At 44.6% G+C, this 57,671-nt stretch carries 54 protein-coding genes (1 of these 54 running past the window's edge); 32 read left to right on the top strand and 22 right to left on the bottom strand.

The window, feature by feature from the left end; translation table 11 throughout:
- A protein-coding gene (locus R8N28_RS06265) for an ATP-binding protein (RefSeq protein WP_065274389.1) crosses the window boundary here: on the top strand, positions 1–1,138 show its 3' portion. The gene continues 212 nt to the left of window position 1, outside the view; only the last 1,138 of its 1,350 coding nucleotides appear in the window; its start codon lies off the left edge, out of view; it ends in the stop codon at positions 1,136–1,138.
- Positions 1,139–1,421: 283 nt separating this feature from the next.
- Complete coding sequence (rplY, locus tag R8N28_RS06260) at positions 1,422–1,700, top strand: 50S ribosomal protein L25 (RefSeq protein ID WP_005378066.1); 279 nt, start codon at positions 1,422–1,424, stop codon at positions 1,698–1,700.
- Positions 1,701–1,847: 147 nt separating this feature from the next.
- Here rplY and R8N28_RS06255 read toward each other — a convergent pair whose 3' ends face one another.
- A complete protein-coding gene (locus tag R8N28_RS06255) occupies positions 1,848–2,363 on the bottom strand; it encodes a GNAT family N-acetyltransferase (RefSeq protein WP_065274388.1) in 516 nt (171 codons plus the stop codon).
- Between the two features lie 752 nt (positions 2,364–3,115).
- Here R8N28_RS06255 and ushA point away from each other — a divergent pair.
- On the top strand, positions 3,116–4,804 hold the full coding sequence (gene ushA / locus R8N28_RS06250) for a bifunctional UDP-sugar hydrolase/5'-nucleotidase UshA (protein ID WP_017634888.1): 1,689 nt from the start codon (positions 3,116–3,118) through the stop codon (positions 4,802–4,804).
- Between the two features lie 415 nt (positions 4,805–5,219).
- A complete protein-coding gene (locus tag R8N28_RS06245; protein ID WP_005386686.1) occupies positions 5,220–5,441 on the top strand; it encodes a hypothetical protein in 222 nt (73 codons plus the stop codon).
- 135 nt (positions 5,442–5,576) lie between these two features.
- On the opposite strand, the gene R8N28_RS06240 is transcribed toward R8N28_RS06245, so the two are convergent.
- Positions 5,577–5,825 carry a DUF1289 domain-containing protein gene (locus R8N28_RS06240; RefSeq protein ID WP_005378062.1) on the bottom strand — a complete coding sequence of 83 codons (249 nt, stop codon included), beginning with the start codon at positions 5,823–5,825 and terminating at the stop codon, positions 5,577–5,579.
- Positions 5,826–6,009: 184 nt separating this feature from the next.
- On the opposite strand from R8N28_RS06240, the gene R8N28_RS06235 reads away from it, so the two are divergent.
- The 9 genes from R8N28_RS06235 to R8N28_RS06195 all read left to right on the top strand — a co-directional run bounded on the left by R8N28_RS06235 (position 6,010) and on the right by R8N28_RS06195 (position 16,296).
- A complete protein-coding gene (locus R8N28_RS06235) occupies positions 6,010–6,456 on the top strand; it encodes an META domain-containing protein (RefSeq protein WP_065274387.1) in 447 nt (148 codons plus the stop codon).
- A gap of 435 nt (positions 6,457–6,891) precedes the next feature.
- Complete coding sequence (locus R8N28_RS06230; protein ID WP_064353819.1) at positions 6,892–8,052, top strand: ABC transporter substrate-binding protein; 1,161 nt, start codon at positions 6,892–6,894, stop codon at positions 8,050–8,052.
- Between the two features lie 9 nt (positions 8,053–8,061).
- Positions 8,062–9,771 carry an ABC transporter permease gene (locus tag R8N28_RS06225; protein WP_065274386.1) on the top strand — a complete coding sequence of 570 codons (1,710 nt, stop codon included), beginning with the start codon at positions 8,062–8,064 and terminating at the stop codon, positions 9,769–9,771.
- Positions 9,737–10,384: an ATP-binding cassette domain-containing protein gene (locus R8N28_RS06220; RefSeq protein ID WP_065274385.1), complete on the top strand. Its 648-nt coding sequence runs from the start codon at positions 9,737–9,739 to the stop codon at positions 10,382–10,384. The genes R8N28_RS06225 and R8N28_RS06220 overlap by 35 nt, the downstream gene beginning before the upstream one ends.
- Positions 10,377–10,988 (top strand): CDP-alcohol phosphatidyltransferase family protein, encoded by a 612-nt coding sequence (locus R8N28_RS06215; RefSeq protein ID WP_042522015.1) that lies wholly within the window; start codon positions 10,377–10,379, stop codon positions 10,986–10,988. Before R8N28_RS06220 ends, R8N28_RS06215 begins: the two co-directional genes overlap by 8 nt.
- A gap of 123 nt (positions 10,989–11,111) precedes the next feature.
- Complete coding sequence (locus R8N28_RS06210; RefSeq protein WP_065274384.1) at positions 11,112–11,591, top strand: glycine zipper 2TM domain-containing protein; 480 nt, start codon at positions 11,112–11,114, stop codon at positions 11,589–11,591.
- Positions 11,592–11,793: 202 nt separating this feature from the next.
- Positions 11,794–13,323, top strand: a complete 1,530-nt coding sequence (gene norR, locus R8N28_RS06205) for a nitric oxide reductase transcriptional regulator NorR (RefSeq protein WP_065274383.1) — start codon at positions 11,794–11,796, stop codon at positions 13,321–13,323.
- Positions 13,324–13,497: 174 nt separating this feature from the next.
- Entirely contained in the window at positions 13,498–15,159 is a 1,662-nt protein-coding gene (gene hcp / locus R8N28_RS06200) for a hydroxylamine reductase (protein ID WP_065274382.1), read from the top strand.
- An 81-nt stretch (positions 15,160–15,240) separates the two neighbouring features.
- Positions 15,241–16,296, top strand: coding sequence for a hybrid-cluster NAD(P)-dependent oxidoreductase (locus R8N28_RS06195; RefSeq protein WP_065274381.1), 1,056 nt, complete (start codon positions 15,241–15,243; stop codon positions 16,294–16,296).
- A gap of 213 nt (positions 16,297–16,509) precedes the next feature.
- Here R8N28_RS06195 and R8N28_RS06190 read toward each other — a convergent pair whose 3' ends face one another.
- From R8N28_RS06190 to R8N28_RS06180, 3 genes are all read right to left on the bottom strand, one after another.
- On the bottom strand, positions 16,510–17,451 hold the full coding sequence (locus R8N28_RS06190; protein WP_065274380.1) for a class I SAM-dependent methyltransferase: 942 nt from the start codon (positions 17,449–17,451) through the stop codon (positions 16,510–16,512).
- Positions 17,452–17,482: 31 nt separating this feature from the next.
- The gene (locus R8N28_RS06185) at positions 17,483–18,175 is read right to left on the bottom strand and encodes a TIGR01621 family pseudouridine synthase (RefSeq protein WP_065274379.1); all 693 of its coding nucleotides are present in this window, start codon (positions 18,173–18,175) and stop codon (positions 17,483–17,485) included.
- An 82-nt stretch (positions 18,176–18,257) separates the two neighbouring features.
- Entirely contained in the window at positions 18,258–19,628 is a 1,371-nt protein-coding gene (locus R8N28_RS06180) for a sodium-dependent transporter (RefSeq protein WP_318183339.1), read from the bottom strand.
- Positions 19,629–20,058: 430 nt separating this feature from the next.
- On the opposite strand from R8N28_RS06180, the gene cls reads away from it, so the two are divergent.
- The 4 genes from cls to R8N28_RS06160 all read left to right on the top strand — a co-directional run bounded on the left by cls (position 20,059) and on the right by R8N28_RS06160 (position 24,957).
- Complete coding sequence (gene cls, locus R8N28_RS06175) at positions 20,059–21,513, top strand: cardiolipin synthase (protein WP_053303198.1); 1,455 nt, start codon at positions 20,059–20,061, stop codon at positions 21,511–21,513.
- Positions 21,514–21,724: 211 nt separating this feature from the next.
- The gene (locus R8N28_RS06170; protein ID WP_042522027.1) at positions 21,725–22,930 is read left to right on the top strand and encodes a cystathionine beta-lyase; all 1,206 of its coding nucleotides are present in this window, start codon (positions 21,725–21,727) and stop codon (positions 22,928–22,930) included.
- 248 nt (positions 22,931–23,178) lie between these two features.
- Complete coding sequence (locus R8N28_RS06165; RefSeq protein ID WP_005378107.1) at positions 23,179–24,084, top strand: esterase/lipase family protein; 906 nt, start codon at positions 23,179–23,181, stop codon at positions 24,082–24,084.
- Positions 24,085–24,096: 12 nt separating this feature from the next.
- The gene (locus tag R8N28_RS06160) at positions 24,097–24,957 is read left to right on the top strand and encodes a lipase secretion chaperone (RefSeq protein ID WP_065274378.1); all 861 of its coding nucleotides are present in this window, start codon (positions 24,097–24,099) and stop codon (positions 24,955–24,957) included.
- 24 nt (positions 24,958–24,981) lie between these two features.
- Here the strand turns inward: R8N28_RS06160 and R8N28_RS06155 are convergent, their stop codons facing one another.
- The 7 genes from R8N28_RS06155 to pspA all read right to left on the bottom strand — a co-directional run bounded on the left by R8N28_RS06155 (position 24,982) and on the right by pspA (position 32,321).
- Positions 24,982–25,548, bottom strand: coding sequence for a DNA-3-methyladenine glycosylase I (locus tag R8N28_RS06155; RefSeq protein ID WP_017634671.1), 567 nt, complete (start codon positions 25,546–25,548; stop codon positions 24,982–24,984).
- A gap of 72 nt (positions 25,549–25,620) precedes the next feature.
- Positions 25,621–28,731, bottom strand: coding sequence for an efflux RND transporter permease subunit VmeI (vmeI, locus tag R8N28_RS06150; RefSeq protein ID WP_017634672.1), 3,111 nt, complete (start codon positions 28,729–28,731; stop codon positions 25,621–25,623).
- On the bottom strand, positions 28,728–29,825 hold the full coding sequence (locus R8N28_RS06145) for an efflux RND transporter periplasmic adaptor subunit (RefSeq protein ID WP_005378112.1): 1,098 nt from the start codon (positions 29,823–29,825) through the stop codon (positions 28,728–28,730). The genes vmeI and R8N28_RS06145 overlap by 4 nt, the downstream gene beginning before the upstream one ends.
- Before the next feature lies 1 nt (position 29,826).
- On the bottom strand, positions 29,827–30,858 hold the full coding sequence (locus R8N28_RS06140) for an efflux RND transporter periplasmic adaptor subunit (protein WP_054577943.1): 1,032 nt from the start codon (positions 30,856–30,858) through the stop codon (positions 29,827–29,829).
- A 161-nt stretch (positions 30,859–31,019) separates the two neighbouring features.
- Positions 31,020–31,409, bottom strand: coding sequence for an envelope stress response membrane protein PspC (gene pspC, locus R8N28_RS06135; RefSeq protein WP_025766867.1), 390 nt, complete (start codon positions 31,407–31,409; stop codon positions 31,020–31,022).
- Positions 31,402–31,635, bottom strand: a complete 234-nt coding sequence (gene pspB, locus R8N28_RS06130; RefSeq protein ID WP_005378117.1) for an envelope stress response membrane protein PspB — start codon at positions 31,633–31,635, stop codon at positions 31,402–31,404. The genes pspC and pspB overlap by 8 nt, the downstream gene beginning before the upstream one ends.
- Positions 31,636–31,649: 14 nt before the next feature.
- Positions 31,650–32,321 (bottom strand): phage shock protein PspA, encoded by a 672-nt coding sequence (pspA, locus tag R8N28_RS06125; RefSeq protein WP_005378119.1) that lies wholly within the window; start codon positions 32,319–32,321, stop codon positions 31,650–31,652.
- 232 nt (positions 32,322–32,553) lie between these two features.
- Between pspA and pspF the strand changes: the two genes are divergently transcribed.
- From pspF to R8N28_RS06095, 6 genes are all read left to right on the top strand, one after another.
- Complete coding sequence (gene pspF, locus R8N28_RS06120; RefSeq protein WP_017820869.1) at positions 32,554–33,561, top strand: phage shock protein operon transcriptional activator; 1,008 nt, start codon at positions 32,554–32,556, stop codon at positions 33,559–33,561.
- Positions 33,562–33,766: 205 nt separating this feature from the next.
- Positions 33,767–35,386 carry an ABC transporter substrate-binding protein SapA gene (gene sapA / locus R8N28_RS06115; RefSeq protein WP_065274377.1) on the top strand — a complete coding sequence of 540 codons (1,620 nt, stop codon included), beginning with the start codon at positions 33,767–33,769 and terminating at the stop codon, positions 35,384–35,386.
- Positions 35,386–36,348: an ABC transporter permease gene (locus R8N28_RS06110; RefSeq protein WP_005378122.1), complete on the top strand. Its 963-nt coding sequence runs from the start codon at positions 35,386–35,388 to the stop codon at positions 36,346–36,348. The genes sapA and R8N28_RS06110 overlap by 1 nt, the downstream gene beginning before the upstream one ends.
- The gene (locus tag R8N28_RS06105; protein ID WP_005378123.1) at positions 36,335–37,222 is read left to right on the top strand and encodes an ABC transporter permease subunit; all 888 of its coding nucleotides are present in this window, start codon (positions 36,335–36,337) and stop codon (positions 37,220–37,222) included. Before R8N28_RS06110 ends, R8N28_RS06105 begins: the two co-directional genes overlap by 14 nt.
- Complete coding sequence (locus tag R8N28_RS06100) at positions 37,222–38,217, top strand: oligopeptide/dipeptide ABC transporter ATP-binding protein (RefSeq protein WP_005378126.1); 996 nt, start codon at positions 37,222–37,224, stop codon at positions 38,215–38,217. Before R8N28_RS06105 ends, R8N28_RS06100 begins: the two co-directional genes overlap by 1 nt.
- Positions 38,214–39,005, top strand: a complete 792-nt coding sequence (locus tag R8N28_RS06095; RefSeq protein ID WP_005393308.1) for an ATP-binding cassette domain-containing protein — start codon at positions 38,214–38,216, stop codon at positions 39,003–39,005. Before R8N28_RS06100 ends, R8N28_RS06095 begins: the two co-directional genes overlap by 4 nt.
- Positions 39,006–39,086: 81 nt before the next feature.
- Here R8N28_RS06095 and R8N28_RS06090 read toward each other — a convergent pair whose 3' ends face one another.
- Both R8N28_RS06090 and R8N28_RS06085 read right to left on the bottom strand, forming a co-directional pair.
- On the bottom strand, positions 39,087–39,476 hold the full coding sequence (locus tag R8N28_RS06090) for a DUF2750 domain-containing protein (RefSeq protein ID WP_005378129.1): 390 nt from the start codon (positions 39,474–39,476) through the stop codon (positions 39,087–39,089).
- Between the two features lie 68 nt (positions 39,477–39,544).
- Positions 39,545–40,450 carry a manganese-dependent inorganic pyrophosphatase gene (locus R8N28_RS06085; protein ID WP_054576410.1) on the bottom strand — a complete coding sequence of 302 codons (906 nt, stop codon included), beginning with the start codon at positions 40,448–40,450 and terminating at the stop codon, positions 39,545–39,547.
- Between the two features lie 186 nt (positions 40,451–40,636).
- On the opposite strand from R8N28_RS06085, the gene R8N28_RS06080 reads away from it, so the two are divergent.
- Positions 40,637–41,851 carry a putative manganese transporter gene (locus tag R8N28_RS06080; RefSeq protein ID WP_017820871.1) on the top strand — a complete coding sequence of 405 codons (1,215 nt, stop codon included), beginning with the start codon at positions 40,637–40,639 and terminating at the stop codon, positions 41,849–41,851.
- A gap of 78 nt (positions 41,852–41,929) precedes the next feature.
- On the opposite strand, the gene R8N28_RS06075 is transcribed toward R8N28_RS06080, so the two are convergent.
- The 4 genes from R8N28_RS06075 to torE form a co-directional block, all read right to left on the bottom strand.
- Positions 41,930–43,669, bottom strand: coding sequence for a glycoside hydrolase family 36 protein (locus R8N28_RS06075; protein WP_065274376.1), 1,740 nt, complete (start codon positions 43,667–43,669; stop codon positions 41,930–41,932).
- Positions 43,670–43,867: 198 nt separating this feature from the next.
- The gene (gene torA / locus R8N28_RS06070) at positions 43,868–46,330 is read right to left on the bottom strand and encodes a trimethylamine-N-oxide reductase TorA (RefSeq protein WP_005378138.1); all 2,463 of its coding nucleotides are present in this window, start codon (positions 46,328–46,330) and stop codon (positions 43,868–43,870) included.
- Between the two features lie 26 nt (positions 46,331–46,356).
- A complete protein-coding gene (gene torC, locus R8N28_RS06065; RefSeq protein WP_005378139.1) occupies positions 46,357–47,541 on the bottom strand; it encodes a pentaheme c-type cytochrome TorC in 1,185 nt (394 codons plus the stop codon).
- Between the two features lie 50 nt (positions 47,542–47,591).
- Positions 47,592–47,771 carry a trimethylamine N-oxide reductase system protein TorE gene (gene torE, locus R8N28_RS06060; RefSeq protein WP_005378141.1) on the bottom strand — a complete coding sequence of 60 codons (180 nt, stop codon included), beginning with the start codon at positions 47,769–47,771 and terminating at the stop codon, positions 47,592–47,594.
- Between the two features lie 462 nt (positions 47,772–48,233).
- On the opposite strand from torE, the gene R8N28_RS06055 reads away from it, so the two are divergent.
- Together R8N28_RS06055 and R8N28_RS06050 are read left to right on the top strand one after the other, a co-directional pair.
- Complete coding sequence (locus R8N28_RS06055) at positions 48,234–49,046, top strand: ABC transporter permease (RefSeq protein ID WP_017634681.1); 813 nt, start codon at positions 48,234–48,236, stop codon at positions 49,044–49,046.
- Positions 49,047–49,400: 354 nt separating this feature from the next.
- Positions 49,401–49,538 (top strand): hypothetical protein, encoded by a 138-nt coding sequence (locus tag R8N28_RS06050; RefSeq protein ID WP_005378145.1) that lies wholly within the window; start codon positions 49,401–49,403, stop codon positions 49,536–49,538.
- An 85-nt stretch (positions 49,539–49,623) separates the two neighbouring features.
- On the opposite strand, the gene focA is transcribed toward R8N28_RS06050, so the two are convergent.
- Positions 49,624–50,484 carry a formate transporter FocA gene (focA, locus tag R8N28_RS06045; RefSeq protein ID WP_005378146.1) on the bottom strand — a complete coding sequence of 287 codons (861 nt, stop codon included), beginning with the start codon at positions 50,482–50,484 and terminating at the stop codon, positions 49,624–49,626.
- Positions 50,485–50,783: 299 nt separating this feature from the next.
- Between focA and R8N28_RS06040 the strand changes: the two genes are divergently transcribed.
- Complete coding sequence (locus R8N28_RS06040) at positions 50,784–51,017, top strand: TIGR02647 family protein (RefSeq protein ID WP_318183336.1); 234 nt, start codon at positions 50,784–50,786, stop codon at positions 51,015–51,017.
- Between the two features lie 43 nt (positions 51,018–51,060).
- Here R8N28_RS06040 and R8N28_RS06035 read toward each other — a convergent pair whose 3' ends face one another.
- Positions 51,061–51,507, bottom strand: a complete 447-nt coding sequence (locus R8N28_RS06035; RefSeq protein ID WP_065274375.1) for a PACE efflux transporter — start codon at positions 51,505–51,507, stop codon at positions 51,061–51,063.
- An 89-nt stretch (positions 51,508–51,596) separates the two neighbouring features.
- On the opposite strand from R8N28_RS06035, the gene R8N28_RS06030 reads away from it, so the two are divergent.
- Genes R8N28_RS06030 through R8N28_RS06020 form a run of 3 tightly spaced genes read left to right on the top strand, consistent with a single transcriptional unit; the run spans position 51,597 to position 53,956 of the window.
- Positions 51,597–52,475, top strand: coding sequence for a LysR family transcriptional regulator (locus R8N28_RS06030; protein ID WP_005378151.1), 879 nt, complete (start codon positions 51,597–51,599; stop codon positions 52,473–52,475).
- 18 nt (positions 52,476–52,493) lie between these two features.
- Entirely contained in the window at positions 52,494–53,321 is an 828-nt protein-coding gene (locus R8N28_RS06025; RefSeq protein WP_054575137.1) for an NAD-dependent epimerase/dehydratase family protein, read from the top strand.
- Positions 53,318–53,956 carry a YdcF family protein gene (locus R8N28_RS06020; RefSeq protein WP_017821723.1) on the top strand — a complete coding sequence of 213 codons (639 nt, stop codon included), beginning with the start codon at positions 53,318–53,320 and terminating at the stop codon, positions 53,954–53,956. Before R8N28_RS06025 ends, R8N28_RS06020 begins: the two co-directional genes overlap by 4 nt.
- A gap of 60 nt (positions 53,957–54,016) precedes the next feature.
- Here R8N28_RS06020 and R8N28_RS06015 read toward each other — a convergent pair whose 3' ends face one another.
- Together R8N28_RS06015 and cysS are read right to left on the bottom strand one after the other, a co-directional pair.
- Positions 54,017–54,595 (bottom strand): thymidine kinase, encoded by a 579-nt coding sequence (locus R8N28_RS06015; RefSeq protein WP_005378154.1) that lies wholly within the window; start codon positions 54,593–54,595, stop codon positions 54,017–54,019.
- A gap of 87 nt (positions 54,596–54,682) precedes the next feature.
- Positions 54,683–56,065: a cysteine--tRNA ligase gene (cysS, locus tag R8N28_RS06010; RefSeq protein ID WP_005378155.1), complete on the bottom strand. Its 1,383-nt coding sequence runs from the start codon at positions 56,063–56,065 to the stop codon at positions 54,683–54,685.
- A 202-nt stretch (positions 56,066–56,267) separates the two neighbouring features.
- Here cysS and R8N28_RS06005 point away from each other — a divergent pair, with 202 nt between their 5' ends.
- Together R8N28_RS06005 and lpxH are read left to right on the top strand one after the other, a co-directional pair.
- Positions 56,268–56,762, top strand: coding sequence for a peptidylprolyl isomerase (locus tag R8N28_RS06005; RefSeq protein ID WP_005378156.1), 495 nt, complete (start codon positions 56,268–56,270; stop codon positions 56,760–56,762).
- 60 nt (positions 56,763–56,822) lie between these two features.
- Entirely contained in the window at positions 56,823–57,560 is a 738-nt protein-coding gene (gene lpxH, locus R8N28_RS06000; protein ID WP_065274374.1) for a UDP-2,3-diacylglucosamine diphosphatase, read from the top strand.
- The last annotated feature ends 111 nt before the right edge of the window (positions 57,561–57,671 follow it).

The following is a 57,671-nucleotide window of genomic DNA, read 5'->3' as shown; positions in this document are numbered from 1 at the left end:
CACCGGGCATCTTTCACTCGCAGCTCAGCTATCAGACCCTCGATTTAACCGACCTTACAGTGGTTTGTATTGGAGTGCCTCTACAGAGGCAAGCCTCGAACGTTCTCGTTCGTTGTGGGACAAAAAAATCGAATACAAAGGTTTGGATAAAGATGCGTTTGGAGCAAGAGGCGAAAAACTAATTACGCTAGAAAAAGCACTGTATCTTCCTGATTACGATGGTCCTATTCACATTATTATTGGTATTGACGAAGAGCCCATTAAAAATACCCTTCAAACGTTAATCGGCCAACTTTGGCTTATTTTGGGTTTATTATTCGCGGGCGTACTTACCGTCATTTTACTGCAAATTGCTTGGTCATTGAGTCCGCTTACAAAGCTACAAAAAGAATTAGCCGAGCTGAAGTCTGGTAATAAAAAGAGTCTAGAAGAAACCTACCCAAAAGAGATTTCTCCTCTAATCTTCGACCTCAACGCTCTGCTGTTCCATTACCAAGAATTACTAGAGAGAGCTCGCAATCATGCAGGTAACCTATCTCATGCACTTAAAACGCCACTTTCTGTTCTAAAAAATGAAGTTCAGACGTTAGAACCTGAGGCACAATCCCGTCTCCGAGCTCCAATCAATCAAATACAAGACCATATCGATTACCATTTGGGTCGTGCCCGTATGGCCGGATCGATGAACATATTATCAGTGAAGTCGAACCCAGCAGATCGTGTGGATGCTATCTCAATGGCGTTTGATAAAGTGTATGCGAGCCGAAGCATTACCTTAATTAATGAACTTGATTCAGAGCTGAATGTAGCAGTAGAGCAGACCGATCTCGATGAAATGCTAGGTAACTTGCTAGAAAATGGCTATAAGTGGGCCAACAGCATGATTCGTGTGCACTCCTCTCAGGATAAGGAAAATATACACATCATTATTGAAGATGATGGGCCAGGCATCCCTAAAGAGAAACTGAGTCAAGTAATCAAGAGAGGAGTTAGATTGGATGAAACAACCCCTGGCTCAGGTCTTGGTCTAAACATAGTCAGTGAAATGGCACACAGTTACCGAGGTCAATTAACATTGGATACAAGCGCTTTGGGTGGATTAAAAGCATCTTTAGTCTTACATCTCAGCCGAACATAAAGCATATAACAGTAAACTTTGTTCTTCGGACCTTGATCAGTAAACCGATGAAAATGAAGTCGATGTGAACAAAATCCAAGCAAAGCGTTAAAAGGGATAGCCTTCCACCCCGCTAAATCATACCTTTTTGTTGATTTGGATACGATTTGGGTTGCCCATTTATAAGTGGAATGATAGTATCCGCGCTCGCTTGAACAGTTCCTGTTTCAAGCTTTACCACGAACAACAAGGTCGCATTGTTGATTGTGAACATTTGATTTTTACTAATTTGAGAGTAAATACTATGAAATTCGAAGCAGTAGTACGTACTGAACTAGGTAAAGGTGCGAGCCGCCGCCTACGTCACGCTGGCAAATTCCCTGCAGTTGTATACGGCGGTGAAGAAGCAGCAGTAGCTATCGTTCTTAACCACGACGACATCGTAAACCAAATGGACAAGCCTGAATTCTACGAAGGCATCGTTCTAGTTATCGATGGCAAAGAAGTTAAAGTTAAGCCACAAGACGTTCAACGTCACGCGTTCAAGCCAAAAGTTGAACACATGGACTTCATCCGTATCTAATTCCCTACCAAGGAATTAATCGGATTAAATCCAAACCTTTTGCATAAAAGATAATCGGACTTACCAACCGAGACATCTACAAAATTTCAAAACCCCGGAGTCTTACCACCTCCGGGGTTTTACTATATTTGGCATATAGCATTTGATTTATGAACGGGCAATATACTTCACTAAAGTGAGATCGGTCAGCGTCATACTCTCAATCACTTCCGACTCTTCCTCTCCAGTACGCACAAAACCACACTTCTTGTAAAAGTTAAGCCCCTGTTGATTAGTATCCAGTGCTTTCAAACTGATCTGCATAACTGACGTAGAGAACAAACGTGTCTCTAACTCATCTAACAGTGCACTTCCTGCTCCTTGCCCATAATGTAGCGGCGTAACGTAGCAACATGTCACTAATGCCGTTTTATCTTCGCTGGTGTGGTTAGGTAACTCGTAACTTAAAAAGCCAACAATTTCTCCTTGCCTCTCAACTACGATCAATTGGGCCAGTTGCTCCGTCATCACTCGCGCCCACATCCTTTCTCGACGCTCAATCGTAAACTGCTCTATGTAGCTCTTTGGCATTAATCCTTTATACGCCACCTGCCAAGAATCAACGTGTATCTTGGCGATTTGGGCTGCTTCCTTTTTGAGTGCGTCCCTTACTGTGTATCTCATAAGCATCCTTTCTTAGCGTTCACCACTTACAAATTCTTTTAACCCTACCCTTTAAACCAAAGCTCAAAGATAACAGCTACAGTCGCAACGCTTTACATTAATCCATTTCATTTTCATTAATTAAATGATAGTTCACATCATAATATTCGAAGAAGAACGATCCATTATTTACTTTTCATTTTGACTCATTAGGTTGAATCTATTTGTTTAAACATTCGAGTGTCAAATGCGGAATAAGCACGATAAGGTATCGGATGAGGATAAATAAACGATGCTTAAAGCATAAGGTTTCTAAACGATCGCAATTATAGTAAAGAGATAAATACAATTTTTGATAGAGTTTGGCAGAATAAAGCCATGATCAAATGAGTTTAAGCTCTGTGCTGTTCATTATGCATACAAACCGCCACCCCTCATCATCAGAGCGAAAATTTATAACGATTTGTGTCATACCTATTAGGAAAAACATAAACTTGGCAAAATAATCACCAAAATCAGCGTAATACTTCGCAAAAATGCGCATTGATTCACACAAACAACACACATTCAGTTAACTACCTCACAAAAAACAGAGCTAGCTATATAAAATAAATACTAAATACCAATTCTGTTTATTTATAGACGTAGTTTGCAGGCTTATTAATTCATTTCTCCGATAGAAGTATAAATAAGAGATAGATCACTAAAGTTTCACATTAATTCCGTATATTTCACGCCGTAACAATAACAAAATCACAAAGAAAGGATCCCTTATGAAGTTTTCCAAATCTCTTTTGGTAGTGGCAGTAGGCGCTGCGCTAGCAGGATGCGGCTCAGACAGCGACAATTCTCCAGTAACCTGCGAGACTGCAGATTCTTGTACTAAGTTCACCGTTCTCCACACTAACGATAACCATGGTCGCTTTTGGCATAACAGCGACGGCGAATACGGCATGGCTGCGCGTCACACTTTAATCGAATCTATCCGCGCAGAAGTCGAAGCAAAAGGCGGTGAAACCATTCTGCTATCTGGCGGTGATATTAATACCGGTGTACCAGAATCAGACATGCAAGATGCGGTTCCAGACTTCGTAGGGATGAACCTACTTGGTTACGATGCAATGGCTGTCGGTAACCACGAATTTGATAACTCACTAGATATTCTCGATATGCAAGCCGAGCTAGCTGACTTCCCTATGCTGGCTGCGAATATCTATAAAAAAGATACAAACGAGCGTTACTTCGACCCTTACAAAGTATTTACTATCAACGGCCTTAAGATCGCTGTTATTGGTCTAACAACGCAAGACACTGCGAAGCTAGTCAATCCAGACAACGTATCAAACATCCACTTCGAAGACCCTCAAGTAGAAATCAAAAAGGTACTGAAAGAAATCGAAGAGAACGAAAAGGTAGACCTAGTATTTGCAACGACGCACATGGGTCACTACGAAGATGGCAAAAACGGTAGTGAAGCACCAGGTGACGTTAAACTCGCTCGCTCTCTTGAAGAAGGACAGCTAAACGCTATCATCGGTGGTCACTCACAAAACCCTGTATGTATGGAACCAGGTACCAATGAGTATGCTGATTTCAAACCTGGGGATGATTGTGCCCCAGACCAACAAAAAGGCACTTGGATTATGCAAGCGCATGAGTGGGGTAAATATGTGGGTCGTGCAGACTTCGAATACTACGACGGCAAGCTTCACTTAGCGAATTACGCACTGATTCCTGTAAACCTTCTAGACGAAAACGATGAAGTTATCGGTGAACGAATTCAACAAGATGCAACGGTAAAAGCGTTACTACTGCCATACCAACAACAAGGTCAAGAGTTATTAGATGAGAAGATTTCTAATACGACGGGTAAGTTAGAAGGTGATCGTAACGTAGTTCGCTCTCAACAAACTAACCTAGGTCACCTACTCGGCGAGGCATACCGTACTTACAAAACGGTAAATGCTGACTTTGGTGTGATGAACTCTGGCGGCGTGCGTGATTCAATCCAAGATGGTGATATCACTTACCGTGACGTACTAACGGTTCAGCCATTTGGTAACTTCGTGACTAAAGCAACTATGACAGGTAAAGAAGTTAAAGAATACTTAGATGTGGTTGCGACGAAATCTGCAGGCTCTGGTGCTTACGCTCAACTAGATAACATCACTTTAGATGTAAATTGTGATGCTGGCTCAGTAACCATTACCGATATTAACAATAAAGGCTTCGATCTAGACGCAACGTACACATTCTCTGTAATCAGCTTCAGTGCTGCTGGTGGCGATAACTATCCAATCATCGATGTTCAATCTACACAGCTAACCGATGCATACGTTTTGCGCGAGTTCTTCGTAAACAACCCACAAATCTCTGCGGATAACTACAACAAGAACTTAGAGAACATCAAGTACTTCAGTAATGGCCAACCAGTAAAAGGCTGTCCTGCATCTGGTAGCTAATACTCAACACCTTACCCCTGGCACTAAGAGCTTTTACAAGCAATTTCGTCAGGGCTTTCCTCAAAACCGAAGCTTTGTGCTTCGGTTTTTTATTTTCGATAAATTACTGAAAACTCTCCACCTTCACAATATGTTCAAAAATTGTTCATTTGTGTTATTGACGCCCCTGTGTTGGGCTTCTATGTTTGATAAGGTCTTTTAAATATGCAGGTTCATTGGCTAAATTTCGCGAAACATTTTTAATCGCATAGTCAATGATTCTGAGAAAGATGTGAATGGCGTTACAAACACTGCTCTCAAACAATTTGTCTTTGGACTTCAAACGATGGTGATGTGCCTCCACGCGCACACTAATGAGCAGCGATCTGGACGTCAATGTGTTCAAACTGCTGCCATCGAGTTCTGGAGGTCAAAAATGAAACGAGCCAGCAATAGCTACAGACTCCAAATGATCAAAGAAGTAGTTACCCGTAGAGAGCGTGAAGCTTGTACGGATCCTATGGCGAGATACATTCATCAACTCATGGATGAACGCCCAACAAGTAAATTAGATGTTGAATTCAATCATCGATTTTCAGGAAATCACTTCGACGAACAAGCGGGAGGCTGGGTTAGCGACCGTTGGTCGATGAAATAACGCCAATTACCGCTTTATAGGGAAAATGGATAGGAGATTCCCGGTTCTTAAAGGACACCTTGCCGGACCGGGAATATGTAAAAGCCTAATCAGAACCGAAAGCGAAGGCGTAACCCCACAGACTGAACAAGAGTTCTAGAATAAGTCTTGTTGAGGCGATGACTCATCTTGAAGCTGTTCTGGCTTCGTCTTCCCTGCCAACATCTTTCTTCTGTACCTTTGACGACACAACTTAATAACGTGCAACTGCTGAGCGGGGGTTAAGTTAAGCCAATTAAACCTTTCCTCTCTCTTTCTCATACACCCCTTGCAATACCCTTTTTCATCGGAGGTACATACTCCAACACAAGGGCTTGGGACAGTAAAAAACTCCAGTTGCTCCATACTAAAACCGCTCTTTCCATATTAGGGCGTATTGGCCTAGTTTAAATAATGAGAAGATTAGTCAGCAACAAAACCTGCGATATACTTCGTTATGTCAAAAACATACGAAACCATAACCTTATGCTGACAAAAACAGTGTTTTATTACTTATACTTACCGCGTTTATAAAAACGGAGTCTATAAAATGAAGCTTAGCCTAAAAACGTTAGTTACAGCAATCTCTCTCCCTGTTCTTATGACTGCTTGTGCTAGCAACGGTGATAATGTGAAAGAAATAACGGCTCAAGATTTGCAGCACCACAACTGGGAACTTGTTCAAGTTGATGGCAAAAATATCGTTCTAGACGAACACCAAAAAGCGGCTCGCCTAGAAATTGGTGAAAATCTAACCGCAAACGGCAACGCAGGTTGCAACAACTTCTTCGGTCAAGCCGAGCTGAAAAACAACCAACTACGCATCGAAAAAATGGGCATGACCATGAAGATGTGTATGGAAGATCAAATGAAGATCGAAAACGCAATGACACAAACACTATCTAACTGGAGCGATATCACGCTAACTAAAGATGGTCTTGTTCTGAAAAGTGCCGATCACGAATTGACGTTTACACTACGTGACTGGGTAAACTAATCCCAACTAAGTAAACCAAATAGTATTTTGAAAGCAGCCAGACGGCTGCTTTTTTTATGTCCACGAGTCATTGGTCGTGCATGCCAAAGTCATTTAAGTGACAAACTTTCTTTCTCTTTTGCCCTCAATTCCATGCTTTAAACATCAATTTTGCTCTGTAAAACAACCTATTCATATCTCTGGGGACAATAATTTTCAATTACTTGAAAGAATATCCTCAAACAAACGGTCCGCTCCTAAAATGACACCAAATTTGTCCTTTCTTCGTTTTGCTTCACATTGAGAGTAATTCTTTGAATCAATGAGTGATTCCGTTTGGGATTGGCATTGATAATAGAGAGAGATGAATTACTATCCTTGTAACAGAGCGGAACGACTTGCGAAAACGTCAATAGAAACGAAAGCAAGAACCAAAAGACATAACACGGAATAGATATGAAAAAGCTACTCAGCAGCATTGGCATTTTAGCCACGACTTTTGCGACACCTTCTTTTGCCGATTCATCAGTGAATAGCGAATGGCAAAAAATCGAACATCAAGCCGACGGGCAATCCGTCTACTTTCATGCTTGGGGCGGAAGCCAAGAAATTAATCGCTACATACAGTGGGCGAGTAGAGAGCTAAAATCACGTTATAACGTGACGCTAAACCACGTTAAAGTAACTGATATTTCTGAGACCACTACTCGACTTATCGCAGAAAAAGCGGCAGGCAAAAACAGCGGTGGCAGTGTTGATATGGTTTGGATCAATGGCGAAAACTTCAAATCAATGAAGGATAACCAATTGCTATTTGGTCCTTTTGTCGAAGGTTTGCCAAGCTGGCAATATGTGGATAAATCTCTACCAATTGATGTGGACTTCTCCGAGCCAACAGAAGGTCTAGAAGCACCTTGGGGAGTAGGACAATTAGTGTTTATCCATGACGAGCAAACCCTCCATAACCCTCCAAAATCATTCGCAGAAATGCTGAGCTATGCAAAAGCGTTCCCGAATCGCCTGACTTACCCTCGACCACCAGAGTTTCATGGCACAAGCTTTATCAAAGCATTACTCATTGAACTGTCTAACAACGCCCCTGAGCTGCAACAACCAGTTACCGATAACACGTTTGAGCAAGTCACTCAACCGCTGTGGTCTTATCTAGATGAGTTCCATAAAGTCGCTTGGCGCGGTGGTAAGCAGTTTCCAGGTGGTACAGCAGAAACCCTTCAGCTACTAGATGATGGTCAGACTGACCTGGCGATTACCTTTAACCCGAACGCGGTTTTCTCTGCGCAGTCGAGCGGTAATCTTGCAGAGAGCACCAAAGCGTACGCAATGGACGCAGGAGCACTCTCAAATATCCACTTTTTAGCGATTCCTTGGAACGCAAATGCCAGTGCTGGTGCACAAGTTGCGATAAACTTTTTATTGAGCCCTGAAGCACAGTCTCGCAAAGGTAACCTAAACATCTGGGGCGACCCTTCGGTACTAAGCAACCAATACCTAACTGGTTCGGCCAAAAACACTCAACAATTCAAATCTATCGCTGAGCCACATCCAAGTTGGCAAGCGGCGTTAGAAAAAGAATGGTTGAAACGCTACGGGAATTAGTAAGAATCCATGTTAAGAGCGCTGTATTTAGTCATTATCGCAGTTTGTATTTTGCCTACCATTCCGGGACTACTTGGAGTGGTGGTCTCTGCGCTCGGTTATGTGCCTCCTATCGGCTTGCACCACTTTTCTTTAGATGGCTTTAACGCTGTTTTTGATTGGGAGGGTGTTTGGACATCCATCGGGCTTACTTTCTACTCTGCCATTTTCAGTAGCTACTTGGCTTGCTTCATCACGTTTGCCATTCTACAGGCGTCTTGGGGCAGCAAGTTTTGGCGAAAAATTGAAGTAAGCCTCTCGCCACTTCTTGCCATGCCGCACGTCGCGTTTGCGATTGGCTTTGCGTTCTTGTTTGCCCCAACTGGTATGGGCGTTAGGGTTCTCAACCAACTGTTTGGTTACGACCCGAATGCACAAACGGTGAATGACTTAGCATTGCTGATTAAAGATCCGCACGCACTCGGTTTGATCATCATGCTTGCGATTAAAGAAGTGCCGTTTTTATTGTTGATGAGTATTCCAATTCTTCAGCAATTGAAAGTCGATAAGATTGAAAAAGTCAGTCATTCGATGGGCTACAGTTCGGCGCAAGCGTGGTGGAAATGCGTGTTCCCACAGTGGATAGCAAAACTGCGCTTTCCAATGCTGGCGGTATTGGCTTACAGTTTGTCCGTTGTCGATGTCGCCCTGATTATTGGCCCCACCAACCCGCCGACGTTTGCGGTTTTGGTATGGCAATGGTTTAACGATCCAGATTTATCGCTCCTACCAAGAGCGGCCGCTGGCGCAGTAATACTGTTTGCGATCGCAAGCCTTTTGATTGGATTTGCACGCTTAATGGAATGGTGTATTACCAAAGGCTTCAAACGCTGGCAGTACTCTGGTCGAAACGGGTTTCGTTTACCCGGTAAAACCCTATTTTCACTGGTCGCGCTACTTGCACTTCTAATGATTCCACTCATGGTGCTGTGGAGCTTTGCCCAACGTTGGCGCTTTCCAGATTTGCTCCCAAGCCGTTACAGCCTGCGTTTTTGGGAATACGAATGGCACAGTATTCTAGGGACTCTAGAACAAAGTATGTCAATCGCCCTAATCAGCGCGACTGTCGCGCTAGTTCTTGCTTTAATAGCACATGAGTATCGTCTCCGTTATCGCTGGCAGGTGCCCGGTTACATCATCGCCATCCCAATGCTGATTCCTCAGCTATCCGTGCTATTCGGTATGCAAGTAGTGACGCTGTACTTAAACAGTAATGCGTATTTCTTTTGGGTATGTTGGGCGCATATATTCTTTGCGTTCCCATTTATTTACCTCTCGCTAGACGGTCCGTGGCGCAGCTTCGATAACGGCTTAACTCGCGTCGCACTCAGCTTGGGTAAATCACCGATGCAAGCTTGGTTAAAAGTGAAACTGCCAATCCTCCTGCCTGCAATTGCATTCGCGTGGGCTGTCGGTATTAGTGTCAGCCTGGCGCAATACCTACCAACATTGGTGCTAGGGGCTGGGCGCATTAGCACCATCACAACCGAAGCCGTTGCACTATCCAGTGGTTTTGACCGACGTGTCACCGCTATTTACGCCATTTGGCAAGCTCTGCTGCCATTCTTGTTCTTTTCTTTTGCGATACTGCTTAGCCACTTGCACAGGAAGTATCGCCGCTTGTCTATAAAAGGTTTACTACTGAATGAGTCTTTGTCTCGAAAACCTCGCCATCCGTAAAACCAATGGCGACGCGCTTTTTTCAGCGTTCAACATGACCGTAGAAAAAGGTGAAATCGTTACCCTGATGGGGCCTAGCGGTTGTGGTAAATCCACTTTGTTGGATGCCATTGCCGGGCACCTATCCGCCGAGTTCAACTACTCTGGATCCATTACGCTTGATAACGAAAAGTTGGATGCCCTCCCTGCCCATAAGCGTCAGGTCGGTATTCTATTCCAAGAAGATTTGCTCTTCCCTCATTTAACGGTGTGGGAGAACCTTGCCTTCGCGCTACCAAACTCAATCAAAGGTGAAGAGCGTAAAGCTCACGCTATGCAAGCACTGAAGAACATTTCATTGACCAAACTAGCAGAGTCCTTTCCTGACCAAATTTCGGGAGGGCAACGTGCCCGTATCTCATTGACTCGTATGCTGCTAGCAAAGCCAAAAGTTGCGCTACTTGATGAGCCCTATAGCAAGCTGGATAAAGACCTGCGCGTGCAATTTCGCAATTGGGTGGTCGAACAATTGCAGCAAGCGAACATCCCTACTTTGATGGTAACGCACGATGAAGACGATATTCCTGATGGCAGCAGCTGCCTAAACTGGCCGTGGGAGACAAATCATGCTTGATAGCCTGAGTATAAAGCTCATCCGCAAACCGCTGGCACTCAGTGCGAAATATCTCGATAAATGTGGTATCACTGCAAATCAGACGACAGTGTTTGGTTTTGTACTTGGCTGTTTTGCCCTGCCGGCTTTGATCACCGAACAGTACTTGTTGGCGTTGCTGTTTATTTTGCTGAACAGAATCTGTGATGGGTTAGACGGTGCACTGGCGAGGATTCAAGGCATTACCGATGCGGGTGGTTTTCTTGATATCAGCTTAGATTTTTTGTTCTATTCGTTGATTCCTTTTGGCTTTGTGCTTGCCAACCCAGAGCACAATGCCGTTGCAGGCGCATTTTTGATTTTTTCCTTCATCGGCACTGGTAGTAGCTTTTTGGCTTTTGCCATCATGGCAGGAAAACAAGGCATCGATAATCCGGTATATAAAAACAAATCGCTTTACTACATGAGCGGCTTAACCGAAGGTACAGAAACCATTGGCTGCTTGGTTTTATTTTGTTTGCTACCGCAACACTTTGCCGTCATCGCGTATATCTTTGGCGCGGCATGCTGGTTTACTACTTTTACACGTATTTATTCAGGGTTTCATACGCTTAACGATCATTAATACTGCTTAGACAATCGCGTTTCCTTAAGGGACAGGCCGCTAAGCCACTGTTTTATAAAGCACCAAAACGCAGGTTAAATTGGGGTATATACTCTTTGAATGAAGAAACCATTCGGAGGCTATATGAAAAAACAGATCAATTTAGGCATGTTGCTCACCATTACTTGTGCGCTCGTGCTTGGCGGCTGTAGCTCACCTAACCCGTACGGAGATGCATACGGCTCATCCGACACTCGCAAAGTTCAGCAGGTTTACTACGGCACAGTAGAAAAAGTAGAACCCGTAACCATTGATGCCTCTACCCAATCCAATGCCATTGGCACCATCGCTGGTGCTGCCGTGGGCGGGATCTTAGGCTCAAAAGTTGGGGGCGGTTCTGGCTCGGATATCGCTGCCATTGGTGGTGGTCTATTGGGTGGCTATGCAGGCAGCAAAGCGGCTGAAGCAACCGCGAAACGAAATGGCGTGAATCTGACCATTCGTTTAGAGGACGGAAAGATTATCTCTATTGTTCAAGAAGCAAATCCAAACATGATTTTCCAACCAGGCCAAGCGGTCCAAATCAATGTTTCTGGTAATAACGCCAGAGTCGTTCCTCGTTAATTCGGACGAACCAAACCTTTGGCCTGCTTTGATTCAAACACCTAACCCGCGCAAGCTCACATCACTGGCTTGTTAACTTGCGCGTTTCTTTTCGTATCAAACTTGATCGTCGTCAATGGAACATCAATCTCCCACACCTTTCGATGTTCAAATGACATCAAGTTGCTAGCATGAGCCCATTCCAGATAACTTTGGGCTTGTTATGACTCCGACTATTGACCACGTACTCCTTAATATCGCGCTAAACCTCAGCTCAAATCGCTCTCACGAGCAGCAATATCAAAACCTCATTGATGGGGTCGCGCAAGTATTCCCATGTGATGCGAGCTGCCTGTTTATCTTCGATGAGGATGGGTTTCTAACTCCTGTCGCGGTAAAAGGCTTATCCAGCTCAGTCTTAGGTCGTCGCTATTTCCCCAAGGCGCACCCTCGCTTAGATGCCATTATTCATAGCCGTGAACCGGTGCGTTTCGATGCCGATTGTTCACTGCCGGATCCTTTCGACGGCACACTATTAACTGAAGACCAATGCATTGATGTTCACGATTGCATGGGCTTTAGCTTGTATGTCGAAGGCCAACTTGTTGGCGCACTAACGATGGATGCACTAACGGTGGGCGCGTTTGATGACATTGACCCTGTCGCTATCGAAACCTTTGCGGCTTTGACCGCTGCGACATTGCGTAACATAGCTCAATTAAAAGCGCTCAAAGCGCAAAACCAGAAGCAAAAAAGCGTCACTCAAACCCTTATCCAACAAGCCCGTTCTCAACATGGCGAAATGGTGGGTTTGAGTCCGCAGATCAACCAGTTACGAAACAACATTGCGACTGTTGCTCAATCAGATTACGCGGTACTTATCTTAGGAGAAACCGGAACTGGTAAAGAACTGGTCGCGCACTCGGTACACGCGCAATCTCATCGTAGCGATAAGCCGATGATTTACGTCAACTGTGCGGCCCTGCCTGAAGGTCTGGCTGAGAGTGAACTGTTTGGCCATGTCAAAGGCGCATTTACAGGTGCTAATAGCCACCGTGCCGGTAAGTTTGAACTGGCAGACGGTGGAACGATTTTCCTTGATGAAGTGGGCGAACTGCCTTTGATTTTGCAAGCAAAATTGCTGCGCGTAATTCAGCAAGGCGAGCTGCAACGTGTAGGTAGCGATCAGCATTTGATGGTCAATGTGCGCATCATCGCCGCGACCAATCGACAATTAGAAAAAGAGGTCGAATCTGGCACGTTTCGAGCAGACCTTTTCCACCGTTTGAACGTGTTCCCAATCCAAGTCCCCCCACTGCGTGCCCGTGACGGGGATATTCCCGTTTTAGCAGGATATTTGTTGGAAAAAGTACGCCAACAATTCAATGCACCCAATCTGCACGTTCACCCTAAAGTGTTGACTCAACTGGAGTCTTTACCTTGGTACGGAAACGTGCGCGAGCTCGAACACACTTTAACTCGCGCGGCTTTACACGCCATTCAACAAGGCGCAAGCACGATCATGCTTAACCATTTCGACACCTCATTGGCTCTCGATGATGTAAAAAACACATCGCATTATCTGCCTAAAGAAAGCCAACCAATGCGAGAGCTAATAGAAAGCTATCAACGTGATTTAATTGAACATGCTTTGAGCCAAACTGGTGGCGTTTGGGCAAAAGCAGCGGAGTTTTTACAAATGGATCGAGGGAACTTATATCGGATGGGTAAAAAGCTCGGGATCAATAAATAACCAACCACAAGAAGCCGATGTAATTAAGACATCAGCCCCGTTGTCTTAATTACATCAATCATTCGCCTAAAAACAATAAAATCCTATATAAATCAACAAAATAAAAATTGGCACACATTCTGCTCTCTAGTGGTCAACATCACGACTATTAAAACAATCACTGGAGAACCCAATATGTTCTGTATTCAATGTGAACAGACAATTCAAACCCCTGCTGTTAAAGGTTGTTCTTTTGCACAAGGTATGTGTGGTAAAACTTCTGAAGTATCTGACCTGCAAGACGTGTTGGTTTACACACTGCAAGGGGTTTCTTTTTGGGCATCAAAAGCACTTGAATTCAACATCATTAACGATGAAATCAACCAATGGGCACCCAAGGCATTTTTCTCTACATTGACGAACGTTAACTTCGACCCTGAACGCATCCTAGAGTTAACTTCTCAAGCCGCAACGTACAAAGCATTGTTAAAAGAGCAAGTAATGTCTGCTGCGACTTTGTCAAACACCAACCTTACTGACATTCCTGCCGTTGCCAACTTCGAGCTACCAAACAGCGCAGAAGCGATCTTAGCTTTTGCTCCTCAAGTCGCGGTTAACCGTGGTAAAGACCAAGTACATGAAGATGTTATTGGCCTACGCCTACTTTGCCTATACGGACTTAAAGGTGCAGCCGCGTACATGGAGCACGCACGTGTTCTTGAGCAAACCAACAACGATATCTATGCCGAATACCATGAAATCATGGCGTGGTTGGGCACAGACCCTGAAGATCTTGGCGAACTACTTGATTGCTCAATGCGCATTGGCCTGATGAACTACAAAGTGATGGAAATGCTCGACCAAGGTGAAACAACGACCTTCGGCCATCCAGAACCAACCACGGTGAACGTCAAGCCAGTAAAAGGTAAATGTATTCTTGTTTCTGGCCATGATTTGCATGACCTAGAAAAAATCCTGCAACAGACCGAAGGCAAAGGCATTAACGTTTACACCAATGGTGAAATGCTGCCTGCACACGGCTACCCTGAGCTGAAGAAATACTCTCATCTTGTCGGTAACTACGGCAGCGCATGGCAAAACCAGCAGAAAGAATTCGCCAACTTCCCTGGTGCAATCGTAATGACGTCAAACTGCTTGTTGAATCCAAATGTGGGTCAATACGCAGACCGTTTATTCACTCGTAGTATTGTTGGCTGGCCTGGTGTGGCTCACATCGAAGGCGATGATTTTAGCCAAGTGATTGAATGTGCTCTAGCGCAAGACGGTTTCCAACACGATGAAATCGAACACCACATCACGGTTGGTTTTGGTCGCAATGCACTGATGAACGCCGCCCCTGCGGTTATCGACCAAGTGAAGCAAGGCAACATCAAACACTTCTTCCTAGTCGGCGGTTGTGATGGTGATAAAGCGGAACGTAGCTACTACACCGATTTTACGGCTGAAGCGCCAGAAGACACGCTAATCCTGACCTTGGCGTGTGGTAAGTTCCGCTTCAACAAGAATACGTTCGGAGATATCAACGGCATCCCTCGCCTATTGGATGTGGGCCAATGTAACGATGCTTACTCTGCAATCCAGCTTGCACTTGCACTGTCGAAAGAGTTTGACTGTGACATCAATGAACTACCACTCACGCTTGTGCTTTCTTGGTTCGAGCAAAAAGCGATCGTTATCTTGCTAACGCTATTTGCATTGGGCGTGAAAGGCATTTACACAGGCCCTACTGCACCAGCATTCCTAACGCCAAACCTAATCGCCATCATCCAAGAGAAGTTCGATATGCGCAGTATTGGCAATGTTCAGGATGATCTAAAAGCCATCCTAGCAGCTTAATAAACTTGCTTGTTACGCGCCTCCTTACGCGGAGGCGCTATCTATTTCGAACCAAAAATAGCCAAAACCAAAGAGATTGTTATGTTTTTTGAATGGCAAGGTAACCAACCCGTCACACTCCGTTGCATCGACAAATACTTCGAAACACACGACACCGTCAGCATCAAATTGGCTGAACTAACCGAGTCACTTCTGTTTCAGTTTAAGCCTGGCCAGTTTATTAACTTGGGCGTCGAAATTGATGGAAAAATGGAGTTTCGAGCCTATTCAATCAGCTCTATCAATGAGGACGATCACCTTCAACTCACCATCAAACGAGTATCTGGCGGTAAAGTATCGAACTACATCGTTGACTCGCTGCTGCTCGGTGATACCGTTCAAGCATTACCACCAGCAGGCGAATTTAACTGCATCGACCATCCACCCGTGTTACGTGATGGCGAAACAAAAGCCTTGCTTATCAGTGCAGGTTGCGGCGTCACGCCCGTATTTTCGATGGCAAAACACTGGCTGAGTAATCAAGATGAAAACGACAACGATGTGGACATCGCATTTCTTCATATCGCACGCAGCCCAGAAGAGACGATTTACTACGATCAGCTAGAAACGTTAGACGCCGTATATCCCAACTTCCATTTAAAGCTGTTGCTGAAAAACCGCGAAGGAACGTCACACCCACAAGGTCGTTTGAATGCCGACTGGATTAAAGAGCTTGTTCCTGATTTCAAGCAACGCACCGTTTACCTGTGTGGTCCAAGCCAGTTTATGCTAGATGTACACGGCTATTTGAATGACCTTGGTTTTGACATGACGAACTTCTACCAAGAGAGTTTTACGCCAGCGACTGGCGCAGAAACATCGGTCTCCGATGAGACGGTTAACGTTTTTGTTCCTGATTTTGCTCAAAGCATCGATGCGCAAAAAGGTCAGGTACTGGCCGATGTGCTCGAAGGCGCAGGTTTACCATTAATCGTCGCTTGTCGAAGCGGAATTTGTGGCTCGTGCAAATGCAAGGTTCGTAAAGGCAACGTCTCTTCCACTAGCCAAGAAACATTGACGCCAGAAGAAATTGAACAAGGCTATGTGCTCGCCTGCTCATCAATCATCGAAGCGGATCTTGAAGTGCAGATCGGTTAATGCTGCTGGTATCGATCTTTTATTGTTTCCCGTCATTCCGACGAGCCTAGGCGAGGTCAGGAATCTAATATCAGCGTGTTAGGAATAACTCACTCTGATAATAGACTCTGAATCACACTTGCGTCTCGCTATTCAGATTAACGGGGTATCGTGGAAATGCCAGCCGTACTCAAACGGCTGGTATTATAGATAGGTACAACTTTCGTTTCGTCGTCATTGCTTCTCGCTAAACAGCAACACTTTCAATGCTGCTTCGCTGTCTACGTCCATAAACTCTGGTGGGTTATCCAGACGCTCACGGAATGTCAACTCTGGCGCTTCTTCTTTCATGCTTTCAATCAAGAAGTCGCTTGTCACAGATGGTGAGTTCACACATGCCATCACTTGACCGCCTTCTGCCAACAAATCCGGCAATCGACGTAGAATCTTTTTGTAGTCTTTCGTAAGCGCAAAGCTGCCTTTCTGGAATGAAGGCGGATCGATAATGATCAAATCATACTGACCAGATTTTTTAATCTTACCCCACGATTTAAAGATATCGTGCCCCATAAAGCTTACCTGGTTGATGTTATGACCATTTAGCTTGTGGTTCTCACGACCTTTAGACAGCGATGCTTTCGCCATATCGACGTTAACCACTTTATCTGCGCCCCCCGCAATGGCAGCGACAGAAAAGCCACACGTGTAAGCAAACAAGTTAAGCACGTTTTTATGCTTCGCATTTTCGCGTATCCAATCACGACCGTAGCGCATGTCCAAAAACAGACCGAAGTTTTGGTTGCGGCCAATATCCAATTGGTATTTCAAGCCGCTTTCTTCAACGACAGGGCGAGCGTCTAATTCACCGACAAGCACTTCTGAAGGCGCACCATCGGCATAACGGTGCTGAAGAACCATAGTACGACCTTGCTTGTCTGCCCACAGTGGTGATAGTGCCAACGCATTGAGGCCGCTTTTCAGCTCAGCGAGAAACACGTCATCGACTTCTTTAAACAAGTTGATGATCAACTGACCTTGTAACCAATCACAGGTGATTTGCTCTAAGCCCTCAAAACGACGGCCACGACCATGAAACAGTCGACGAATTTCGTTCGGAGCTTGCGCGAGCTCGGTTTCTAGATGCTGAAAAAACAGCGGAAGTTGTGATGCTTGCATCGAGTTCTCTTATTAGTTTTCTTTGTGACGGTTATTTGATCGTAGGCCAGTTCAGTTCCCAAGGGGAAAGCCAAGTATCCAAACCCTGAGAGACGATTTCACTGTGCCATTTGTTACCCAGCACTTGGTATTCTCGTGGGTCGCAAACAAAGCGATATTGCTCATCTCGGTATTGGAAGCAAAGTGAAAGTGCATGCAGGTAACCGCGATCAGCCTCATTGCCTGCATTGTAAATCGGGTCGCCAACAATACCTGAGCCAACCGATTTTAATGCCACGCGGATTTGATGCGTTTTACCAGTGTGTGGCTTACATAAAAATAGGCGCTCTCCGGGCTCTGCCGCAAGAGAGAAAAACTGGGTGACGGCTGGGTTATTTTTGCTGTTGACCAGCTTCCATGATGAACGGCGCGAACGCTCCATATCACCAACGACCAAACCTTGTTTCTTTTTCGGCTTTTTAGAGCCAATCGCCAGATAGAACTTTTCCACTTGGCGGTCAGCAAAAGCTTGCGATAACGTACTGGCCGCTTTGGCGTTGCGTCCGAGGAGCAGAATACCCGATGTCATTTTATCCAAGCGATGGATAAGATAGAGCTGCTGATCACCACTCTGCTTAGCCACTTCTTGCAGCAGCATTGTGTCGCCATCGTCTTTATGAACAGAGACGTTGGGATGCTTATTGATGATCAGAAAATCGGGATGGGTATGTAGAATATCGAACATAAAAAACTGGCTCCACGTTTGGAGCCAGCAGTATACATAAGTTATCGGACAAAGCTATCGAGGCTTGCCCCCAAGGTATTTGCTAAAGCTTCTTCGAGAAAATGCCAGCAAGACCAATGATTGCGATACCCAGCAGCATGATTTCACCTTTGCCACTATCAAAGCCAGACTTAATCCCCATGAAGGCAACAATAGCAATCGCAACAGGAATCAGGTATTTAACTAGGTTGTACCACAATCCAAATAGCGGGAAGGATACTTCGCCGTCATTAGTGATCTCTTTTTCTAGCTCAGCACGGCTTAGGCGCCATCCAGCAAAGATACAAACCAACATACCACCAACCGCTAGGAAGATTTTGTCCGTTAGCAAGTCGAAGATATCAAAGGCACCTGTACCAAACAGCGTTGGCCCCATTCCACCTAACGATAGTGACGCAAAAATACATAATGCCGCCATAACTGCACTTGCAGACAGAACCGCGTTAGAGCGCTTCATGCCTTTCTCATCGATTAGGTAAGACACGACAACTTCCAATAGTGATACTGAAGAAGTTAATGCCGCCACCGTCAAGCCGATGAAAAATAGCAACGCGAATAGCAACCCAATCACACCGCCCATTTCAGCAAATAGTTGAGGAACGACAACGAATACAAGACCAGGGCCTGCCGCAGGCTCCATGCCAAAGGCAAACATAGCTGGGAACATAGCAACACCAGCAAGAATCGCTACACCTGTATCCATCGCAGTAACCATACCGGTTGTTTGAACTAGGTTCTCTTTCTTCTTCAGGTAAGAACCGTACGTCATCATACAACCCATACCTAAGCTAAGTGAGAAGAACGCCTGTCCTAGTGCAGCAAGAACCACGTTGCTGTCGACTTTAGAAAAGTCCGGCATGAATAAGAACTCAAGGCCAGCCATTGCACCTGGCAGCATTAAGCCCTTAACAGAAACAACGATTAGGATTAAGAACAGAAGCGGCATCAGAACCTTACCGGCTTTCTCAATACCACCCGAAATCCCTTTCATCACGATCATGACGTTAAGAAACAGGTAAACACCCATCCACATCAAAGGTTGAAGCGGATCTGAGATGAAACCGCCAAAACTGTCGCCAATTGCTTCTGGCGCGCTGAGTAGACCACCACCCACTTTAAAGATGTAGGCCAATGCCCAACCACCAACCACAGGGTAGAAGCCCATGATCAAAAGACCACTGAAGACTCCCATAACGCCAGTGAACGTCCAGCGTCGGTCAGTTGTTTTGAATGCACCCACGGCAGAAAGACCTGTCTTACGACCAATAGCGAACTCTGTCAGCATCACGCTAAAGCCGATAAAAATTACAAAGATAAGATAGATAGCAACGAATGCACCGCCGCCACTCTCACCTGCTGTGTAAGGGAATTTCCATATATTGCCTAAACCGACAGCGGAACCCGCTGCTGCCATTACGAAGCCTAGTTTAGACCCCCACGTATCACGTGGTGCTGCTGTATTAGTTGTAGCCACGCTTTTTCTCCAAAATTAGTTTGTTGTGTATGCATAGAGATAGGCGTCTAAAAAGTTTATGTAAAAATTATTGTACACTTATAAAATAAGCGTTCGACGCACTATGTCTAGAAAGTAAAGCAGCTCCCCTTTAAAATTGGAACCCCAAAAAAGTACATTTATCGCACAAGTGTCGAGTTACGCAGGTTAAATGCTGCTTTTTTGTTCAAAAGTTAAAGAATGACCTTATTTTTCACATTAAAATAACAGAATCAGCTGTTATGAAATTCGTTCCTCATATAAGGTCAATCCCACGTCTAAATGGGAAATCTATTCCCCCAACCCACTTTTATGCTTAATATCCTAGAAGGGCATATTACTCTGAGCGTATATGGACAAGTTTTATCACTTTCTTACTTTAGCTGGCATCGGGCTATATTGGTTACTGGTCGCAGGTGTGACCATTCGTGTCGTTTTAAAGCGCCGTGCAGTGAGCGTGTCTTTAGCTTGGCTAATGATCATTTATATCCTTCCCGTTCTGGGTGTCGCATGTTATTTCCTCTTCGGTGAACTGAACTTAGGCAGAAAGCGAGCCGAACGTGCGAAAGAGATGTTTACACCATTCGAGAAGTGGTTCAGTCAGCTTAACGACTGTAACGCGCACAACCCAGAAACGATGGGAAGGCACATCTACCGAATTGATGAACTATGTAACAACCGCCTTGGTCTTCCCGCATTGAGCGGTAATACATTGTCGCTGCAACAGTCACCTAATGAGATTTTGCATTCCATTATTGAAGACATCGAAAACGCGCAGAGCAGTATTCGAATGGTATTCTACATTTGGCATCCAGGTGGTTTGGCTGACTCTGTCGCTTCTGCACTTATCCGAGCGGCTAAACGCGGCGTAGATGTCAAGCTATTGCTCGATTCAGCAGGTAGCCCGCGTTTTTTCAGAAGTCCTTGGTATCGAATGATGCAGGATGCTGGAATTGAAGTTATTCAAGCGTTAGAAGTGAAGATGTGGCGTATTTTCTTACGTCGTCTTGATCTTCGCCAGCATCGCAAGATCATCGTAATTGATGATGAAATTGCTTATACCGGTTCAATGAACTTGGTTGACCCGGCTTACTTCAAGCAAAATAGTGGCGTTGGGCATTGGGTGGATATCATGGTTCGCATTACGGGACCAACGGTAAACGTATTGAGTGCCATCCACTGTTGGGATTGGGAAGTCGAAACTGGCGAACGCCATTTACCGAGACTACCTGAATGTAAAATCGATGAGAGTGAATTCCAACACCCTATTCAGGTTGTGCCTTCTGGCCCAGGTATGCCGGAATATCTGATCTATCAAGTATTAACATTGGCAATAAACCAAGCCAATCGCTCGGTACGAATCACAACACCATATTTCGTGCCCAATGCTGATTTACTCGAAACGTTAAAGATGACAGCACAACGAGGCATTGACGTTGAACTCATTATTCCCCATAAAAATGACTCTATGATGGTGCAATGGGCGTCACGCGCTTTTTATAGTGAGCTCTTGAGTGCAGGGGTCAAGATTTATGAGTTTTATGGTGGTTTGCTGCATACAAAATCTGTCGTAATTGACGACCAATTCTGTTTAGTTGGCACCGTAAACATGGATATGCGCAGCTTGTGGCTGAACTTCGAAGTGACCCTCGCCGTTGATGACGAAGAGTTCACCAAGCAAATGTCTTGGTTACAAGATAGCTATATTAAGCAATCTCACACTGTTGTATTGGAAGAGTGGGAGAAAAGGAGCCTATTTTCTCGGTTCTTAGAGCGAGTGTTCTATCTCTTCAACCCACTCCTCTAATACCTCAAATACACCGACTAAAAAACCTCCAGCGCTACATGCATCCTGCTGGAGGTTTGTTCTTTTAGCTCCCTATCTACACGATACCTCTCGACATCATTACCTGTTCATCTTGGCTGTTATTGGCTGATAGTCGACTTTTCCCTTGCATAACCTACGTCGTCCATGTTTTAAATATTCAAAACCGCAATATTTAAGACAGGGAACTTTTATGTCAGAGGGAAAAAAAACCAAACTCATTACCGCTGGCCGCGATAAAAAGTGGACAAATGGTGTTGTAAACCCACCCGTTCAACGCGCTTCAACTGTGGTATTCAATACCGTTGCAGAAAAGAACCAAGCCACCATTAATCGTGCAAACAAAACGTTGTTTTATGGTCGCCGAGGCACCAACACGCACTTTGCTTTCCAAGACGCAATGGTTGAGATTGAAGGTGGAGCTGGTTGCGCGCTTTACCCTTGTGGAACGGCAGCAATTTCAAACGCCATCCTCTCTTTCGTTGAAACTGGCGATCACATTCTAATGGTGGACACTTGTTACGAACCAACTCGTGACTTTTGTAACACCATAATGAAGAAAATGGGCATCGAAACCACCTATTATGACCCAATGATCGGTGAAGGTATCCGAGACTTGATTCAGCCGAATACCAAAGTCCTTTTCTTGGAGTCTCCTGGTTCAATAACCATGGAAGTCCAAGATGTACCTACATTAGCGCGCATTGCCCACGAGCAAGATATCATCGTGATGCTTGACAACACATGGGGAGCAGGCGTGAACTTCTCTCCTTTCGAGCATGGCGTAGACATTTCCATTCAAGCGGCAACTAAGTATATTGTTGGACATTCAGATGTCATGCTAGGTACTGCTGTGGCTTCTGAAAAGTATTGGGATCAGCTTCGTGAACAAAGCTACCTGATGGGTCAGTGCGTTTCTCCTGACGACGCATACCTAGGTCTTCGAGGTATTCGCACGTTGGATGTTCGCCTAAGACAGCACGCAGAAAGTAGTTTAAAAGTCGCTCAGTGGCTCGCTTCTCGCCCAGAAGTTGATCATGTCCGCCATCCAGCTTTAGAAACAAGCCCTGGCCATGAGTTTTTCAAACGAGACTTCACAGGTGGAAACGGCTTGTTTTCATTTGTTCTCAAAACGTCTTATCCAAAAGCGACGACGGCTCTGCTTGATGGTATGAAACACTTCAGTATGGGTTACTCTTGGGGCGGTTATGAAAGCCTCATTCTAGCTAACGAACCTAAGAGCTTTAACAGCCTGAGAACCGTAGCTCACCCACACTTTGAAGGTACTTTGGTTCGTATTCATATTGGCTTAGAAGACGTAAATGACTTGATCGCTGATTTAGAGGCTGGTTTTGCGCGTTATAATGCCTTAATGCTTGAAAAAGAAGCCTCCCTATAACAATGATTGAATCGCCCTGCATTGCGGGGCGTTTTTATAACCCTCTGACTTAATTAGAATTAACTAACATTCGCCCGAACCATTAATTAATGTTAATCATTTGTGTTGTTTTTCAATTGAGCAGTCACAGAATGAAATAATGTGCCATAAATAGGCTTTTCAAATTTAGAGTTTCTCTCTTACTTTTTATCATTCATAAGAGGTCATACCACAAGGAGATAGTTTTGAAACTCAAATTTATAGCGCTAATGCTTTTTACCTTAGTTACCGTCCCAATAACCTCCGTATACGCTGCAACAGGTTATACCCAAACCAAGTATCCGATTGTTCTGGTTCACGGTTTGTTTGGTTTTGATACCCTGGCAGGCGTTGATTACTTTTTCGGAATACCACATTCCTTAACAAAAGATGGTGCTAAAGTTTATGTTGCACAGGTATCCGCGACCAATAGCAGCGAAGTTCGAGGGGAGCAACTGCTTGCTCAAGTAGAAACCTTACTTGCAGCTACAGGCGCAGAGAAAGTCAATCTCATTGGTCACAGTCATGGTGGTCCAACAACGCGCTATGTTGCCTCTGTCCGTCCTGACCTAGTCGCATCAGTTACGAGTATAGGAGGCGTTAATAAAGGGTCTAAAGTAGCCGATTTAGTTCGTGGCACCGTATCTGAGGGTTCGGGGAGTGAGCAGCTCGCGGTAAAACTGGCGCAAGGTTTAACCACTCTTATTAATCTTCTATCAGGTGGTTCTGATCTCGACCAAGACCCTTTAGCCTCATTAGCAGCCTTGACCACGGAAGGATCATTGGCGTTTAACCAGCACTACCCAGAGGGAGTCCCTACCAGTGAATGTGGTAATGGCGACTTGCTAGCTTCAAATGGCGTTTATTACTACTCATGGACCGGATCATCCACTTTTACAAACGTTTTCGATCCGACTGACGCTGCCATGATGGTACTTGGCTTAGCCTTTGATGGGCCGAATGATGGCTTAGTTGGTGCGTGCAGCACACATTTAGGCAAAGTCATACGTGATGATTATCAAATGAACCATTTGGATGAAATTAACGGTCTACTCGGTATTCATCATCTTTTTGAAACCGATCCAGTCACGCTTTATCGCCAACATGCAAATCGTCTCAAACTTCAAGGTTTATAAGAGGTCATCACAATGAAGAAAGTCGCTCTCACCACTTTTATCCTGCTCTCGATATTTGGCGTGGGAGCGCTTTCTCTGTTGCAAAGCGACAAACAACAAGAGATAACCTCTAACCATTCGCCATCTCAGCAAGATATAGCCGCCGATGTCTCTTCCCCAAAAGATTTCTTCGAATATTCTCTTAGCCGGCTGGGCGAAGAAGATCTCGATACGATCAAAGCGGAAGTCAATGATGACACTTTAGCAAAGCAAACTCTGAATATTGATGCCAAACTTTTTCAAACCTACCTTTCCTACAAGCAAGCACTCTCTGCATTAGAGCCTTTTGAGCACAATCACCTAACGCTTGAACAGTTAACCATGCTGAATGAAGCAATACTGAACTTACAGCTTCAATACTTTAGCGAGGCGCAGATAACCCAATTGTTTGACGAAGAAAACCGACTTCGCCAACTTGCTTTAGAAAAGCTGACGATTAAAACACAGGCATCGGATATCGAGAGTCAAGAACACCTTCTCAATCAAGCGTTATCAGAACAACCGGATTACATACGAGAAAGTGAACGCAATAACGCATTAGCAAAGCAGCTCGAGCAAGCTTCTCAGCTTGATTCACAAGACATGTACATCGCCCGTGTTGCTCTGGTAGGAGATGCCGGAGCGCAGAGGCTGCAAAAACTTGATGAGCAAAGAGAATCATTTGAGACTCAACTCGCCACTTACTTAAAGCAGCGTCAAAATATTCTGAATAGAGATTTTCTAGGGCAAGACGAAAAACAGGCAGAAATCATTGCTTTAAGAAAACAAAGCTTCGATGCCACTCAATGGCGTCGAATCGAAGCTTTGGAACGTATTCATGATAGCCAGAACTAACAACATTAGCTTAATAGCCAAACGTTACTTATTCTGCTTTTTAGGACATCCAACGATATGGTCATCCACCATGCCGACGGCTTGCATGAAAGCATAACAGATGGTTTCACCGACAAACTTGAAGCCTTTCTTTTTTAGGAATTTACTCATGGCTTTGGATTGCTCTGTCGAAACTGGCACGTCACTCATATGTTGCCATTGATTAATGATTGGTTCGCCGTCCACGAACTGCCACAACGCGTCTGATAAACTTCCGTATTCAGCAATTAACGCTTTGGCCGCTTTGGCATTACTGAAAACCGAGTTAATCTTTCCGCGATGCCTTACAACATCGAAGTTTTCCACGATGTATTCAGCGCGTTCTTCATTTCTTTGTTCCAACGCATCTAGATCGTAATTCTCGAACGCTTCTCTGTAACCTTCGCGCTTTTTAAGGATGGTGATCCAACTAAGACCAGCTTGCGCACCTTCCAAAGTAATAAATTCAAACAGGACTTGGTCGTCATATACTGGCACGCCCCATTCGGAATCATGATATTCGCGCTCTAATGGGTGATTCATCGCCCACGCACACGTTTTTTGTTCTGTCATTATTCTTCCTTAAAAAGCGCCTCTAACTGATGAGCTAGAGGCGCGATATTTTTCATCGTTATATCAGTAGCACTAAGCCTGTTTCGGTACTGCCACTTTATGGAACAAACGATACAACACTGGCACGACAATCAGTGTCAGGACTGTCGCAAAACCCAAACCAAACATAATCGTAACCGCCATTGGTTTGAAGAAAATATCTGGCAACAGTGGGATCATACCAAGGATCGTCGTGATAGCAGCCATACAAACGGGACGGACGCGACTTACCGCAGCATCAACGACCGCGTCATAAGCCTCTTTACCGGACTTCATTTCAATTTCAATTTGGTCCAGTAATACGATGCCATTTTTGAGCACCATTCCCGATAAGCTTAAGAAGCCGAGCAATGCCATAAAACCAAACGGCGTGTTGAGTGCCAACAAACCAGTGGTGACGCCAATTAACGCCAGCGGTACGGTAAGCCAAACAATGAGTGGCTCTTTGATAGAGTTAAATAGGAATACAGTGATCAAGAACATGAACAAGTACCCCATTGGCATAGTAGTAAACAGTGACTCTTGAGCATCACCTGAAGATTCGTATTCACCACCCCACTCTAAGGAATAACCTGGTGGTAATTGAATCGCTTCGATTTGGGGCTGTAAGCGTTTTTGCAATGTCGATGCGGTTTCTTCACCTAGAATATCAGGGTCTGCCATCACAGTGAGCATACGCTTACGGTTCTTACGTACGATGATAGGATCCTCCCAACGCATGTCGTAACCCATTGTGACTTGTTGAAGTGGGATAAACTCACTCTGTGCTGGACTCCATATTTTCATGCCTTCAATGTTACGAATATCAATACGTTCATCTTCAGGTAAACGAGCCACGATAGGCATGAGCGTCGTGCCGTCTCGGTAAAGGCCTATCGTCATTCCAGAGAATGACATGGACAAGAAGTCATCGACATCTGATTTGGTAATGCCATAGCGACGTGCCTGACTCTCGTTAAACTGAGGTTCAAGAACTTGGGTTCGTTCACGCCAATCATGCCTGATATTTGTTGCCTGAGGGTCGGCGTACATGATGTCCTTGACCTGAGCGGCTATCGTACGAAGGACGGTTGGATCTGAGCCAATAATGCGAGCTTCAATTTTTGCACCACCACCAGGGCCTAACTCAATCTGTTTGAGCTTGTAATTGATTTCTGGGTAGTTGGCTTTTAAATACTCTCGAAACTTCGCCATTAATGGTTTCAACGCTTCGTAATTTTCCATACGAGTGGTTATCTCACCATAAGCCGCATAACTTTTCTCTGGCGCGTACGTTAACATGAAGCGCTGTAAGCCTTTACCCGCGGTCGTCGTGATATGGTCAACATGCTCTTGCTTAGCTAACCAACTTTCTAACTCTTTAAGCGTTGTGTTGGTTGCTCGAATATCAGTTCCTTCTGGCATCCATACATCTAACTGAAAAATCGGCGTTGTCGAAGATGGGAAAAACGCTTGCTTCACAAAGGTGAACCCGTAAACACTTGCCGCTAATCCCGCAATCAGCACCACAACGGTAAACCAAGCACGACGCATACAAAACTGAAGAAACTTTTTATAAATAACGAAAATAACCCCGTTATATGGATCATTTTCTTCCCCTTCACCTTGTTTAATCTTCTGGCCTTTAAAGAAGATGTCAGCAAAGAATGGTGTCAACGAGATAGCGGTAAACCAGCTCAACATTAAAGAGATCAGCAGAACCGTAAATAAAGTGCCACAGTATTCGCCCGTCGAGTCTTCAGACAGTCCAATTGGCGCAAATGCAGTTACCGCAATCACAGTTGCCCCAAGTAATGGCCACTTTGTTTGGGTAACAATGTCGGTCGCTGCTTGGAGTCGAGTTCGCCCTTTTTGCGTACCAATCAAAATCCCCTCAACCACGACGATTGCATTGTCCACCAGCATACCTAACGCGATAACCAAGGCACCTAATGAAATCCGCTGCAAATCTATCGCGAGATACTTCATGAAAATGAACGTACCCAGCACCGTCAGCAGCAAGATTAAACCGATTAGTAGCCCAGAACGTAGCCCCATAAAGAACAGAAGTACGATAATGACGATACCGACAGCTTGAGCCAAGCTGACAACAAAACCGCTAACCGATTTATCCACCTCTTTAGGCTGACTGTAAATTTCCGAGATTTCGATACCGACAGGTTGTTGGTACTTTAGCTCGGCAAGGCGATGATCAAACGCTTTTCCGACTTCAACCACATTGACGCCTTCAGCAAAAGAAACACCCACGTTCAGTGCAAGGCTGCCGTTAAAATTAATAACATTACTCGGTACTTCTACATACCCGCGTTTTATTTCCGCCACATCTTTCAAGAAAATGAGCCCCTGAGCGCCCGACTCAGTAATCAACAAATCACCCAGCTCCTCCACACTCTGGAACTCGCCAGTCGGCTGAATTCTGATGTACTCGTCACCAATTCTGATCGCCCCTGCGTCAGAAACCACGTTTTGCGTCGAAAGAAGATTAAACACGGTATCCGGAGCAAGACCTATACTGCTCAGCTTTTTCATCGATACTTCGATGAAAACTTGCTCTTGCTGTTGCCCGGATACCGAAACTTTACTCACGCCATCAACCAGTTCGAGCTCTCGGCGTAAGTAATCGACGTAATCCAGTAGCTCTTTATAGCTATAACCGTCGCCAGTCACCGCTAACAAAATCCCGTAAACATCACCAAAATCATCGATCACTTGAGGTTCATTCACACCTGGAGGCAACGTCCCTTTAAGGTCGTTCACTTTACGGCGCAACTCATCCCAAATTTGTGGTAGATCATCAGGGCCATAATTGTTCTTCATCGTGACCGTGATTTGAGATAATCCCCGGCTAGAAATCGAATTTACTTCATCAACATAAGTAAGCTGCTGAATCGCTTTTTCGATTGGGTACGTCACTTCTTCTTCGACTTGTTGCGGTGTCGCACCAGGGTAAGAGGTCACTACCATCGCATCTTTAATAGTAAAAGCAGGGTCCTCAAGACGCCCTAAACCAAAGAATGCGGCGATACCACCAATCAAAAATATCAGTGCGACCATCCAACTGATGACGCGATTTCGGATGAAGTACGCAGCAATACCGGTCACATCATCATCACTTTGAGGCACTGATTTATTAAGATCGCTCATAGACCGGCCTCCTGCGTAGCCATTTCCTGTATCACTTCCACTTTCATGCCATCCCTTAATCGAGAAACACCGGCAATCACGACTTTGTCTTTGAGCATGAGACCATCAAGGATTTGAATGGACGTTTTAGATGCCTTACCTGCTCGCACCTGTTTGCGCGATACCGTATTGTCGTCATTCAGTACCCAAACAAATTTGTTTTCGCGCCCCAGCTCGTCACCATCCGCATTAAAAATGGCTTCGATAGGAACATTAATTCCTAGGTTGAGATCAAGCCCAACATTCTCGTCTTTAGAAGTTACCTCAACAGCCATACCATCTAGGATGTACTCTTCTTCCGGCATAGGAAGCGACAGTGTGACAGTAAACGTACCTGTTGTTGGGTCGGGTTCGGTTGTAAATTCTTTTACCGTCGCGTTATATTCGTTACCACTGGGCACGCGCACTAATGCTTTGATCGCGGTAAGCCTTTCTTCCGTTGGCGGTTGGTTCACATAGAGGCGGTCAGGAAGCTGAATCAACACTTCGACTCGCTCCAAGCTGTGAATATTAACGATATGCTGTCCGACTTGAACATTTTCGAATTGGTCGATATTAACTCGCGAAATAATCCCATCCACGGGCGCTTTTAAGGCAGTAAATGATAGACGAAGTTTGGCTAACTGAAGCTCAGCTAAGGCGATTTGTCGTTGTGCTGCAATTTCATCAAACTGAGACTTAGCTAATAGGCCTTTATCAACCAAAGGGCGTGAGCGGCGATACTGACTGTCGACAACAGAAAAACGCGCACTCGCATTATCTACATCCAACTCATAGTCAGTGGGATCTAGCGTTGCAATAACATCACCCTTCGTGACTTTGTCGCCCTCTTTTACCATGATGCGGCTGACTTCTCCTGCCACTCTGAAGCTCAAATGAGAGCGATCCGCTGCATTCGCAACCGCAGGGAAGTACAAGTTGTCGTCCACCTTGTTTCCCGCTAATGACGTAACTCTAACTCGTGGCGTTTCGAGCTCTTTTTCTGGCGCCTTATCCCCACAGCCAACGAGAAAAAGCGTTGAAAGTAAAGTCGCTAGAGAGATGATTCCTTTCATATTACAACCCTCTTTCCTTAATCCACGCTCTTACCTTAATTCCGGGTTCAATTACACTGACACCCGAGATAATGATTTGGTCGCCATCGTTAAGCCCAGCTAACACTTGATTTTTGTCATTCATCTCAATTGCGGCTTTGGACACAATGCCTTGCTCATCGACACGCCAAACGTATGTTTTGCCGTTCTCTACTAGCAGCGCAGAGTTAGGAATCTTTGTCGCTCCTGCACTTTTGGACAGGAGGTAAGCATTGCCAGACATTCCCGGCAAAAGGCCTATTTCTGCTGGCCGTTCCATGACCATCGTGACTTTGTAACTGCCCGTTTTAGGATCGGCTTCTGTATCGATTTCCTGAAAGGTTAAATCAAAGGCTCGCTCGGGGAACGCATCAAATATCATTCTGGCAGAGACATCGCTCCCCTGCGTGTAACGATTTAGAAGATAGTCTGGGATTTGGAATATCACTTTGAGGAGTTGGTTGGACTGAATATTCATCACCCCTTCTTTCGCGGCAACATATTCATGGTTTTCTGCTGGAATGTACGAAATGGTGCCATCATATGGCGCGACAAGTTTGGTATACCTTAAGTTTGCCTTTGCTTGATTCCATTGAGCTTTTGCCGAGTTGTGATTCGCTTTTGCCTCATCAAAATCTTGCTCAGATACTACTTGGTCTTTACGTAGCTTTTGGTATCGCTTGTATTGCACATCTGCGAGCAAAAAATTTGCCCGAGCTTGCTGTTCGAGCAGAGAATATTCATCTGGGTTTAATGACGCCAAAACATCACCTTTACTAACGACTTGACCTTCATTCACTTCTATCGTTTGAAGAAGCCCAGGAACTCGAAATGTCAGTACTGCTCTATCGCCAGCTTCCGTCGTGGCAGGAAAATGTCGCTCAAACTGGGCATTGCCAACAGATACTGTAAATAGCTTCGCAGGGCGCGATTCAGGTTCAGGAACAGGAGGAAGTTCTTTACCGCACCCCGACAAGACAGCCGAGATGGCAATAGGAATGAGCAATTTTCTCATTACATTCATCCATAAAAATTGGGGGATTATTTTTAAAGTAGATGAATTTTGAACGAACTTCCAGAGCAGAAAAGATTAATAGTGCTTTAAAATTAGTAATTTGTGATAAAAAAGCAGGCTTTATGCCTGCTTCAGTTAAATCTTCTTTGGATACAAAATGCCTAGAGCTTACTGAATTCTCTGTTCACCCTATATGTATCAGACGTAACATAAGCTTCCATGTTACGAATTTTGCCATCAAGACGGTCAAAATCCCTTTCCAACACACTGAGCAGTTGATCAGGGCTTTGCCCTTTCTGCCAAGGCTTACTTTTGAGCGTATGCTCTTGCTGAGCTCTGATATTTTCAGAATACGTTACTGGTTGCTTTTCTAACATAAACGCCATCGCGATGTACGCTAACAATACCAAAAACGTACCACCTAACAGCGCTGCAGAAATCACTACAATACGAATCAACCAAACTTCTGCACCAAAGTAGTTGGCAATTCCGGCGCAAACACCGGAGATTTTGCCATTTACTGGATCACGATACAGTTCTCGATTATTCATACTTTCGTCTCCATGTTGGTGACTCAGCATCCAAGATGCGCTCCAATGTATCAACTCGGGACTGCATCGCTTCCGCTTTTTCAGATAGTACCTGAAGGCGCTCTAAATCTTGGCTCGACAGTGCACTATCTGTTTTGCGTTTGCTGCGATAGTGTAAGAAGAGCCATAGTGGAGCGACAAAGATTAAAAAGACAATCACTGGTCCTGCTATAAAAAATGCCGACATAAATGGCTCCTTTCTTATTTATCTTTCGATGACATCTGTTCTTTCAGTTTTGCCAACTCTTTTTCAATTTCGTCTTGTGCCTGCAACTCTGCAAACTCTTGTTCTAGCGATTTAGCATTACCAGTTTGAGCATACAGGTCTGCTTCCGCTTCCATTTCATCCACTTTACGTGAGTACTGCTCAAATTTCGCCATCGCTTCATTAGTACGGCTAGTGTGCAGGTGTTTTTGCACATCACGACGGTTAGATGCAGTTTGGTTACGAATTGCTAGTGCTTGCTGTTTTGCGCGCGTTTCAGCAATTTTGCTTTCCAACTTACCAATCTCGCCAGTAAGCTTATCGATCGTTTCTTCCACTAAGGTTTGCTCAGTGTGGAGGCCCTTAATCACTTGCTCTAGCTTTTGCTTTTCAATTAACGCTGCACGAGCTAGATCTTCACGCTCTTTAACTAATGCTAAGCTCGCTTTTTGGCCCCATTCGCCAATTTGCTCTTCTAACGTTTCAACCTTACGAGCCAACTCTTTCTTGTCTGCAATCGCTTTAGCCGAGTTAGTACGCACTTCAACAAGTGTGTCTTCCATTTCTTGAATGATAAGACGGATCATTTTTTCAGGATCTTCCGCCTTGTCCAGTAATGCACTGATGTTTGAGTTAACGATATCTGCAAATCGAGAAAAAATACCCATAACGGAACTCCTCTTTTTTCCTATTAAAACTCGACAAGGTGGTGATTAACCTTGTGTCTCCCTGAATATATAACAAGTAACGTGCCAACTTATAATTTTCTTTTAAATCAGATTGTTATTCATTTTGTTGTCGTTACACACTATTGTGCTATGATGTTTTTCACCAACTGTTGGTGAAATTTACCAACTCTATCTCTAAATCATGGCTCGGCTGTTAAATAAGAAGGACTTTATGAAGCAAAACCTGATTGGTGAATCACCTGCTTTTCTCGCTGTACTAGATAAAGTATCACAACTTGCACCCATTGAGCGCCCTGTCCTCATCATTGGTGAACGAGGTACGGGTAAAGAACTCATCGCTCAGCGTTTGCATTATTTATCAAGACGTTGGGATAAACCACTACTATCACTCAACTGTGCGACATTAAGCGAAGGGCTAATAGATTCCGAATTGTTTGGACATGAATCCGGCTCCTTCACGGGCTCTAAAGGTAAACATAAAGGGCGTTTCGAGCGTGCCGAGGGCGGTACTTTGTTTCTTGACGAACTGGCAACCGCACCACTTTTAGTTCAAGAAAAGCTATTACGTGTCATTGAATATGGTGAATATGAGCGAGTTGGCGGTCATACCGCTCTCAATGCGGATGTTCGACTTGTTTGTGCAACCAATGCCGACCTACCAAAATTGGCAGAGCAAGGTGATTTTCGTGCAGATCTGCTCGACAGGCTAGCCTTCGATGTCATTATGTTGCCGCCTCTTCGCGAGCGCAAAGAAGACATTCTCTCTTTAGCAGAGCACTACGCGATGAAAATGTGTCGTGAACTGCAACTGGAATACTTTGTCGGTTTTACCCCAAAAGCGCAGCAGTCGCTTATTGAATATGAATGGCCCGGTAACGTCCGCGAACTAAAAAACGTGATTGAACGTGCGATTTACCAACATGGTCTGAATGCTCACCCAATTGATGAACTGGTTTTCAATCCCTTTGAAACGGTTTGGCACAGCGCGCTTGGCCATAGTGCAAAACAAGCAGAACAACAAGAAGAGGAAGCATCAAGCAACACCATCCAATTCCCTCTAGACTATAAACAATGGCAAGAGGAACAAGATATCCATTTACTCAATCGTGCATTGGAAGAAGCCAAGTTTAATCAACGACAAGCAGCCGAGCTACTTGGCTTGAGCTATCACCAATTACGAGGGATGGTTAGAAAATATGGTTTGGTCGGACAAAGCTAACTTGACCGAGAGAACTCAATCAATACACGAGCTCGTGACTGCGCTCTAATTCGCATGCATTTATGGCATAACACCTTACAGTGTATGGATTTTATGTTTGGAGCGAGTTCACAAAGGTGATAAATTAGCGAGATCATTTTCGCTTGTTAGCTTTGAAAGAGTAAGATCAAACGAAACGAGCAAGATCCAATGAACATTTCATATTATGAATGCTTTTATAAGATTATCGCTGAGCCTTATTGGGATTAGCCTACTTACCGCTTGTGGCGATGAAATTGACCACAATGATATTCGCAAAGCTGGCTTTGTGTTTTGCGGACAGGGTAAGCCGACCACGTTTAACCCTCAGCTTATTGATAGCGGTATTACCGCAGAGGCTCTGAGCCCGCAGCTGTACGATACGCTGCTCACGCTCGATCCTAAATCACATCAGCCCGTGGCAAGCATCGCCGAGAGTTGGTCAGTAAATGAATCAGGGACGGAATACACGTTTAAGCTTAAACGTGGTGTTAAATTCCAAACCACGCCTTGGTTCACACCCACTCGCCCATTGAATGCAAAAGATGTGGTATTTAGCTTCAAGCGAATCATCGATGTAGACCATCCTTTTCACCAAGTAGGTGGTGGTTTTTATCCATGGTTTGCAGGGTTAGATTTTCAAAACCTACTCCAAGACGTGGTTGCAATAGATGAGCATACGGTAAGGTTTACGTTATCTCAGCCAAACTTTTCTTTCTTGGCCAATATTGCCACCAGCCATGCGGTTATCTTGTCTTCGGAGTATGGACAGCAATTGGCTGCAAAAGATCATAAAGAAGAAATCGACCAACTTCCTATCGGTACCGGCCCTTATCAATTAAAAGAATACCAAGTGAACGACTTGATTCGATTAGAGCGTCATTCTAATTACTGGAAGTCACCAGCAAAAATGGAACAAGTGGTATTCGATATATCTCACAGAGGCACGGGTACATTAGCTAAACTTTTAAGAAACGAGTGTGACGTACTCTCTTCACCTATTTCGAGCCAAATACCTGTCATTCAAGAAAATGACAACCTTGAGCTGACGGCTACACCAGCTAACAACGTTTCCTTTATTGCGATAAACACAGAAACCACCGCGCTGAGTGATGCTCGAGTTCGCCAAGCACTTAACTTAGCGATCAACCGTCAAAATATTTTAGATTCAGTTTACTACGGAACTGGCTCCCAAGCTTATACCTTGCTACCACCTAATTCATGGGCTTATCAAAAAGACAGCGTAAAAATTCGTTATGACCGGAATTATGCATTGGCACTACTTCGAGATGCAGGCTACGAAGACGGCCTAGAATTGACCATGTGGGTACCACTTGAACCACGTGCTTTTAACCCAAGCCCTCGTAAGACTGCGGAGTTAATCCAAGCGAATTTTGCCGATATTGGGGTTAAATTAACGCTACTGACCGATGATAGGTTTGAACGTGTGGATTTGGAGAACATCAACGATATCGATTTACTTTTAACTGGTTGGATTGGTGATACCGGGGATCCTGACAACTTTTTCCGCCCTTTATTATCTTGCGAGTCTGACCGCGTTGGCCTTAACGTGTCCATGTGGTGTAACGATGACTTCGATTTCTTGCTCGATTTGGCGTTAGAAACTCAAGAACCGCGTTACCGTTTGAACCTATATCGCCAAGCACAGAACATTTTGAATCAAGAGTTCCCGGTTATTCCTCTGGCGCATGGCGTGCAGTTCCGTGTGCACGACAAATCGCTGACAGGCTTCAAATCAAGCCCTTTCAATGCCCAACCGTTTGATAGAGTTGAGAGAATTCACTGATGTTTTGGTATACCGTTCGACGCTTTAACCTATTTATCATCACTTTGATGATCCTTACATTAGTGGGTTTTTCTCTGCTTCGCCTTGACCCTCTCTCGCACTGGGCAAACGTTGATTTTTGGTCTGGTTGGCAAACTTACTTAATCAACCTTTCTCAGCTTGATTTTGGCATAAGTAAAAACGGCAACGCGATTTATGACGAGCTCGCCGTCGTATTCCCTGCCACTTTGGAACTGTGCTTTTTTGCCTTTTTGGTGTCCCTTTTGATCGGTATTCCACTTGGAACCGTGGCTGGGATGAAGCAAGGTAAATGGCTCGACACCAGCATTTCATTCATGTCGATGTCTGGTTATTCCGCCCCAATTTTTTGGGTGGCTCTGTTACTTATCATGGTTTTTTCATTAGAGTACCAACTCTTTCCCGTGGCAGGACGATATGACCTGCTTTACGAAATTGATCATGTAACCGGATTTGCCATTATCGACGCATTCATGGCGAAAGGTGAATACCGCGCTCACGCACTGCAAAGCGTCATTGAGCATATGGTGCTGCCATGTTTGGTGCTTGCTTTGGCTCCAACCACCCAGGTTGTCGGACTAATGCGCTCCTCGGTAGCGGAAGTGATGAGCCAAAACTACATCCGTGCAGCGAGAATCAAAGGTCTTTCTAACCGCGAAATCGTAACTCAACATGTATTGCGGAATGCGATACCGCCTATCATTCCCAAGGTTGGTGTTCAACTTTCGAGTATGATTACCTTAGCTATCATCACGGAGTCTATTTTTAACTGGCCAGGTATTGGTCGTTGGCTTTTAGATGCGCTAGCAAGCCAAGACTATGCATCTATCCAAGCTGGCGTGATGGTACTTGCGACTTTGGTTCTTACCGCTAACATACTCTCGGATTTGATTGGCGCGATGATTAACCCTTTAGTTCGAAAGGAATGGTATGCTAACAAATAACGTTTATCAGGAAGAGCGCATTCCAACACAGTTTGAGCGTTTTTGGCGAAGCTACCGCGCCAACGGACTAGCCATGTTTGGCTTGTGGTGCTTGGTGTTTATCGTCCTTATTACCATTTTTGCCCCCCTACTTGCACCATTTGACGCCCAAGCACAGTCAGGTGAGTTGCTTGTGCCGCCATCATGGGCTCCAGCAGGAACGGTTGATTACTTTTTGGGGACCGATGACTTAGGTAGAGATATTCTTTCGCGCCTGATTATGGGCTCTCAGCTGACATTTGGCGCTGCTGTCGCCATCACCGCAATTGCTGCCGTTGTAGGCTGTTTAATTGGCGTATTGGCAGGTATGACGAAAGGCTTACTGTCGAGTACTCTCAACCACTTGCTCGATACCGTCATGTCGATCCCGTCGCTCTTATTAGCAATCATTTTTGTGGCATTTCTAGGCTTTGGTGGGTTCAATATTTTACTCGCAATCTGCTTGGCTTTGATTCCGCGTTTTATTCGCTCCGTTTATATCGCAGTCCACACCGAAGTTGAAAAAGACTACATAATGGCAGCACGCCTTGATGGCGCTAATGATTTCTACTTACTGTGGAGTTCAATTCTTCCTAACATTCTGACGGTCATTGCCGCTGAAATCACACTCGCGCTCTCTGCTGCGATTTTAGATATTACGGCACTGGGTTTTCTTGGCCTAGGCGCACAGGCACCAAGCACCGAGTGGGGAGCAATATTAGGTGACTCTGTCGAGCTTATTTATATTGCACCTTGGACAGTGACCCTACCCGGCCTGACCATCATGTTTACTGTTATTACCCTAAACTTAGTAGGTGAAGGTGTACGTCAAGCGCTTAATGCGGGGATCGAATAATGCCGTTGTTAGATATTCGACATTTGACCATTGAGATCGAAACACCTCAAGGGTTGGTCAAAGCCGTTGACCGAATGAGCCTAACTTTGAACGAAGGCGAAATTCGTGGTCTTGTAGGTGAGTCTGGCTCTGGAAAAAGCTTAGTTGCAAAAGCGATTGTCGGTGTGAGTAAAGATAACTGGCGCATCACCGCTGACCGTATGCGCCTTGGCAATATTGACTTGCTTCAGCTTACGCCAAAAGAGCGTCGGCGCGTCATTGCTCGTGATATTGCGATGATTTTCCAAGAGCCTTCAACTTGTCTTGACCCTTCAGAGGAAGTCGGGCGTCAATTGATTGAATCCATTCCATCTCGCGCATTTGAAGGGAAATGGTGGGAGCGATTTAAATGGCGTAAAAAACAGGCCATCGCGCTTTTGCATAAAGTGGGTATTAAAGATCACAAGCGTTTAATGGGTAGCTACCCTTATGAACTGACTGATGGTGAGTGTCAAAAGGTCATGATTGCCATGGCGATTGCGACCAAACCTAAATTGCTGATAGCAGATGAACCAACCAACGACTTAGACCCGATTACCCAATCGCAAATTTTGCGTCTGTTGAGCCGCATGAACCAACTTAATAACACAACCATTCTGCTTATCGGCCACGACTTAGCGACCATAACACAGTGGGCAGGACGTATTACGGTAATGTATTGTGGTCAGTCGGTGGAGTCTGCCGATACCAGTAAAATCATTGCGGCACCCAAGCACCCGTACACCGATGCCTTGCTTAAAGCGATGCCTGACTTTAATGATTGGGTACCACACAAGCAAAAACTCCAATCCCTACCGGGCTCGATTCCGCCATTGCAGCATCTGCCTATCGGTTGTCGCCTCGGACCACGTTGCCCATATGCGCAGAAACAATGTGTAGAAATTCCACACACCAGACGAATTAAGAATCATAAATTTAACTGCCACTTTCCATTGAACACGGAGAAAAAGTCATGAGTGCGTTACTTGAAGTCGATAATTTATCGAAGCAATTTGTTACGCGCTCCCGTCTGTTCAAACGTCAGGTTAATGAGGCAGTTAAACCGGTAAGCTTTACTTTAGAGCCAGGACAAACTATTGGTTTTATTGGTCAAAACGGGTCAGGGAAATCCACACTAGCTCGTATGCTTGCTGGCGTTGTTGAACCAAGCTCCGGAGAGATCCGTGTGAATGGCGAACGATTGGAGCACAAAGATTACGCGACACGCTGCAAGCTCATCCGCATGATTTTCCAAGATCCAAACACATCGTTAAACCCACGAATCCAGATTGGTCGTATTTTAGAAGGTCCGCTAAAGCGAAATACCAACATGCCGCCAGATGCGCGCATGCAGCGTGTAAAGAACACCCTACTCCGCGTAGGATTGCTGCCTGAGCACGCCTATTTTTATCCACAAATGCTAGCTGCCGGTCAAAAACAGCGCGTGTGTTTGGCTCGTGCACTTATTCTTCAACCTTCCATCATTGTCGCTGATGAGGCGTTAAACGGTTTGGATATGGCAATGCGCTCGCAGATCATTAACTTATTCCTCGAGTTGCAAGAAGAAATGGGATTGTCATTTGTGTACGTGTCTCAGCACATTGGCATTGTTAAGCATATTACTGATAAAGTGATGGTGATGCATGAAGGTGAAGTGGTCGAGTTTGGCGAGACCAACCAAGTACTGACTCATCCCGAGCATCCTATTACTCAACGACTAGTCGAAAGCCACTTTTATAAAGCGCCAAGCCATCAAACAAAATAGTTATCAAAGATGTAATCGTGCAAATGTAAAGAAGCCTGCTTTAACGCAGGCTTCTTTATTGCATGGGTACTAATCAAAAAACTAACGGCGGCTCGCTTGTTTGCGCAGTTCAAAATCAAACTCGTCAGGAAACAATACGACCCCTTCTTCATTTTGATTTGGGAATACAACAATCGATAGCTCGTCATCCTCTAGACCAGAGGTCCAACGGCTGTGCCACTTGTTTAAAGAGATCGCCTCAGGCTCGCAATCTTCCCAATCACCATTCGCCCATTGCAAAGCGAACTCTTCGTTTGGCCATACTGGTACACAATCATCATCTTCTGTATTTAACATGACACAGCCATGTTCGTCTTTCAGAATCCAAACCTTACGATTCGCCACAATCTCTTTTACGCAGTACTTTAAACGTTGCTCTTCGTTGTAGCGATTAATGGTATCCATCTGCTCTTGGGTCAGTTGCTCAGACATATTCGTCTCCTATTTCCCATAGAAAAATGCCCGCAGCTAGGCGGGCATTTAAAGTATATGCTAGAAAATTAAGCTAGCTCAGTTTGAAGCCAAGGCCAACCTTGCTTCTTACGGCTTAGCGTGTTTTCCATCATTAGCATGCCGTCTTTTTCGTGCTTAACAAGCTTCTCAGCCCACTCACCTTTGTATAGAAGACGAGTTTGAGCAGTCGTGATGTCTGTTAGCATTACGGCAGCGAACGCTAGGTTATCTTTCTCACAACGAGATTCTAGGTCTGCTTCTAGTGCTTCGATCATACCGTCAACTTGCTCAAGAGTTGCAAGTTCAACCTGACCAACCACTACGTCACGACCGTTGAATGGGTAACCTTTAAGGTCTTTCTCAACAAGCTCAGCCGCTGATAGACCTTCGATGTTTGTTTTAGCAATTAGAAGATCTTTAGTGAACGCGTCAACATCTTGTACGTCTGCGATTGCCGCTAGTTCAGCAACGGCATCTTTGTCTTTTTGTGTACAAGTTGGAGAAGCAAAACCTACTGTGTCAGATAGAATTGCTGACATCATTAGCTTAGCAATTTGTGGAGTAATCGCGTGACCTTCAATCTTGAAAATGTTGAATAGAACAGTGTTGGTACAACCAACAGGCCAGATCCATGCTTCCATTGGGTTTACTGTCATCACGTCACCTAGACGGTGGTGGTCAACAATACCCGCAATTTCAGCTTCTGCGATATCGTCTGGTGCTTGTGCTAGATCTGAGTAATCTACTAGCCAAACGGTCTCACCCGCAACTGATGTGCGAAGCTCAGGAACTTCAGCGCCAGCAACTTCTAGGATGTGCTGAGTTTCACGGTTGATTTCGCCTTGGCGAATTGGCATAGCTTCAACGCCACGCGCTTTTAGAAGTTCAGTTGCAACGAGTGCACTACAAATACTGTCACTGTCTGGGTTCTTATGACCTACAACTAGAATCATGTTTCTTCCTATTCAAGTCAATTTTATACGCCGCCTAATACAGTTAATTAGGGCGTGTTTGCTCACAAAGGCCGATACTTTACCTGATTTCAGAGAGTTTGACACGAAGAAAAGTTCACAATGCTATTGCGAATAAATCTCATTTACATATAATGATAATTATTCCTATTTGCATTTGAGTAAACGATGAACGCGACCCAATTATTACACTCTGCACAACAGTTGTTTCAGCCTACTCAGTTTCGTTTAGCTTATAAGCGATTGCTGATCCCTATCGTCATGCTCATTTTGCTAGGCAATGAAAATACACGTGACGTAGCCGTACAGACGCTATCCGACTCATTCTGGGCGGTGTCATGCTATGTTGCTGCCACATTGGCTATTTATCATTATCTTTCAAACTTTATGTCGAAAACCAATCGAATTACCGAGCTATATCATCGCTCGCGTAATCATCAGGTTTTCTTTGCTTCTTTGTTGGGTGCTTTGCCTGGCTGTGGTGGCGCTATTGTTGTGACAACGCAATTTATTAGTGGCCGAGTAGGATTTGGTGCGATTGTCGCGGTACTTACTTCAACAATGGGTGACGCTGCCTTTTTACTTCTGGCCGCCAAACCAAGTGTTGGATTAGGCGTGGTTGGATTAGGCATTATCGTGGGTACTCTTTCAGGGTTAGTCGTTAATGCTTTTCATGCTGATAACTTTCTGCGACCAGAACCAAAAGAAGCACCTCAGACACATGCTTGTTGCCAACACCAGACAGACCGACACACACCCCTTGAACAACGTGCAATCAATCTACAAGGCGCATTTTGGAAATGGCTTATTGTGCCTGCTAGTGTCGTTGCTGTGTTAATGTCTTTCCAAATCGATATTAATCAGCTGTTGTCTTTGCAGGCCAATACCATTGAATGGCTGGGCGCTATCTTCGCGGTGATCACAATGTCGTTGTGGGCTATGACAAAAGAGCTCGGCGATTATCAGTCAACGGTCTCTGAAGATGAAAAAATCGTGGACTCACACCCGATTCAAAAAGCAGCACAAGATACGAATTTCGTCAGTGCTTGGGTGATCGTGGCGTTTCTGGCGTTTGAACTGACGACCTATTTTTCTGGACTCGACCTTGTAGAAACCTTTTCTCATTGGGGAATTTGGATGCCATTAGCTGGCCTAGCCATTGGTATGTTGCCTGGTTGTGGACCGCAAATTTTAGTCACTAGCCTATACATTTCTGGTGCAGCGCCACTTTCTGCGCAACTGGCCAATGCGATTTCTAACGATGGTGACGCCCTATTCCCCGCTATTGCAATGGCACCGAAAGCTGCTTTGGTCGCGACTATTTACTCGTCCATTCCTGCGTTTATTGTTGGATACGGGTATTACTTTTTATTCGAGTTCTAACGCTCAGAGCATCAAACGAGAAAGGAGCCGCAATAGGCTCCTTTCTTGATCTTGGTATTAGGCGATTTACTTCACGTTTTATGCTGTAACGATCGCTTTCGCATTGAGCCCTTTATCCACGCTCACCATTAACAACTGGCAAGGTTCTTGGTTTAGCTTTTCCCCTGTCCAGTAATCATACCAGTCCACCGGTTGATCAGACGTCAGCGTAAATTCCATCGCTCCGTAACTCGCATAATTAAACAAACAATGGAGGTCATTCTTCGTCGTTAGTTTTAAAAACGCGTGATTTAAACTCAAAGCGGTAAACTTTGCAGATTGCTGGTTACGTTGTTGACGTAACATGAGCTTAGACAGTGTCTTCTTAGCAAACGGCGTAATCTCAGGGAGCGGGTCACCAGACAGCAGCAAACCACCACTCGCTAATAACACCGTGCGATGAAATTCATACTCTTCTCTGGATGCAGATTGATTAGCTAATGAAGTGAACGTGGCGCAATCCGGGTCAATTTGCCACAATTTTCGATGCTGCCAACTACGGTAAAAGGTTTCTTTGGCTATCTGTTCGAATCGACGACTATGACGCTCTACATCGTCAGAAACACGCATTGCATCCACAAGCCCCAGAGATAGCCACATTGGCGCGTTGCAACCTAAAAGCCACGCATCACCAGCGCCTTTGGCAATCGCTTCCATTCCTAAGCGATACGCCTCAACGCCTGTAATACCAGATTGTTTACGAACACCTTTTAAGGTGCCCCAATAGTTCGCGTCTAGCTTGAACAACTCAACGCCCCACTCTTGTCTCATGACAGAGACTACATTCGTCAGATGGTCTTGTACTTCTGGGTTTGAGGTATCGAGTATGTACCAAGGCGTGCATCGCCAACCACCGTATGTGACATCTTCTGCTTTAAGTAAGCCACCATCCTTGTGACGCACAAACCAATCTGGATGCTGTTTGAAGATCTCCGACTCAGGCTGTGCAATGAAAGGCGCCATCCAAATTGCCGGCTTTTTTCCTTTTGCACGGATATTATGAATGAGCTCTTTTACGCCACCAGAAAACTTATCTGATGGGGTTAACCAATCGCCCATAAAGGCTTGATAGCCATCATCCAGAAGTACCCACTCTAGGTCTTCGAGCTTATCTTTCATACAATCTACGTTCTGCATGATGTTTTGCTCTGTCACGTCTGCGTAGTACGCGTACCACGAACACCAACCAACAGGCGCATCTTGTGTCACACCTTGGCGAACAGGATGATGCTCTGCAATCATCTCGCCATAGGTTTGATAAAGCTCGGACAGCGATTGACCACAGAGTACCGCCACGGATTCAAGTTGATTACTTTCCCAATCCGCCACTTGAGTCAACTCACCATCAATTGCGGCTGATAAAACCCAATGCCCATCACGCAGCACAACATCAAAATAGCCTGCAAAGCGATGACATGATGTGAAGCCAAATAATGTGTAGCCCGCTGAACCTTCCACCACTAAATAGTTGTAATAACGCTTAGGTGCATTTTTAGGGTAGATTCGATAAGAAGGATTATTGTCTGGGCAGCGACCAATATCAACGGGGTGATTGATCGTTCCCGCCGTTTGCGCCAACATTTGAAAACCATCCCCAATTACGTTGGCCTCGTGCTCGTACAAAAACGGCATTTCGAATAACACTTCACGGTCGGTAAAGGTTTTATTGTGAAGGCCAGCAAAAGAAAAATGTAATTGATTACCCTCGACTTCAACTTGGAAGTCATTGTTATTCACAGTGATCTCAGTGTGATTTGCTAATTGAATGCTCTGAGCCATAAAGAGTCTACTCACTTAATTATTATTGTTTAGCTTGGCGCATTATCTCCTGCTTGTCTCACCCAATTCGTTACCATCATCACGAATACCAGTCTCGTTTAACGTTATGAAGTTACTATTGAGACAACGCTCACTGAAATTTTGATAAAAAAATACCAGCCCTGAGGCTGGTATTTGGATTTATGCAAACTGCACTAATTAAGCAACTTCGATCGGACCACCAAATGAAGTGACTGGCGGCACTTTACCTGTGAACTTCTCGAAGTCTACGATACATGTGTTCGCAGAAGTCGCCTGTGCAAGCTCAGAAGAACCGATGTCTTGCGTTAGGGTGTTAGGATCACCGTAGGTACAGATTGCGCCTTCTTTCTCGTTTAGAGGACCGTACCATGCACCTTCTTCGATACGAATAACGCCACGTGGGTAGCTGTCAGTCAAAACAGCACCAGCTAACAGCTGACCACGACCGTTGAATACACGTACCAAATCACCATCTTTGATACCTTTTGCTTTGGCATCCGCTGGGTTGATGTAAACCGGCTCACGACCTTGTACCGCGTAAGTCGCGCGGAACTCTTCAGACTCACACATTTGAGAGTGCAGACGCTTGTCTGGGTGACAAGACTGCAACCAGAATGGGTATTTGTCTGAACCAGGGCCACCGTGTGAACGCTCTGATTTTTCGAACCACATTGGGTGCTCTTGACAGTGTTCGTAACCGTAACGGCCGATCTTACGTGATGTAATCTCGATGAAGCCAGACGGTGTACCTAGAGGGTTAAGCTCAGGGTCTTTACGGAAGTCCGCGTGACGAACCCAAGGTTTACCTTCACCGAAGTCTAGTACGCTCTTCTCCCAGAACTCATTGAATTCTGGCATTTCGAACTTACCTTCGTTCGCTTTCTTACAATCGTTGTATAGGCTTTCGATCCACTCCATCTCGCTCATACCACGAGTGTATTCTTCGCGGCGACCAAAACGCTGAGTTAGTTCACTCATGATTTGGAAGTCAGGCTTAGATTGGAACAATGGATCGACGAGACGATGCATCGCGATCAGACCTTTGTTCGAGTATGAACCGTACACGTCGATGTCGTTACGTTCCCATTGCGTACACGCAGGTAGAACGATGTCAGAGAAACGACATGTTGCAGTCCAAGCAAACTCGATCGTTACAACCGTTTGAAGTTTGCGGAACGCTTTCTTCATGCGGTTACGATCTTGATGGTGGTGCCATGGGTTACAACCCGAGATAACCATCATCTTGAAGTCTGGCAGTTTCACTTTACCGCCGTTGTAGTTGATCTCTTTGCCAGGTTCTAGCAGACAGTCGATCCAACGTGCAACTGGGATAGTACGACTGTAACCGTTAAAGTCGTTGTTGTCCCACTTCGGTTTCATACCTTGGTCAAGGTTACGAGGGAAACCACCAGGGCCCGCGAAACCAGTAGAAGGCACACCGATACTTGAGTAATGGTGACCGTAAGAGATACCACCGCCAGGTAGACCGATTTGACCAACCATTGCAGCAACCACAGCCGCTGCCCAGTATGGCTGCTCACCGTGCTCTTGACGCTGGATACACCAACCCATCAGGATCTGTGTACGACCGCTGACTAGCATGCGTGCGAATTCACGGATCTTGTCCGCTTTCACGCCACAAATCGCTGCTGCCCATTCAGGCGTCTTCTCTACTTTGTCTTTTGTCTTACCTTGAACGTATTGAATGAACTCTTCAAAGCCTAGACAGTAAGTATCAATGAATTTCTTATCGTACAGGTTTTCGTTGTACAACACGTGTGCCACAGCGAGCATGAACGCTACGTCTGTCAGCGGGTTGATGTACAAGTGATCGTTCTCTAAGTAGCGCTGAGTTTTGTTCTTCACTGGGTCTACAGATAGAACGTTGATCTCACCTTTCGCCACTTTTTCTTTTAGTTGTGCAAGGTACTTAAACGACTCATGCGTTTCACAGTTCCAACCTACTTGAAGGTTTTTCACTGGGTCGTTAGCCCAAAGAACGATGTTGTCAGAGTTTTCTAGGATCTCAGACCAAGACGTACCTTGTGCGTACACTTCGGTTGAACCTAGCACGTACGGCATAATGGTTTGACCTGCACCCGTCGAGTAGTCACCTACTTTAGTGATGAAGTTGCCATGCATACCTACTGCACGTTGCATGTGCGCAGTACAGTTGTTGAATGAACCCGTTTGGTTCCAACCTGTTTGACCTGCATGCAGCGCCCATGGGCCGTAGTCTTTTTGAATACGTTCTAGTTCGCGATAAAACAAATCTAGCGCTTCATCCCAAGTTACTCGGATGAAACGGTTGTTACCGCGAGTATCTGCGCTGTATTTGTGTTTCTTCAACCAATCTAGACGAACCATTGGGTAACGAACACGTGAAGGGCTGTAGATAATACCCTTAATGCCGTTCAACATTTCTGTTGGGTTTTTGTCTAGCTCTAGCGGCTTGATCTCTTGAACTTTACCCGCGTAGATGTGGGCGCGGAACGCGCCCCAGTGAGAACCGGTTACTTTCCAAGTACCTGTCGTCTCAACGGCATTTGCAGAGGCGGACGCCAATAAGCTAGGACCAATTACTGACGCTGCACTTGTGGTTGCTACACCTTTAAGAAAACTTCTTCGTGTAATAGCCATTTAAAATTACTCCAATCCGACGCTTATTAGTGGTGACCTTCAGCATAATCTGAAGAGTGTTTCTGTAGATACTTCAAGATCAGTGCTTCACTGTCTGTATCTAGGTTAACGAACGCCAACATACCGTCGAACATACCTGGCCAGGTGTTCGCGTCGAAGTGCGCTTCCGCAGGTTGAGTGTGACATACAGAACAATTGGTCTTGTAGGCTTCACGAGATTTTTCCCAAACAGGATTGATGTCGTTCAGCATAGACTCTTTCTTAATCCATACTTTCGCCGCTACTTTTTCCCAAGGAAGGCCTGTTAGCTCATCCACTTTTTTCTCACCAGTCGTCACAATGTTGCTGTCTGTTGCTGCTTCTTTCATCAGAGACGCAGTCGCAATGTTCTTACCGAAGTCTTCTTGAATTACACGACCAAAACCTTTTGCTTTGCGCCAACCGTCAATTTCGATCTCAACAAACTCGCCTTTGTCTTCAAGAACTTTAACGGTCGATGCAGGATTAAGAAGACCAGCTTCTTTACTGCCTTGCGCATCAAAGTAAATTGGTAGGTGACGAACGCTCACGAGTTGCTGACCAACGCCGTAATCCGTGTTAGAAGTCATACCCTCTAGATCACCCACGATACCGCCAATGCTGTCCATGCCTGCTGGTAGGTTGTGCGCAATACCCTTGTGACAGTCAACACAGCTTTGATCTTTCTCAGCGGCTTGCTTCATTTGGATACGAGCCGTAGGAGACATTTGCTCGAAATCCATCGATTCGTAGTTGTGACAGTTTTTACACTCCAGAGATTTGTTTGCCGAGAAACGATCCCATTCGTGTTTAGCAAGTTCGATACGACGCTCTTCGAACACACCCGGTTCGTCGTAGTTGCCAAATACTTGTGCAAATACTTCTTTAGAAGCTTGCATCTTACGAGCGATCTTATCTGTCCAGTTATGTGGAACGTGACAATCAGGACAGGTAGCACGAACACCAGAGTGGTTTTTCCAGTGCACCGTTTCTTGTAGCTCAACGTACACGTTGTCACGCATTGTGTGACAACTAATACAGAATTCTTCTGTGTTGGTTGCTTCTAGAGCGGTGTTAAAGCCACCCCAAAAGATAACACCAGCAATAAAGCCGCCCATAGTCAGCACACCTAGGCTGATATGTACAGCTGGGCGCGTCATGGTACGCCACAGTTTAATGATTAATGATTTCATTATTTGCTCTCTTAAAATCTTTTCAAAAGTGTGGTTATGAGCTCACTGGCTTACATGCCGTGCGCGCCTGGAGGTCCAAAGAAGAAGACTTGCAACATCCAAACGATGAACCCGTAGCCGCCAACAAAGGCCACACTCAGAATTGGGAAGAGAACAACTGCAATGAAGAGGAACGACTTCCACTCCAGGGAGCGTTTTTCACCACTCTCAATTTTATTAACATCACTCATACATTTGCCTATTTTGTATCTAGTGTTATTGAAAAGCCCGCGTAACCAAGCTTAAGTTTTTTACAATCTCTAATGGAAAATGTTAGACCATACTAATAGTAGGGTTCAATCAAATAAGCGACCTCAGACCTTGTAATTCAACACTTTTTTGAGCTCATCCAGAGATATGATGGATTGATGTTATTTATTAAAAAACATGAACAGATGTGACAAAATAAGTCTTTTAAGGAGTTGTTAAATAACCAACATTTAAGAAACATCGATCACATTTAAATCGTAATTACCATGCCATAAATCGACTTAAAAACTCCGAAAAAGATATCCACTTGTAAACAGAATGCTGCGTATTAATGTCTAAAATAGCACTCAAGGTTTACTTTAAGAACAGCAAAAAGTGCACATAGTGGTTCATATAAAGGGGAGGCTTAGATACAATTATTCGCGTATTTTCAAGGAGCGATTATGGATAACGTGGTGGATATAAGCTGGGTCAAACTGGCACTGTTTGGTTTGATTTTATTGGTCCCCTTCTTTATCAATGCCCGCTACAAATTAGGGATAGCAAAAGACACCATAATCAGTGTTATCCGAATGACACTTCAGCTCATATTGATTGGCGTGTATTTAGAATATCTTTTTCAATTAAACAGCTTACTTGTCAATATACTTTGGCTTGCCATCATGCTACTGATTGGTGCCAGCTCAATTGCGGGAAAAGCTCACTTACCTAAAAAGCCACTTATGCTTCCGCTACTAACGGGCCTTACCTGTGGTCTAATACCACTTCTGATAGCAATTACAGCAGGCCTAGTGCAACCATCCCCTATTTACAATGCGCAGTACATGATCCCACTTGCTGGTATGTTATTGGGTAACAGCTTGAGTAGTAATATCATCGCTCTTCAGAATTTGTTTACGGCTTTTGAGCAGAGACAAGCAGAATATGAGGCTGCAATCTCACTTGGAGCCTCTCCTCGCTACGCATCCTTCCCCTTCATTCAAGAGGCTCTTAGAAAGTCCCTTGCCCCGACTTTAGCTTCTATGGCCACTACAGGACTGGTTACCTTACCGGGTATGATGACCGGTCAAATTCTAGGTGGCGCGAGCCCGATGGTTGCGATTAAATACCAGTTAGTAATTATGCTGGCTATTTTCGTCATGTTGAGTGCCTCCGTAACCATAACGTTAGAAATGACATTGCGCTGGGTACAAACCAAAGAAGGCCGAATCAAGATAAAAATCGAGCAACCCGAATCGACCAAAACTCACGGTTAGTTGGCGCTTGTGGGTAAAGCCCGTTAAACAACTTATGGTGCCAAGTCGAACGTACTTATAACTGAATAACTCAACTATTCTTCGAGCACTCATCAAGACGCTTTCAGATGAAAAGTCAGGTAGAATTCTTTTTGATATAAGCCTCTAATTTTATGAAATTTTCTTTGCAAGTTTAGATACGCACGACCTTTGATACAGGTTATCCACAGAAAATGTGGATAAGCCCCCAAAACCCATACGCAACCAGAAACATAGCAACATAAGTGATCAATCGAATCGTCATGCATTGATCACGTGACTGACATGTTCTAATTTTATAGTAAAGGCAGTGACCACAAACTTGGAGAGACGTACATGGATGTCTTAATGATCAAAGAAAATTACGATGAACTCCTGTCCGATGCACCTCTGGATTGGCTCGTTCAAGAACCAAAGGAAGTAACTTCTCATTGGCTCCCAACCGATTTTGGCATCAACGAAGAGTTGATTTAGCATGACTCGACTTATTTGACATTTGCAGAGACAAATAAAAAGAAAGGCGAACCATCTGGTTCGCCTTTCTTGTGATCTTCTAAACTTATCGCAAATGGTTATCTTCATCGCGTAGATAAATCATCCAATACCACATGCCAACAAATACGCCACCACCAATAATGTTTCCTATCGTAACAGGAATTAGGTTGTTTACGATGAACCCCATCATGTTTAAGTCCGCGTAGTTTGCAATATCTGCCCCTGTCATTTGCCAAAACGCTTCTGGCGCAAAGTACTTAATACCAATCGCCATAGGTACTTGGAACATGTTCGCAATACAGTGCTCAAAACCTGCCGACACGAACATAGCCACAGGCAAAATCATGACCGCTATTTTATCTGTCAATGTTCGCCCACTAAACGTCATCCAAACTGCAATACAAACTAATACGTTACACATAATGCCAAGCGCAACAGCAGCAAAGAAACCATGATGTAATTTGTGTTGGGAGATCGCCATCGCGTTAAGACCAACTTGGCCATGATCAAACATATATTGCTTGGTAACTAGCATACAGGCCACGAGCAAAATGGCCCCAACCATATTGCCAAAGTAAACCACCAACCAGTTTTTGATAAGTGCTTGCCAAGAGATTTTTCCACTCGCACGCGCAACTAGTGTTAGCACAGAGCTAGTGAAAAGCTCGCCGCCAGTAACCACCACCAAAATCAAACCAAGGCTAAATGCCAGACCACCAATGAGTCGTGTAATGCCCCAAGGCAGCTCGCCTGCGCCTGTCGTTACTGTGGTATAGAAGATGAAAGCAATACCAATATGAAGCCCCGCAGAAATGGCGAGCAGAAAAGATTTGATTGGAGCTTTCGTTGCTTTGCCTACCCCCACTTCAGCCGCGCGTTCCGCAGCTTGTGGCGGTAATAGTGAGTCAAACTGATTAAAGTTCATTCTGGTGTAACATTTAGAAACATTTAAAGAGGCGCGGATAATCGCTCTATTTCCCTATTTTTTCAAGTGCTATTTGGCGTGTTTACTAAAATCGTTGTTATTGGGAGATCAAGCAATAAATAGCGCCTATCATTCGCTACCGTAAGTATCATTGATACTTAACAAGTATTCGGCCTTTCGAACAAAGATCCTGCGTTATATCAGCCTGATAGCGCCATACTTAACACTTCTTGTCGTTGAATGTTGCCCAACGCTACTTTTCAGACTAGCTTGGTAAAAAAAGCGCAAAGGAATCATTTATGAAATATTCAGCTGAACATATCGCCGAATTGAATCTACTTCTTCAGTTCGACCTAAGTAGTGCTGCAACTGGTATTAAAGTTCATACAGACGCGTCAGAAGAAATGCAGGCAGCCGTTGCTCGTCTATATGAGAAGCAACTTTGTACACAGTCTGACGGTGGTTATCTAACAGACGAAGGCATTGAAGTTGCAGAACATGCAGATAAGATTTTAAGAGTTTTGTCTGTGTAATTTGAACAAAAAACGCCACCGAACTCGGTGGCGTTTTTTAGTCCTATATTTTTCCTGTCGATGCCTGCGGCAATAATCGCTTTTTCATTTTGCTAAATGGTTGAACCTTGTCATACAACCAGTTAAAACCAGTAGCATAAAATAGGAAGAAAACGAGGAAGCCGGCTTCCAGCATCAGAGCTTGAAGAAGCGTAATTTCTAAGAACCAGGCAATCACAGGTAGAGAGATAAAGATCAATCCTCCCTCGAAACCAACAGTGTGTCCAAGCCGCATAGCTAAACTTCGCTCAGCTCGATTGTCACCAAACCACTTATCAAAGTACAAGTTGTAGATGTAGTTCCATATCACGGTATACATGCTCAACCCGACCCCAACCAACGCGAGATCACTAGAGCCCTTTCCAGTGATCAATGAAGCCGCTGGTACAACAATCGCGAGTGCGATTAACTCAAAAAGTACTGCATGAAAAATTCGTTCGTTACGAGTCATATTTCTCTGTCCAAATAGTTCTACTCAATGCTTAGAATTTTATCTATTATTTAGATAACCAAAAGTTAGATACCATCGGTTTAAGCGATATGTTTACCATCGAACAACTGCAAGCTTTTATTGCTACATCAGAAGCAGGATCATTTTCAGGAGCAGCTAGAAAACTGGGGCGAGCTCAATCTGTAGTGAGCCAGCACATCATGAATATGGAGATCGACTGTGGCGTTGAGCTTTTTGATCGATCAGGCAGGTACCCTAAATTAACTGAGAATGGCCTCGCGCTCGTACCTTATGCACAAGCAACAATCAGCCAACTCGACCGCCTAAACAATAGGGCATCGCAGCTCTTTTCCACGCCAACGAACAAATTAGTCTTAGCTATTGATGAAGGGATTCCTCTGACTCGCTTGCCGGATGTGCTAAAGAAGTTAGAGCAACGCTTTCCACACTTACAAGTTGAATGCTTAACGGCATCAAGCCCTGATATCATTGAATTGGTTAAGTCGGAACGCGCCACGACTGGGATTATTTTGAGTGATTTACAAATGCCAAGGCACATCGATTTCACCAATCTTGGCAATATTGCATTTGATGTCTATGTCTCTTCAACACATCCTTTAGCAAAGCAGCAAATCACTCACATTGATCAACTAAAACAACATCGTCAATTGGTCATACGATCCAAAAGTGCAGAGCCATGTGGTCTCAATCAAGCATTTAGCCCAGATATCTGGTACGCTGATAACTACTATATTTTGTTGGAATTGGCGAATAAAGGGTTTGGTTGGTGCTTTCTACCACAGCATTTAGTCGCGTATTCACCTAATACATTAAAAAAGGTTGGGGATGATTTCACAAAACTGGCTTGGCAAGTCAATGTTGACCTTATTCAGCACCAGAAATGGCATTCAGATCCCCTCCATCAACAAGCTAAAGCAGAACTGCTCAACCTATTCGGGCAGACATAAGTAAGTAGGAAGACCCAAATGGCAAATACATTGATCGTAGGTGCAGGCTGGCTCGGAACTCCGCTAGCAGAAACATTGATGAAAGATGGACACTATGTTGTCGTCACTCGTCGTAGCCAAACTCGATTAAAAGAGTTACCCACCTCATTAACTCACTCCGCATTGTTCGATTTCAATCAATTGAACGCCACAGCACGGCTAGATGAGCTGCTCAAACAGCATCAAATTACGCACGTTATCGGCGCTTTTCCTCCAGGATTTCGTAAAGGACGCGGTCAAGAATATGCCCAGCAATGGCAAATACTTGCCAACGCAGCTAAGCAAAACAACGTTGAAAAACTTCTCATGATCAGCTCTACCACGGTTTACCCTAACCTTGCTTCCGATATGGAAGAAGCTGACGCGTCACTCTCTTTAGCAGCCGAAAGCCATTATTTCTCTGACAATGCACGTATTATGCTTCAAGCAGAGCAGCATGTTATCGACTCGAATATTAGCTTTGTTATTCTACGTTGTAGCGGATTAATCGGGCCAGATAGACACCCATCTCGCTTTGCAGCAAGGCTTCAACAAGTTAGTCGTAAAGCACCAGCTAATATGCTTCATCAAGATGATGCTGTCTCGGCTGTGAAATTTGCCTTAGGCAACTTAAGCAACCAAGTCATTAACGTTACGACACCTCATACTGTCAGCAAGGCTGAGTTCTACCAAGCTGCCATAAACAAAATCGGAAGTGAGATACCTCTTCCACCCGTCACAGAGCAAGCTGACAAGCGTATTCTTGCTGACAAACTACTCTCACTTGGTTATCGATTTCACTTCAATTCAACTTTGGATGCGCTATGAGACTCTATAGACATATAGAAACGCTTTGGGATTACATGCAACTTAAACATGAACTGAAGCCTGCGGACTGTTTGTTTGTGATGTGCAGTAATGATGTGCGTGTAGCGGAGCACGCTGCCAAGCTCTACCACCAAAAGTTGGCACCTTTGATTGTATTTTCAGGGGGTGAAGGTCGCTTCACAGATGGACTGTTTGAAAAAAGCGAAGCAGAAACCTTTGCCGAGATTGCAAAGTTGTCGGGCGTTCCAAGCAAAGCAATTTTGCTCGAGACTAAATCCACAAACAGCGGAGAAAACGTCCGCTTTACTGAGCAACGATTAAAAGAGGAAGGAAAACAATGTTCCTCGTTTATTCTGGTACAAAAACCGTTTATGGAGCGTAGAGCAATCGCGACATTTGAAAAACAGTGGCAGTCACCCTACACTCAGCTCCAAGTAAGCTCTGCGGCTCTTCCATTTTTTGAATACATTAATGAAGACATGCCATTAATGATGGTGCTAGAAGCACTAATGGAAGATTTCTCTCGCGTAAAAAGCTATCCAGAGAAAGGATTTCAAACCGAGCAGAACATCCCTCAGCAAGTCGAATCTTCTTACCAGGTTTTACTCGAGCGGTTTGGTTTTGACTTAGTCTAATTTTTTCTAACCGACAACAAAAAGCCACCAAGTTCGGTGGCTTTTCTGTATCAATACGGCTTATTTACCGAGTGCTTCTTTGTAATGTTGGCGGCATACGGAGACATACTTATCGTTACCGCCGATCGCAACTTGATCGCCTTCTTTAATTGCCACGCCGTGTTCATCGGTACGAATAACCATATTCGCTTTGCGGCCACAATGGCAGATTGTTTTGAGCTCAACCAGCTTGTCTGCCCAAGATAATAGATACTTACTGCCTTCAAAAAGTTCGCCTAGAAAATCGGTGCGAAGGCCGTAACACAATACTGGAATATGCAACTTATCAACAACTTCAGTAAGTTGATAAACTTGTTCTTTCGACAAGAACTGACACTCATCAACAAGAATACAGTGACGTTTTTCAACCTCATTCAGAGCTGCGATCTCTTGATACAAATTGGTATCCTGACGAAATAAATGTGCGTCAGATTGAAGACCAATACGAGAGCTCACTTTACCGACACCAAAACGATCATCTAGCGCAGCCGTAAAAATAACTGGCGTCATGCCGCGTTCTTGGTAGTTGAAAGAGGATTGAAGAAGCGTTGTTGATTTACCCGCATTCATTGCTGAGTAATAGAAATACATCTGAGCCACAGAGCATTACCTAAAGTTAAAGTTTTAATTTATGGAAATGGAAAATAAAAGGGCTGAATTATCAGCCCTTTAAAAATGAAAATTCAATTACTTACGACGCCACGTTGTGCCTTCTGGACCATCTTCCAGAACAATGCCCATTTCGGTCAGCTTGTCACGAGCCATATCTGCATTCGCCCAATCTTTCGCAGCACGAGAGTCGTTACGCAGCTTGATCAGAGCTTCGATTTCAGCCACTTCATCATCGTTACCCGCATCACCTTTTAGGAAGGCTTCTGGATCTTGGTGAAGAATACCGATCACATCTGCTAGTTCACGCATTAGCGCACCGAGTTCGCTCGCTTTCTCTAGGTTTTCTGTCTTCAGGCGGTTAACTTCTCTCGCCATGTCGAACAGTACTGAGTAAGCTTCTGGTGTGTTGAAGTCATCATTCATCGCTGCAGTGAAGCGAGATACGTATTCTTCACCACCAGCAGGCGCCGCGTTTAGGTCTAAACCACGTAGAGATGTGTACAGGCGCTCAAGCGAAGCACGTGCTTGGTTTAGGTTATCTTCGCTGTAGTTTAACTGGCTACGGTAGTGACCAGACATTAGGAAGTAACGCACTGTTTCAGCATCGTAGTGACCAAGAACGTCACGGATAGTAAAGAAGTTACCTAGAGATTTAGACATCTTCTCACGGTCTACCATTACCATGCCGCTGTGCATCCATGTGTTCACGTATTGTGTATCGTGTGCACAGCATGATTGCGCGATTTCATTTTCATGGTGTGGGAACTGAAGGTCAGAACCGCCGCCGTGAATGTCGAAGTGGTTACCTAGGATTGAAGAGTTCATTGCTGAACACTCTATGTGCCAACCTGGACGACCAGGACCCCATGGTGACTCCCACGTTGGTTCACCCGGCTTTGACATCTTCCAAAGTACAAAGTCTAGAGGGCTGCGTTTTGCTGTTTCGATATCAACGCGCGCGCCAGCTTGAAGCTGATCAAGGTCTTGCTTAGAAAGCTTGCCGTATTCGTTGAATTTACCTACTTCAAACATTACGTCACCGTTATCTGCAACGTATGCAAAACCGCGCTCGATTAGCTTCTCAACCAATTCGATGATTTCAGCAATAAACTGTGTCGCACGAGGTTCAACGTCCGGACGTTTCATGTTCAGCGCATCAAAATCAGCGTGCATTTCACCAATCAAACGCTCAGTCAATGAATCGCAAGACTCACCATTTTCTGCGGCACGTTTGATGATCTTATCGTCGATATCTGTGATGTTACGTACAAACGTCAGATCATAGCCCAAGTAGCGAAGGTAACGTGATACAACGTCAAAAGAGACGAAAGTACGACCGTGACCAATGTGACAGAGATCGTAGATGGTAACTCCACAGACATACATACCGACTTTGCCAGCTGTAATTGGTTTGAATTCCTCTTTCTGTCTTGTGAGTGTGTTATATATCTTTAACATGATCTCTATCTATGATTGTGAATGAATAAAAGAAGATGAGTATATCAACTCCAACCTAGTTAGGTAATAGCAATTAACCGATAAAACGATAATCGGCTAAACTTCAAGCACAAAACGAAGAATTTCCTCTTCCTGAGTTTTTAAAGCACTAGAACTTAGGCTAGAATCTCGGGCTCAACACAACACAGTAAAGGAAAGTAGCATGATCACCCTTCACACTAATTTTGGTGACATCAAGATTCAACTAAACGAAGAGAAAGCGCCAGAGACAAGCGCAAACTTCCTTCAGTACTGCCGCGACGGTTTCTACGACAACACGCTTTTCCACCGTGTTATTGACGGCTTCATGATCCAAGGTGGTGGTATGGAGTCTGGTCTACGTGAAAAAGCGACTCGTGCACCTATCAAGAACGAAGCAAACAACGGCCTAAGCAACAAAGTGGGTACACTTGCTATGGCACGTACTATGGAGCCGCATTCAGCAAGCTCTCAGTTCTTCATCAACGTAAACAACAACACATTCCTAGACTTCCGTAGCGAAAGCCTAGACGGTTGGGGTTACTGTGTGTTCGGTGAAGTAATCGAAGGCATGGACATCGTAAATAAGATCAAAGGCGTTAGCACTGGTTCTTACGGCATGCACCAAGACGTACCTCTAGAAGACGTAGTAATCACTGGTACAACAATTGAAGAGTAATTCTTAGGAATTATTTTTAAAAGATAAGTTAATGGGGAGGCATAGCTTCCCCTTATTTCTATGACGACATTATTTATTTCCGATCTTCACCTTACCCCATCACGTCCTGATATCACGGAATGTTTTGTGACGTTCATGCGAACAGAAGCAACAAAAGCTGATGCACTTTATGTACTCGGCGATCTGTTTGAGTTCTGGATTGGTGACGATGACAACACCCCTTTTGCAGACCAAATCCGTGCAGAATTTAAAGCACTGACGGATGCGGGTGTGCCAACTTTTTTCATCCAAGGCAATCGAGATTTTTTACTCGGCAAACGCTTTTGCAAAGAAACCGGTATGACATTACTCGACGATGTCTGCACGATTGATCTTTATGGTCAAAAAGCCGTAATCCTACATGGCGATACGCTCTGCATTGACGATGTGAAATACCAAGAGTTTAGAAAAACCGTTCACAAGCCATGGCTACAATGGTTGTTTAACCGTATTCCTTGGTTCATTAAGAAGAAAATTGTCTCAAAAGTTCAATCCGATATTCGTGATGATAAAATGAGCAAGTCATTAGATATCATGGACGTTAACCAAAATGAGGTCGAGAAAGTGATGTCTCAGAACTGCGTCAACATAATGATTCATGGTCACACACATCGCCCGAACACACATTTTTTTGACGTCGATGGCGTTAAAAAGACCCGAATTGTTTTAGGGGATTGGTATACGCAAGGCTCAGTTTTAAAAGTAAATTCTGATAGTTTTGACCTACAAACGAGACCGTTCATACAGAATTTGCGTTAAGCATGTAGAGCGTGTAGAAGATTCACGCTCAAGTCGTAGATATTTTGTAAAAAATCGCTATTATCATAATACTAAGTTAAACAGAACGAAGTACCTAATTGAAGTATTCTT

The organism is Vibrio sp. Vb1554 (genome assembly GCF_033344235.1).
This window is presented reverse-complemented; position numbering and strand designations above follow the sequence as displayed.

Bases quoted from the DNA above. Each gene is read 5' to 3' on its own strand.
- rplY (WP_005378066.1), top strand. From the start codon at position 1,422: ATGAAATTCGAAGCAGTAGTACGTACTGAACTAGGTAAAGGTGCGAGC.
- R8N28_RS06255 (WP_065274388.1), bottom strand. From the start codon at position 2,363: ATGAGATACACAGTAAGGGACGCACTCAAAAAGGAAGCAGCCCAAATC.
- ushA (WP_017634888.1), top strand. From the start codon at position 3,116: ATGAAGTTTTCCAAATCTCTTTTGGTAGTGGCAGTAGGCGCTGCGCTA.
- R8N28_RS06245 (WP_005386686.1), top strand. From the start codon at position 5,220: ATGAAACGAGCCAGCAATAGCTACAGACTCCAAATGATCAAAGAAGTA.
- R8N28_RS06240 (WP_005378062.1), bottom strand. From the start codon at position 5,825: ATGGAGCAACTGGAGTTTTTTACTGTCCCAAGCCCTTGTGTTGGAGTA.
- R8N28_RS06235 (WP_065274387.1), top strand. From the start codon at position 6,010: ATGAAGCTTAGCCTAAAAACGTTAGTTACAGCAATCTCTCTCCCTGTT.
- R8N28_RS06230 (WP_064353819.1), top strand. From the start codon at position 6,892: ATGAAAAAGCTACTCAGCAGCATTGGCATTTTAGCCACGACTTTTGCG.
- R8N28_RS06225 (WP_065274386.1), top strand. From the start codon at position 8,062: ATGTTAAGAGCGCTGTATTTAGTCATTATCGCAGTTTGTATTTTGCCT.
- R8N28_RS06220 (WP_065274385.1), top strand. From the start codon at position 9,737: ATGAGTCTTTGTCTCGAAAACCTCGCCATCCGTAAAACCAATGGCGAC.
- R8N28_RS06215 (WP_042522015.1), top strand. From the start codon at position 10,377: ATGCTTGATAGCCTGAGTATAAAGCTCATCCGCAAACCGCTGGCACTC.
- R8N28_RS06210 (WP_065274384.1), top strand. From the start codon at position 11,112: ATGAAAAAACAGATCAATTTAGGCATGTTGCTCACCATTACTTGTGCG.
- norR (WP_065274383.1), top strand. From the start codon at position 11,794: ATGACTCCGACTATTGACCACGTACTCCTTAATATCGCGCTAAACCTC.
- hcp (WP_065274382.1), top strand. From the start codon at position 13,498: ATGTTCTGTATTCAATGTGAACAGACAATTCAAACCCCTGCTGTTAAA.
- R8N28_RS06195 (WP_065274381.1), top strand. From the start codon at position 15,241: ATGTTTTTTGAATGGCAAGGTAACCAACCCGTCACACTCCGTTGCATC.
- R8N28_RS06190 (WP_065274380.1), bottom strand. From the start codon at position 17,451: ATGCAAGCATCACAACTTCCGCTGTTTTTTCAGCATCTAGAAACCGAG.
- R8N28_RS06185 (WP_065274379.1), bottom strand. From the start codon at position 18,175: ATGTTCGATATTCTACATACCCATCCCGATTTTCTGATCATCAATAAG.
- R8N28_RS06180 (WP_318183339.1), bottom strand. From the start codon at position 19,628: ATGGCAGCAGCGGGTTCCGCTGTCGGTTTAGGCAATATATGGAAATTC.
- cls (WP_053303198.1), top strand. From the start codon at position 20,059: ATGGACAAGTTTTATCACTTTCTTACTTTAGCTGGCATCGGGCTATAT.
- R8N28_RS06170 (WP_042522027.1), top strand. From the start codon at position 21,725: ATGTCAGAGGGAAAAAAAACCAAACTCATTACCGCTGGCCGCGATAAA.
- R8N28_RS06165 (WP_005378107.1), top strand. From the start codon at position 23,179: ATGCTTTTTACCTTAGTTACCGTCCCAATAACCTCCGTATACGCTGCA.
- R8N28_RS06160 (WP_065274378.1), top strand. From the start codon at position 24,097: ATGAAGAAAGTCGCTCTCACCACTTTTATCCTGCTCTCGATATTTGGC.
- R8N28_RS06155 (WP_017634671.1), bottom strand. From the start codon at position 25,548: ATGACAGAACAAAAAACGTGTGCGTGGGCGATGAATCACCCATTAGAG.
- vmeI (WP_017634672.1), bottom strand. From the start codon at position 28,731: ATGAGCGATCTTAATAAATCAGTGCCTCAAAGTGATGATGATGTGACC.
- R8N28_RS06145 (WP_005378112.1), bottom strand. From the start codon at position 29,825: ATGAAAGGAATCATCTCTCTAGCGACTTTACTTTCAACGCTTTTTCTC.
- R8N28_RS06140 (WP_054577943.1), bottom strand. From the start codon at position 30,858: ATGAGAAAATTGCTCATTCCTATTGCCATCTCGGCTGTCTTGTCGGGG.
- pspC (WP_025766867.1), bottom strand. From the start codon at position 31,409: ATGAATAATCGAGAACTGTATCGTGATCCAGTAAATGGCAAAATCTCC.
- pspB (WP_005378117.1), bottom strand. From the start codon at position 31,635: ATGTCGGCATTTTTTATAGCAGGACCAGTGATTGTCTTTTTAATCTTT.
- pspA (WP_005378119.1), bottom strand. From the start codon at position 32,321: ATGGGTATTTTTTCTCGATTTGCAGATATCGTTAACTCAAACATCAGT.
- pspF (WP_017820869.1), top strand. From the start codon at position 32,554: ATGAAGCAAAACCTGATTGGTGAATCACCTGCTTTTCTCGCTGTACTA.
- sapA (WP_065274377.1), top strand. From the start codon at position 33,767: ATGAATGCTTTTATAAGATTATCGCTGAGCCTTATTGGGATTAGCCTA.
- R8N28_RS06110 (WP_005378122.1), top strand. From the start codon at position 35,386: ATGTTTTGGTATACCGTTCGACGCTTTAACCTATTTATCATCACTTTG.
- R8N28_RS06105 (WP_005378123.1), top strand. From the start codon at position 36,335: ATGCTAACAAATAACGTTTATCAGGAAGAGCGCATTCCAACACAGTTT.
- R8N28_RS06100 (WP_005378126.1), top strand. From the start codon at position 37,222: ATGCCGTTGTTAGATATTCGACATTTGACCATTGAGATCGAAACACCT.
- R8N28_RS06095 (WP_005393308.1), top strand. From the start codon at position 38,214: ATGAGTGCGTTACTTGAAGTCGATAATTTATCGAAGCAATTTGTTACG.
- R8N28_RS06090 (WP_005378129.1), bottom strand. From the start codon at position 39,476: ATGTCTGAGCAACTGACCCAAGAGCAGATGGATACCATTAATCGCTAC.
- R8N28_RS06085 (WP_054576410.1), bottom strand. From the start codon at position 40,450: ATGATTCTAGTTGTAGGTCATAAGAACCCAGACAGTGACAGTATTTGT.
- R8N28_RS06080 (WP_017820871.1), top strand. From the start codon at position 40,637: ATGAACGCGACCCAATTATTACACTCTGCACAACAGTTGTTTCAGCCT.
- R8N28_RS06075 (WP_065274376.1), bottom strand. From the start codon at position 43,669: ATGGCTCAGAGCATTCAATTAGCAAATCACACTGAGATCACTGTGAAT.
- torA (WP_005378138.1), bottom strand. From the start codon at position 46,330: ATGGCTATTACACGAAGAAGTTTTCTTAAAGGTGTAGCAACCACAAGT.
- torC (WP_005378139.1), bottom strand. From the start codon at position 47,541: ATGAAATCATTAATCATTAAACTGTGGCGTACCATGACGCGCCCAGCT.
- torE (WP_005378141.1), bottom strand. From the start codon at position 47,771: ATGAGTGATGTTAATAAAATTGAGAGTGGTGAAAAACGCTCCCTGGAG.
- R8N28_RS06055 (WP_017634681.1), top strand. From the start codon at position 48,234: ATGGATAACGTGGTGGATATAAGCTGGGTCAAACTGGCACTGTTTGGT.
- R8N28_RS06050 (WP_005378145.1), top strand. From the start codon at position 49,401: ATGGATGTCTTAATGATCAAAGAAAATTACGATGAACTCCTGTCCGAT.
- focA (WP_005378146.1), bottom strand. From the start codon at position 50,484: ATGAACTTTAATCAGTTTGACTCACTATTACCGCCACAAGCTGCGGAA.
- R8N28_RS06040 (WP_318183336.1), top strand. From the start codon at position 50,784: ATGAAATATTCAGCTGAACATATCGCCGAATTGAATCTACTTCTTCAG.
- R8N28_RS06035 (WP_065274375.1), bottom strand. From the start codon at position 51,507: ATGACTCGTAACGAACGAATTTTTCATGCAGTACTTTTTGAGTTAATC.
- R8N28_RS06030 (WP_005378151.1), top strand. From the start codon at position 51,597: ATGTTTACCATCGAACAACTGCAAGCTTTTATTGCTACATCAGAAGCA.
- R8N28_RS06025 (WP_054575137.1), top strand. From the start codon at position 52,494: ATGGCAAATACATTGATCGTAGGTGCAGGCTGGCTCGGAACTCCGCTA.
- R8N28_RS06020 (WP_017821723.1), top strand. From the start codon at position 53,318: ATGAGACTCTATAGACATATAGAAACGCTTTGGGATTACATGCAACTT.
- cysS (WP_005378155.1), bottom strand. From the start codon at position 56,065: ATGTTAAAGATATATAACACACTCACAAGACAGAAAGAGGAATTCAAA.
- R8N28_RS06005 (WP_005378156.1), top strand. From the start codon at position 56,268: ATGATCACCCTTCACACTAATTTTGGTGACATCAAGATTCAACTAAAC.
- lpxH (WP_065274374.1), top strand. From the start codon at position 56,823: ATGACGACATTATTTATTTCCGATCTTCACCTTACCCCATCACGTCCT.